At 70.2% G+C, this 56,968-nt stretch carries 56 protein-coding genes and 1 riboswitch (1 of these 57 cut by a window edge); of the genes, 38 read left to right on the top strand and 18 right to left on the bottom strand.

Translation table 11 applies throughout. The features are described from left to right. Window positions 1–297, top strand: partial view of a LysR substrate-binding domain-containing protein gene (locus AB0J91_RS18900; protein WP_363870382.1) — the 3' portion only. 558 nt of this gene lie to the left of the window's left edge; 297 of the gene's 855 nt are visible here — the last part of the coding sequence; the start codon falls outside the window, past its left edge; it ends in the stop codon at window positions 295–297. Window positions 298–386: 89 nt separating this feature from the next. Here AB0J91_RS18900 and AB0J91_RS18895 read toward each other — a convergent pair whose 3' ends face one another. Next, on the bottom strand, window positions 387–656 hold the full coding sequence (locus AB0J91_RS18895; RefSeq protein ID WP_363789077.1) for a DUF1876 domain-containing protein: 270 nt from the start codon (window positions 654–656) through the stop codon (window positions 387–389). 183 nt (window positions 657–839) lie between these two features. Beyond that, window positions 840–964, top strand: a riboswitch (cobalamin riboswitch). A 79-nt stretch (window positions 965–1,043) separates the two neighbouring features. Between AB0J91_RS18895 and AB0J91_RS18890 the strand changes: the two genes are divergently transcribed. From AB0J91_RS18890 to cobA, 4 genes are read left to right on the top strand one after another with little or no spacing between them, the layout of a single operon-like run. Beyond that, window positions 1,044–2,096: a nickel transporter gene (locus AB0J91_RS18890; protein WP_363870379.1), complete on the top strand. Its 1,053-nt coding sequence runs from the start codon at window positions 1,044–1,046 to the stop codon at window positions 2,094–2,096. A gap of 15 nt (window positions 2,097–2,111) precedes the next feature. Continuing rightward, a complete protein-coding gene (locus AB0J91_RS18885; protein WP_363870376.1) occupies window positions 2,112–2,723 on the top strand; it encodes a precorrin-8X methylmutase in 612 nt (203 codons plus the stop codon). After that, window positions 2,720–3,625, top strand: coding sequence for a sirohydrochlorin chelatase (locus tag AB0J91_RS18880; RefSeq protein WP_363789080.1), 906 nt, complete (start codon window positions 2,720–2,722; stop codon window positions 3,623–3,625). Before AB0J91_RS18885 ends, AB0J91_RS18880 begins: the two co-directional genes overlap by 4 nt. After that, window positions 3,606–4,817, top strand: a complete 1,212-nt coding sequence (gene cobA / locus AB0J91_RS18875; RefSeq protein ID WP_363870374.1) for a uroporphyrinogen-III C-methyltransferase — start codon at window positions 3,606–3,608, stop codon at window positions 4,815–4,817. The genes AB0J91_RS18880 and cobA overlap by 20 nt, the downstream gene beginning before the upstream one ends. A gap of 372 nt (window positions 4,818–5,189) precedes the next feature. Here cobA and AB0J91_RS18870 read toward each other — a convergent pair whose 3' ends face one another. The 3 genes from AB0J91_RS18870 to AB0J91_RS18860 form a co-directional block, all read right to left on the bottom strand. Then, window positions 5,190–6,578 (bottom strand): DEAD/DEAH box helicase, encoded by a 1,389-nt coding sequence (locus tag AB0J91_RS18870; RefSeq protein ID WP_363789313.1) that lies wholly within the window; start codon window positions 6,576–6,578, stop codon window positions 5,190–5,192. A 335-nt stretch (window positions 6,579–6,913) separates the two neighbouring features. Further along, complete coding sequence (gene yaaA / locus AB0J91_RS18865; protein ID WP_363870371.1) at window positions 6,914–7,657, bottom strand: peroxide stress protein YaaA; 744 nt, start codon at window positions 7,655–7,657, stop codon at window positions 6,914–6,916. An 18-nt stretch (window positions 7,658–7,675) separates the two neighbouring features. After that, a complete protein-coding gene (locus tag AB0J91_RS18860) occupies window positions 7,676–8,569 on the bottom strand; it encodes a DUF559 domain-containing protein (protein WP_363870368.1) in 894 nt (297 codons plus the stop codon). Window positions 8,570–9,015: 446 nt separating this feature from the next. Between AB0J91_RS18860 and AB0J91_RS18855 the strand changes: the two genes are divergently transcribed. Both AB0J91_RS18855 and AB0J91_RS18850 read left to right on the top strand, forming a co-directional pair. After that, on the top strand, window positions 9,016–10,761 hold the full coding sequence (locus tag AB0J91_RS18855; RefSeq protein WP_363870365.1) for a proline--tRNA ligase: 1,746 nt from the start codon (window positions 9,016–9,018) through the stop codon (window positions 10,759–10,761). Window positions 10,762–10,842: 81 nt separating this feature from the next. Next, entirely contained in the window at window positions 10,843–11,676 is an 834-nt protein-coding gene (locus AB0J91_RS18850) for a phosphatidylinositol-specific phospholipase C/glycerophosphodiester phosphodiesterase family protein (protein ID WP_363870362.1), read from the top strand. Between the two features lie 16 nt (window positions 11,677–11,692). Here the strand turns inward: AB0J91_RS18850 and AB0J91_RS18845 are convergent, their stop codons facing one another. Continuing rightward, window positions 11,693–12,103 (bottom strand): YjbQ family protein, encoded by a 411-nt coding sequence (locus tag AB0J91_RS18845; protein ID WP_363870360.1) that lies wholly within the window; start codon window positions 12,101–12,103, stop codon window positions 11,693–11,695. A gap of 57 nt (window positions 12,104–12,160) precedes the next feature. Between AB0J91_RS18845 and AB0J91_RS18840 the strand changes: the two genes are divergently transcribed. After that, window positions 12,161–13,186 (top strand): aminotransferase class V-fold PLP-dependent enzyme, encoded by a 1,026-nt coding sequence (locus tag AB0J91_RS18840; protein WP_363870357.1) that lies wholly within the window; start codon window positions 12,161–12,163, stop codon window positions 13,184–13,186. A 91-nt stretch (window positions 13,187–13,277) separates the two neighbouring features. Then, window positions 13,278–14,090: a hypothetical protein gene (locus AB0J91_RS18835; protein ID WP_363870355.1), complete on the top strand. Its 813-nt coding sequence runs from the start codon at window positions 13,278–13,280 to the stop codon at window positions 14,088–14,090. A gap of 108 nt (window positions 14,091–14,198) precedes the next feature. Here AB0J91_RS18835 and AB0J91_RS18830 read toward each other — a convergent pair whose 3' ends face one another. After that, entirely contained in the window at window positions 14,199–14,648 is a 450-nt protein-coding gene (locus tag AB0J91_RS18830) for a ferritin-like domain-containing protein (protein WP_363870352.1), read from the bottom strand. After that, a complete protein-coding gene (locus AB0J91_RS18825; RefSeq protein WP_363870349.1) occupies window positions 14,645–15,133 on the bottom strand; it encodes a hypothetical protein in 489 nt (162 codons plus the stop codon). The genes AB0J91_RS18830 and AB0J91_RS18825 overlap by 4 nt, the downstream gene beginning before the upstream one ends. Before the next feature lie 266 nt (window positions 15,134–15,399). Between AB0J91_RS18825 and rimP the strand changes: the two genes are divergently transcribed. From rimP to AB0J91_RS18790, 7 genes are all read left to right on the top strand, one after another. Next, window positions 15,400–15,957, top strand: coding sequence for a ribosome maturation factor RimP (gene rimP, locus AB0J91_RS18820; protein WP_363789091.1), 558 nt, complete (start codon window positions 15,400–15,402; stop codon window positions 15,955–15,957). After that, a complete protein-coding gene (gene nusA, locus AB0J91_RS18815; RefSeq protein ID WP_363870347.1) occupies window positions 15,954–17,024 on the top strand; it encodes a transcription termination factor NusA in 1,071 nt (356 codons plus the stop codon). The genes rimP and nusA overlap by 4 nt, the downstream gene beginning before the upstream one ends. An 86-nt stretch (window positions 17,025–17,110) precedes the next feature. Continuing rightward, on the top strand, window positions 17,111–17,452 hold the full coding sequence (locus AB0J91_RS18810) for a YlxR family protein (protein ID WP_363870344.1): 342 nt from the start codon (window positions 17,111–17,113) through the stop codon (window positions 17,450–17,452). Window positions 17,453–17,544: 92 nt separating this feature from the next. Beyond that, the gene (gene infB / locus AB0J91_RS18805) at window positions 17,545–20,544 is read left to right on the top strand and encodes a translation initiation factor IF-2 (protein ID WP_363870341.1); all 3,000 of its coding nucleotides are present in this window, start codon (window positions 17,545–17,547) and stop codon (window positions 20,542–20,544) included. A 64-nt stretch (window positions 20,545–20,608) separates the two neighbouring features. Further along, window positions 20,609–20,902, top strand: coding sequence for a DUF503 domain-containing protein (locus AB0J91_RS18800; RefSeq protein ID WP_132684481.1), 294 nt, complete (start codon window positions 20,609–20,611; stop codon window positions 20,900–20,902). 253 nt (window positions 20,903–21,155) lie between these two features. Next, window positions 21,156–21,662: a 30S ribosome-binding factor RbfA gene (gene rbfA / locus AB0J91_RS18795; protein WP_363789095.1), complete on the top strand. Its 507-nt coding sequence runs from the start codon at window positions 21,156–21,158 to the stop codon at window positions 21,660–21,662. A gap of 129 nt (window positions 21,663–21,791) precedes the next feature. Then, window positions 21,792–22,784 carry a DHH family phosphoesterase gene (locus AB0J91_RS18790; protein ID WP_363870493.1) on the top strand — a complete coding sequence of 331 codons (993 nt, stop codon included), beginning with the start codon at window positions 21,792–21,794 and terminating at the stop codon, window positions 22,782–22,784. 200 nt (window positions 22,785–22,984) lie between these two features. On the opposite strand, the gene AB0J91_RS18785 is transcribed toward AB0J91_RS18790, so the two are convergent. Beyond that, the gene (locus AB0J91_RS18785) at window positions 22,985–23,524 is read right to left on the bottom strand and encodes a CGNR zinc finger domain-containing protein (RefSeq protein WP_363870337.1); all 540 of its coding nucleotides are present in this window, start codon (window positions 23,522–23,524) and stop codon (window positions 22,985–22,987) included. Window positions 23,525–23,591: 67 nt separating this feature from the next. Here AB0J91_RS18785 and AB0J91_RS18780 point away from each other — a divergent pair, with 67 nt between their 5' ends. From AB0J91_RS18780 to AB0J91_RS18735, 10 genes are all read left to right on the top strand, one after another. After that, the gene (locus tag AB0J91_RS18780; RefSeq protein WP_363870334.1) at window positions 23,592–24,917 is read left to right on the top strand and encodes an MATE family efflux transporter; all 1,326 of its coding nucleotides are present in this window, start codon (window positions 23,592–23,594) and stop codon (window positions 24,915–24,917) included. 45 nt (window positions 24,918–24,962) lie between these two features. Next, window positions 24,963–25,871 carry a tRNA pseudouridine(55) synthase TruB gene (gene truB / locus AB0J91_RS18775; RefSeq protein ID WP_363870331.1) on the top strand — a complete coding sequence of 303 codons (909 nt, stop codon included), beginning with the start codon at window positions 24,963–24,965 and terminating at the stop codon, window positions 25,869–25,871. A gap of 107 nt (window positions 25,872–25,978) precedes the next feature. Further along, complete coding sequence (locus AB0J91_RS18770; RefSeq protein ID WP_363870329.1) at window positions 25,979–26,965, top strand: bifunctional riboflavin kinase/FAD synthetase; 987 nt, start codon at window positions 25,979–25,981, stop codon at window positions 26,963–26,965. 122 nt (window positions 26,966–27,087) lie between these two features. Beyond that, entirely contained in the window at window positions 27,088–27,570 is a 483-nt protein-coding gene (locus tag AB0J91_RS18765) for a helix-turn-helix transcriptional regulator (RefSeq protein WP_363789100.1), read from the top strand. A 251-nt stretch (window positions 27,571–27,821) separates the two neighbouring features. Further along, a complete protein-coding gene (thpR, locus tag AB0J91_RS18760) occupies window positions 27,822–28,382 on the top strand; it encodes an RNA 2',3'-cyclic phosphodiesterase (RefSeq protein ID WP_363870326.1) in 561 nt (186 codons plus the stop codon). A 149-nt stretch (window positions 28,383–28,531) separates the two neighbouring features. After that, window positions 28,532–28,801, top strand: coding sequence for a 30S ribosomal protein S15 (gene rpsO, locus AB0J91_RS18755; protein ID WP_132674863.1), 270 nt, complete (start codon window positions 28,532–28,534; stop codon window positions 28,799–28,801). A gap of 254 nt (window positions 28,802–29,055) precedes the next feature. Continuing rightward, window positions 29,056–31,305, top strand: a complete 2,250-nt coding sequence (locus AB0J91_RS18750) for a polyribonucleotide nucleotidyltransferase (protein WP_363789102.1) — start codon at window positions 29,056–29,058, stop codon at window positions 31,303–31,305. Window positions 31,306–31,407: 102 nt separating this feature from the next. Further along, window positions 31,408–32,748, top strand: a complete 1,341-nt coding sequence (locus AB0J91_RS18745; protein ID WP_363870323.1) for a pitrilysin family protein — start codon at window positions 31,408–31,410, stop codon at window positions 32,746–32,748. A 209-nt stretch (window positions 32,749–32,957) separates the two neighbouring features. Beyond that, the gene (gene dapB, locus AB0J91_RS18740; protein WP_363870320.1) at window positions 32,958–33,701 is read left to right on the top strand and encodes a 4-hydroxy-tetrahydrodipicolinate reductase; all 744 of its coding nucleotides are present in this window, start codon (window positions 32,958–32,960) and stop codon (window positions 33,699–33,701) included. Between the two features lie 16 nt (window positions 33,702–33,717). Then, on the top strand, window positions 33,718–34,167 hold the full coding sequence (locus tag AB0J91_RS18735) for a hypothetical protein (protein WP_363789315.1): 450 nt from the start codon (window positions 33,718–33,720) through the stop codon (window positions 34,165–34,167). A 16-nt stretch (window positions 34,168–34,183) separates the two neighbouring features. On the opposite strand, the gene AB0J91_RS18730 is transcribed toward AB0J91_RS18735, so the two are convergent. Next, on the bottom strand, window positions 34,184–35,365 hold the full coding sequence (locus AB0J91_RS18730) for an FAD-dependent monooxygenase (RefSeq protein WP_363870317.1): 1,182 nt from the start codon (window positions 35,363–35,365) through the stop codon (window positions 34,184–34,186). An 87-nt stretch (window positions 35,366–35,452) separates the two neighbouring features. Between AB0J91_RS18730 and AB0J91_RS18725 the strand changes: the two genes are divergently transcribed. The 6 genes from AB0J91_RS18725 to AB0J91_RS18700 all read left to right on the top strand — a co-directional run bounded on the left by AB0J91_RS18725 (window position 35,453) and on the right by AB0J91_RS18700 (window position 41,866). Continuing rightward, on the top strand, window positions 35,453–36,025 hold the full coding sequence (locus tag AB0J91_RS18725) for a TetR/AcrR family transcriptional regulator (RefSeq protein WP_363870314.1): 573 nt from the start codon (window positions 35,453–35,455) through the stop codon (window positions 36,023–36,025). A 360-nt stretch (window positions 36,026–36,385) separates the two neighbouring features. After that, window positions 36,386–38,206 carry a hypothetical protein gene (locus AB0J91_RS18720; protein ID WP_363870311.1) on the top strand — a complete coding sequence of 607 codons (1,821 nt, stop codon included), beginning with the start codon at window positions 36,386–36,388 and terminating at the stop codon, window positions 38,204–38,206. Window positions 38,207–38,397: 191 nt separating this feature from the next. Then, window positions 38,398–40,038, top strand: coding sequence for a hypothetical protein (locus AB0J91_RS18715; protein WP_363870308.1), 1,641 nt, complete (start codon window positions 38,398–38,400; stop codon window positions 40,036–40,038). An 8-nt stretch (window positions 40,039–40,046) separates the two neighbouring features. Continuing rightward, entirely contained in the window at window positions 40,047–41,285 is a 1,239-nt protein-coding gene (locus AB0J91_RS18710) for a YeeE/YedE family protein (protein ID WP_363870305.1), read from the top strand. A gap of 44 nt (window positions 41,286–41,329) precedes the next feature. Further along, a complete protein-coding gene (locus AB0J91_RS18705) occupies window positions 41,330–41,521 on the top strand; it encodes a hypothetical protein (RefSeq protein ID WP_363870302.1) in 192 nt (63 codons plus the stop codon). 69 nt (window positions 41,522–41,590) lie between these two features. Then, entirely contained in the window at window positions 41,591–41,866 is a 276-nt protein-coding gene (locus tag AB0J91_RS18700; RefSeq protein ID WP_363789111.1) for a hypothetical protein, read from the top strand. 876 nt (window positions 41,867–42,742) lie between these two features. Here the strand turns inward: AB0J91_RS18700 and AB0J91_RS18695 are convergent. Continuing rightward, complete coding sequence (locus tag AB0J91_RS18695) at window positions 42,743–43,237, bottom strand: VTT domain-containing protein (RefSeq protein WP_363870299.1); 495 nt, start codon at window positions 43,235–43,237, stop codon at window positions 42,743–42,745. A gap of 24 nt (window positions 43,238–43,261) precedes the next feature. After that, entirely contained in the window at window positions 43,262–43,825 is a 564-nt protein-coding gene (locus AB0J91_RS18690) for a GNAT family N-acetyltransferase (protein ID WP_363789114.1), read from the bottom strand. A gap of 78 nt (window positions 43,826–43,903) precedes the next feature. Between AB0J91_RS18690 and AB0J91_RS18685 the strand changes: the two genes are divergently transcribed. Further along, entirely contained in the window at window positions 43,904–45,127 is a 1,224-nt protein-coding gene (locus AB0J91_RS18685) for a crosslink repair DNA glycosylase YcaQ family protein (protein ID WP_363870296.1), read from the top strand. A gap of 205 nt (window positions 45,128–45,332) precedes the next feature. Here AB0J91_RS18685 and AB0J91_RS18680 read toward each other — a convergent pair whose 3' ends face one another. Both AB0J91_RS18680 and AB0J91_RS18675 read right to left on the bottom strand, forming a co-directional pair. Further along, window positions 45,333–46,322, bottom strand: coding sequence for a DUF4097 family beta strand repeat-containing protein (locus AB0J91_RS18680; protein ID WP_363870293.1), 990 nt, complete (start codon window positions 46,320–46,322; stop codon window positions 45,333–45,335). 30 nt (window positions 46,323–46,352) lie between these two features. Further along, window positions 46,353–46,958 carry a toxin-antitoxin system HicB family antitoxin gene (locus tag AB0J91_RS18675; protein ID WP_363870290.1) on the bottom strand — a complete coding sequence of 202 codons (606 nt, stop codon included), beginning with the start codon at window positions 46,956–46,958 and terminating at the stop codon, window positions 46,353–46,355. A gap of 142 nt (window positions 46,959–47,100) precedes the next feature. Between AB0J91_RS18675 and thyX the strand changes: the two genes are divergently transcribed. From thyX to AB0J91_RS18650, 5 genes are all read left to right on the top strand, one after another. Further along, complete coding sequence (gene thyX / locus AB0J91_RS18670; protein WP_132620715.1) at window positions 47,101–47,853, top strand: FAD-dependent thymidylate synthase; 753 nt, start codon at window positions 47,101–47,103, stop codon at window positions 47,851–47,853. Window positions 47,854–48,021: 168 nt separating this feature from the next. Beyond that, entirely contained in the window at window positions 48,022–48,648 is a 627-nt protein-coding gene (locus tag AB0J91_RS18665; RefSeq protein WP_363789118.1) for a TIGR03085 family metal-binding protein, read from the top strand. A gap of 136 nt (window positions 48,649–48,784) precedes the next feature. Then, window positions 48,785–49,717 carry a 4-hydroxy-tetrahydrodipicolinate synthase gene (dapA, locus tag AB0J91_RS18660; RefSeq protein ID WP_363789119.1) on the top strand — a complete coding sequence of 311 codons (933 nt, stop codon included), beginning with the start codon at window positions 48,785–48,787 and terminating at the stop codon, window positions 49,715–49,717. A 43-nt stretch (window positions 49,718–49,760) separates the two neighbouring features. Next, a complete protein-coding gene (locus tag AB0J91_RS18655) occupies window positions 49,761–51,449 on the top strand; it encodes a ribonuclease J (RefSeq protein WP_363870491.1) in 1,689 nt (562 codons plus the stop codon). A 328-nt stretch (window positions 51,450–51,777) separates the two neighbouring features. Further along, on the top strand, window positions 51,778–52,017 hold the full coding sequence (locus tag AB0J91_RS18650; RefSeq protein WP_363870287.1) for a hypothetical protein: 240 nt from the start codon (window positions 51,778–51,780) through the stop codon (window positions 52,015–52,017). Between the two features lie 64 nt (window positions 52,018–52,081). Here AB0J91_RS18650 and AB0J91_RS18645 read toward each other — a convergent pair whose 3' ends face one another. From AB0J91_RS18645 to AB0J91_RS18625, 5 genes are all read right to left on the bottom strand, one after another. Beyond that, a complete protein-coding gene (locus AB0J91_RS18645) occupies window positions 52,082–52,906 on the bottom strand; it encodes an ESX secretion-associated protein EspG (RefSeq protein ID WP_363870285.1) in 825 nt (274 codons plus the stop codon). 3 nt (window positions 52,907–52,909) lie between these two features. Next, window positions 52,910–54,109, bottom strand: a complete 1,200-nt coding sequence (locus AB0J91_RS18640; RefSeq protein WP_363870282.1) for a hypothetical protein — start codon at window positions 54,107–54,109, stop codon at window positions 52,910–52,912. A gap of 32 nt (window positions 54,110–54,141) precedes the next feature. Then, window positions 54,142–54,705 carry a DUF3558 family protein gene (locus AB0J91_RS18635; protein ID WP_363870279.1) on the bottom strand — a complete coding sequence of 188 codons (564 nt, stop codon included), beginning with the start codon at window positions 54,703–54,705 and terminating at the stop codon, window positions 54,142–54,144. Window positions 54,706–54,731: 26 nt separating this feature from the next. Then, on the bottom strand, window positions 54,732–55,259 hold the full coding sequence (locus AB0J91_RS18630) for a hypothetical protein (protein WP_363870276.1): 528 nt from the start codon (window positions 55,257–55,259) through the stop codon (window positions 54,732–54,734). A gap of 122 nt (window positions 55,260–55,381) precedes the next feature. Then, a complete protein-coding gene (locus tag AB0J91_RS18625; RefSeq protein WP_363870273.1) occupies window positions 55,382–56,917 on the bottom strand; it encodes a long-chain fatty acid--CoA ligase in 1,536 nt (511 codons plus the stop codon). Window positions 56,918–56,968 lie beyond the last annotated feature (51 nt).

Below are 56,968 nucleotides of genomic sequence, written 5' to 3'. Positions count from 1 at the left end.
GACCAGCCCTGCACCCTGCGCAGACACGCGATCGAGGCGATGGACGCGCTCGGCAGGGGGCCGGATCTGGTCTGCGAAGCGGCCGACCTCTCCGGCGTGCTCGCCGCGGCACGCGCGGGTCTGGGCGTGACGCTCCTGCCCTCGACCAAGACCCGGCCGGTCGGGCTGGTCGAGCGCCGCGACCTGCCGCGCCTGGACCCCGTCCAACTCCGGGTGCGCGCCAAGCCGGGCCTGCCCGTGGACGTCGCCGAAGTCGCCGCGAACGTCGTCCGCGACGTCCTCGCCGAGGTCGCGTGAGCAGACCGCGGTGAAGGCCAGTGCGCCGGTCCGGAAGCCGAGTGCCTCCGATCAGCTCGATCTCCCCGCCGACGGTTCTGGAGAGCTGGTCAGGCGGGCAGGTGGACGCGCCTGCGGAGTCGGTCTCCGATGTCGTTGGAGGCGTTGTCCAGGAGCTTGTGGGCGAGTTCGAAGAGGGCTCGCGCGATGGCGATCTCGTCGCCGATCTGCGGTACCTCGGGGTCGTCGGGGTGCCTGCGGGCCGTGCCGTGACCGTGCAGCGCCTGCCCGGCGGGAGTGGTGAATCCGACATCCGCGGTCGTCTTCGCCCCTGCCTCCACGACCTGCAGGTTCAGCGTGATCGAGTGCGTCTCGTTCATGGTGGCCTCCTTGACGCAGCATCGAGCCGGAGCAATGGGCTCACCCGACCGTGTACCCCTGTTTGAGCCAGTTGAAAGCGGTATCGACCGACGGGAGCAGCGCGCAGATCACGCAACGTGATCGATTTCACCAGGTTTGACCTCGGACCGTAGATCAGGCAAGGATGACCGTCGCCGACAGTGCAGGAACCCGGTGCGAGTCCGGGACGGTCCCGCCACTGTGACCGGGGAGTGGTCCCCACCCATCGCCACGGCTGTCACCAGCTGGAAGGCGGGGGAACCACGCCGATCCGGGAGTCAGGACACTGCGCGCCGGCCCCGCGCCGCGAACCCGCGGCGCGCGGCCACCGAACCCCGGGCGGGAGAACCCAGGAGGTCGGATATCCCATGAGTCGGGATGCCGAAGTGAGCCGGCACACCACCGGCTGGGGCGCGCGCGAGCGCCGGAAGTCAGCGGTCCTGCTGGCCGCCATCGGAGCACTGCACCTCGCGGGCTGGGGTGCCTACCTGCTGCACGAGCAGGCGTTCAGCACCGCCGGTGGCCTCGCCGCCGCCGGCACCACCGCCTACCTGCTCGGCCTGCGGCACGGCTTCGACGCCGACCACGTCGCCGTCATCGACGACGCCACCCGGCTGCTGATGCAGCGCGGCAGGCGTCCGGTGTCCACCGGCATGTGGTTCGCCCTCGGCCACGCCAGCGTCGTGATGCTGCTGGCCTGCGCGGTCGCCTTCATCGCCGGACCCGCCGCCCAGCAGTGGGCCGAGCAGACCGGCGTGCGCATGGCCACCGCCGTCGACCTGATCGTGGTCGCCGTGCTGACCGCCCTCGTCGTGCTCAACGCGCTCGTGCTGCGCGACGCGTGGCGGCTGCTGCGCCGCGCCCGGAGCGGCGCCATCGACGAAACCGAGGTCGAGATCGTCCTCGGACGCCGCGGTCTGCTCGCACGACTGCTGCGCGGCCGGATGCAGGGCGTGGCCCGGTCCTGGCACCTGTTCGGCATCGGCCTGCTGTTCGGCCTCGGCATGCAGACCGCCACCGAGATCACCGTCCTGGCGATGGTCACCCCGGGCGCGAACCTGTCGGCCATCGCCGTGCTGAGCCTGCCGCTGCTGTTCGCCGCCGGCATGTGCACTGTGGACAGCGTGGACGGAATGCTGATGTCCCGCGCCTACACCTGGTCCCTGGCCCGACCGCTGCGGCGGCTGTGGGTCAACGTCACCACCACCGCGCTGACCGTGGGGCTCGCCGCGCTGGTCGCCTTCGTCGTGCTCTGCGGGGTCCTGGCCGAATCGGGCCTGGACTTCCTCGACGGGGTCGCCGCGATCGGTGACCAGTTCGAGCTGCTCGGATACGTGACCCTGGGCCTGTTCCTGCTGGTCTGGGGCGGTGCGGCGGCGTGGTGGCGGTTCGCCGCTCGGAAAAGCGCGGAAATCGCATAGGAAACAGGAACGACCATGAGGCGCACAGTCCACCCGATCGAGACCGAGTCCTACCGGATCATGCGGTCACGAGCCGACTTCGACCGGTTCGAACCGCTGACCCGGGCGGTCGTCGAACGCGTCGTGCACACCACCGCCGACCCCAGCTGGACCGGCGAGGTCGTCGCGGACGAACCCGCGCTGCGGCAAGGCCGCGACGCGCTGCTCGCCGGGGCACCGCTGATCACCGACGTGCGCATGGTCGCCTCCGGCATCACCGCCCGCGAGGTCCGCATCGGCCTGGACTTCCCCGGGGTCACCGACCTCGCCGCCTCCGAAGAGCTCACCCGCTCCGCGGCCGGGATGCGGCTCGCGGCGGCCGAACACCCGCGCGGTGCGGTGTGGGCCGTCGGCAACGCCCCCACCGCGCTCCTCGAACTGCTCCGGCTCGCCGAGAACGGCGAACTGGAACCGGCGCTGATCGTCGGAGTCCCGGTCGGCTTCGTCGGCGCCGTGGACAGCAAGGCCGCACTGCGGCGCAGCGGCCTACCGGCCGTGAGCACCCTGACCGAACGTGGTGGCGCGGCGATCGCCGCCGCCGCCATCAACGCCCTGCTCTACTGGGCAGAACCTGGAGGTAACCGGTGACCGAACCGCTGCTGGTCGTGGGCCACGGCACGGTGGACGAACAAGGCGTCGCGCAGTTCCACGCCTTCCTCGAACGGCTCAAGGCCCGGATGTCGGCAGCCGGTGTCGACAGCTCGGGCGGGTTCATCGAGCTGTCCGCCCCCGCGGTCACCGAAGCCTGGACCGAACTCACCGACAAGGGCCACCGCCGGATGGCCGCGGTGCCGCTGGTGCTGGTCGCCGCCGGGCACGGCAAGGGCGACATCCCCGCCGCTCTCGAACGCGAGGTCCGCCGCCACCCGGGCACGTCCTTCGTCTTCGGGCGCCCGCTCGGACCGCACCCGATCCTGCTGGACCTGCTCGCCGAGCGGATCGCCGAGCAGGTCCCGCGCGACGAATGGGCCGACACGGCAGTGGTTCTCGTGGGCCGCGGCTCGACCGACCCCGACGCCAACGCCGAGGTGTGCAAGGTCTCACGCCTCTTGCAGGAGACCTGCGGTTTCGAGACGGTTGAGACCGCGTACATCTCCCTGGCATCGCCGGACGTCCCTGGCGGGCTGGACCGGGCTCGCAAGCTCGGGGCCAAGCGCGTCGTGGTGGCCCCGTACTTCCTGTTCGACGGCGTGCTGCCGCAGCGCGTCGTGACGCAGGCGCGCGAGTGGGCCCAGACCGCACCGGAGCTCCAGCTCCACGTCGCCGGATATCTGGGGGACTGCGACGCCCTGGTCGACCTCGTCGTGGAGCGATACCACGAGGCCCTGCACGGCGACATCCGGATGAACTGCGACACCTGCGCGTACCGGGTGCTGCTTCCGGGTTTCGAGGACAAACTGGGTGCACCGCAGACGCCGCACCACCACCCTGACGACCCGACCGGGCACGGTCACGCACACGGACACGCACATGGCCACTCAAACGGATAACCACTACCTCGCCGGACTCGACCTCGCCGGTCGCCGCGTGGTCGTGGTCGGTGCCGGACCCGTCGCGCAGCGACGGCTTCCCCGGCTGATCAACGCCGGCGCCGCCGTCGAGGTGATCGCCCCGCAGGCGACGCCCGCGGTGGAAGCGCTGGCCGACTCGGGCGAGATCACCTGGAGCCGTCGCGAATACCGCGACGGCGACCTCGAGGGCGCCTGGTACGCCGTCGCCGCGACCTCGTCCGACGAGGTCAACGCCGCCGTCGGCGCGGAGGCCGAACGCAACCGGGTGTTCTGCGTCCGCTCCGACAACGCCACCGAGGGCAGCGCGGTCACCCCCGCCGTCGCCGAGCACGACGGGCTGCTGCTCGGCGTGCTGGCCGGCGGAAAACCGCGCCGCAGCGCCGGAGTTCGCGACGCGCTGCTGGAAGCGATGCAGGCCGGCGTGGTCGACGAGCACCCCGAGCCGCACGCCCCCGGCGTCGCGCTGATCGGCGGCGGCCCCGGCGCCCCGGACCTGATCACGGTCCGCGGACGGCGGCTGCTGGCCAAGGCGGACGTGGTCATCACCGACCACCTGGCGCCGCGGGAGCTGCTGGAGGAGCTGGGCTCGCACGTCGAGGTCATCGACGCATCGAAGATCCCCTACGGGCGGTCGGCGAGCCAGTCGGTGATCAACGAGACGCTGATCGAGAAGGTTCGCGCCGGCAAGTTCGTGGCCCGGCTCAAGGGCGGCGACCCGTACGTGTTCGGGCGCGGCTTCGAAGAGCTCCTGGCCTGCGCGGAGGCCGGTGTTCCCGTGACCGTGGTGCCGGGCATCACCAGCGCCTTCTCGGCGCCCGCGATGGCCGACGTGCCGGTCACCCACCGGGGCGTGGCGCACGAGGCGGTCGTGGTCTCCGGCCACGTCGCCCCGGACGACGAGCGGTCGCTGGTGGACTGGGAGGCCCTGGCCCGGCTGCGCGGCACGCTCGTGCTGCTCATGGCGGTCCAGCGCATCGAGGCGTTCGCCGAGGTCCTGATCAAGAACGGCCGACCGGCCGACACCCCGGTCGCGGTCGTCCAGGAAGCCACCACCGGAACCCAGCGCTCCCTGAAGACCACCCTGGCCCAGGTCGCCGCAGACGTCCGAACCCACGACATCAAACCCCCCGCGGTAGTGGTCATAGGCCCGGTAGCAGGCCTCAAACCCTGACCCACGACCCCGAAGTGCCCCTGGCGAGCAACCAGCTCCCAGGGGCACATCACGTCGTCCCGCTTCACCAGGGGCACCGGATTTCAGTGGAAATCAGACCTCCGACTTCCACTGAAACCCGGGACCGGATTTCCACTGAAATCCGGGGCCGGACTTCCACTGAAATCCGGGGCCGGATTTCCACTGAAATCCGGGGCCGGAATTCCACTGAAATCCGGGGCCGGACTTCCACTGAAATCCGGATCCGGATTTCCACTGAAATCGGGGGCCTGGCGACGGGACGGGCAGACACGCAGAAGCGGACGACCCCGATGGTTCTCGAGGTCGTCCGCGTTCGCGCGGTGCCGGGTTCAGCGAGGGGAGATGCGGGGTTCAGCGAGGGGAGTTGGAGCGGCGAGCGCGCTGCGGGGCGCCCGTGCGGCCGCCCGACGCTCCGCGGCGGTTGCGGTTCGCGTTGCCGCTCGAGCCGCTCCCTCCGTGGTTGGCTCGGCGGGACGGTTCGGTCCCGCGCGGAGCGCGCTGCGGACGGTGCTCACCGCGCGACTTCGCCGGCTTCTGCTGCTGGCGCTGCGGCGCGGCCAACGGCGTGCCGGACGGCTCGCGAGCGCCGGTGACGCGCGCGAGTTCGGAGTCCTGCGGCCGGACCTCGGTGGTGATGGCCTTGACCCCGGCCTGGTTCGCCATGGCGCGGAACGCCTGCTTCTGGTCGTCGGTCACCAGCGTCACCACCGTGCCGCTGGAACCCGCGCGCGCGGTGCGACCGGCGCGGTGCAGGTAGTCCTTCGGGTCGGCCGGCGGCTCGACGTGCACCACCAGGCTCACGTCGTCGATGTGGATCCCGCGCGCCGCGACGTTGGTGGCCACCAACGTGCTGGTCGAGGCGTTCTTGAACTCGTCGAGGATGCGGGTGCGGGCGTTCTGGGCCTTCCCGCCGTGCAGCGCACCGGCTTCCACGCCCACGGCGCGCAGCTTCTTGGCGAGCCGGTCCGCGTGGTGCTTGGTGCGCACGAACATGATGGTGCGGCCCTCGCGCGCGGCGATGCGCGACAGCACGTCCTGCTTGTCGGTCGCCGACACCAACAGCTGGTGGTGCTCCATGCTGTCCACGCTGGCCGACGGCGGCGCCAGCGAGTGCACCACCGGGTCGGTCATGTACCGCTCGACGAGCTTGTCCACGTCACCGTCGAGGGTCGCGGAGAACAGCAGCCGCTGACCGTCGGAGGGAACCATGTCGAGCAGTTCCCGGACCTGCGGCAGGAATCCCATGTCGGCCATCTGGTCGGCCTCGTCCAGCGCCGTGCGCTCCACCTCGGACAGATCGCAGGTGCCCTGCCGCACGTGGTCGGCCAGCCGACCCGGTGTCGCGACCAGGACATCCACGCCGCGTCGCAGCGTGTCGACCTGCCGGTTGAACGAGGTGCCGCCGACGACCTCGCGGACGTACAGGCCCAGGGCCTTGGCCAGCGGCTTGAGCGAATCGGTGACCTGGGTGGCCAGTTCGCGGGTGGGCACCAGCACCAGGCCGCGCGGGCGCATCGGGCGCGCGTTCTCGGTCTGCAGCGCCAGCAGCGGAAGCCCGAAGGCCAGCGTCTTGCCGGAACCCGTCTGGCCGCGGCCGAGCACGTCACGTCCCGTCAGCGCGTCCGGGATGGTGGCGGCCTGGATCGGGAACGCTTCCCGCATGCCGCTGTCGTGCAGGGCGCGCACCAGCCGGTTGGGCAGTCCGAGATCGGCGAACGGCGCCGGGTCGACGGCCGTCACCCCGACCTCGTCGAACAGGCTGCGCTTGACCGGCTGCGCCTTGGCCTGCGGACGGCGACGTCGCGGACGCCCCGGCTGGCTGCGGCGTGCGGGCGTGGCAGAAGAAGAAGGCACGAAGAGTACTCCCCGGAGGTAGGCACGTCACGGGGAGAGCTTCGCGGGTCTTTCCGCGGGCGATCACGAGGACGAGCCCGGCGCGGTACTGCGCCGATGGGTGGGCGAAAGCGGCGGACGCCGCTCGCATTGCGGCCGAGTGCCAGCCGCAGACAGCCAGCAGTCTATCGGACCGAACGCGGCGTTCGGGGGACAGGCGCCGGGCTGTGCTGTTCGTCTCCTCAAGCCGTGACGACGACGCAGAGCTCGCGGTCGGCTTCGCGCTCCACCCGCAGCCCCGCCTCGGTGGCGACGTCCAGGACGTCCTCGACCGACCGCGGCTCCGCAGGCGCGCAGGCCAGCGCCCGCGCCAACCTGCCCTTGTGGGACTTGTTGTGGTGGCTGACGACCTTGCGCTTCCCCGAAGGGTCCTCGGACAGCACCCGCACCTCGACGGCACCGCTGACCTTCGCCAACGCCGCGTAGGCGCCCGAGCGCAGGTCCACCACCAGATCGTCCGCCGCGGCCAGCACGGGTTCCAGCGCTGGGCGCCACACGCTGCGCAGCGTCCCCAGCCCGGGCAGCGAGCCTCCGCCGGAGAGCCGGTAGGCGGGGATCGAGTCGGTTCCGCGCACCAGTCCGAACAGCGCCGAGGCCACCGCCAGCCGCTCGTCGGCCTGCTTGCGCTGCGCGGGTTCCAGGGAGCCGATGTCCAAGGCGTCGTAGAGCACGCCGGTGTAGCGCTCCAGCGCGGGAGCGGTGGGGGAGGACCACAGCGCGGAGTTGCGCTCCACCTCGTCGACCTGCCGCTCGGAAATCCCCAGAACCTCGAGGCTTAGCGGAACGTCACCGGCCAAAGTGGACAGTGCGTCGACGAGCTCGCGGCGCGTCCCGTTCAGCTCAGGGTGCGACATTCCGGCCAGCTCCAGCGGAGCGCCGTCCCCACCAGCAGCCTTGGTCTCCGAAGGAGGAAGCAGAACCAACACGCCCACCAGGGTAAGCGGTCACGCGGCCTTCCCCGACCGGCCTCCCAGCGCTGCCGCGACCTCGGCGATGACCTCGTCCACGTGATCGCGGAGCCGGTCGTTGGTCACGACGATCACCGTCCACCCCAACGCTCTGAGCCGATCGCGACGAACGCGGTCGTGCTCCGCCTGCGCCGGATCCGCGTGCCAGCCGCCGTCGTACTCGACCGCGACCTTCGCCTCCTCGAAGGCGAGGTCGAGCCGAGCGACGAAGCGATCCCCGTCGAAGACCTCCAGCTGCGGCACGGGATGCATCCCGCGCAGCGCGAACTCGACCCGGAGAACCGACTCGGGAACCGATTCGGCCCGCCCGTCCAAGTACGGAACCCGCAGCCGTGCGCGCCTGATCCCGTGGTCGTGCCTGCCGACGAGGAATCCCGCGATCTCGTCCGCCGTGATGACCCCGGCGTGCAGCAGGGCGTCGCACTGGGCGACCGCCTGCGTGATCGACCGCTGCTTGAGCAGGTCGAACGCGATGCGCGGAAACCCGGCCACGCCGACCCCGCGCCACGGCGAGTGCTCGAACTCCCCTACCCGCACCGCGGAGCAGCGCAGGCCCTTCCTGCGCATCATCCCGAACTTGCGGGGCACGATCGCATCGACCGGGGTGCCGAAGTCCGCGAGCGGAACGCCGCGCAGCGTCGCCGCGGAACGGCCCGTGATGACGGCACCTGACGGCAGTGTCAAGGCCGCCGCCGCGCACTTGAGCTCGGTGTTCAACCGGGTGCCCGGCGGGGTGTACACGCCGTGCATGACGCGGACGCAGCGGGCGTGAAGCTCCTCGTCGCTCCATCCCGCCGCGATGGCCTCGCAACGGCGGAAGACGTTGATGGGCGGATCGTCGATGATCGGTGGTTTCTTCGGATGTCTCATGCAGGGAAGAGGCGCGGACCCCGCTTACAGATACACCTGCCCGAGAATCTCCCGGAAATCCCGCCTGATCGGGTGGTGTTCAAGATTTCAGTGGAACTCGGGTCCCGGATTTCAGTGGAAATCAGAACCCGGATTTCAGTGGAAGTCAGGTCCCCGGTTTCAGTGGAAATCGGGAACCCGACTTCAGTGGAAATCTGGTCTCCGACTTCCACTGAAATCTGGTTGCCCGGCTGGCACCGGGATCCATCGGGGGTTTCGCGCGGGGGCGGGGCCTCGGGGATGTGGGGGTGAGGTGGATGGTGGGGGTGGTGGTGAAATGGTTTGACCTGGGGGTTTGGGGTTGGGGAGGATTGCTGGGTGGCGTGGTGCGACCGCGCAGACGGGCGAGTCGGTGTGGTCGCTACCCTGCCTGTATTCCCATCGGGCCGAACTAGGAGCCAGTAGCCGTGATCACGAGGATGTCGACGTTGTTCCTGCGTACGCTGCGCGAGGATCCGGCCGACGCCGAGGTGCCGAGCCACAAGCTGCTCGTGCGGGCCGGCTACGTGCGGCGCATCGCGCCGGGCATCTACTCGTGGCTGCCGCTGGGTCTGCGCGTGCTGCGCCGGGTCGAGGAGGTCGTGCGCCAGGAGATGGACGCCATCGGCGCGCAGGAGATCCACTTCCCCGCGCTGCTGCCCAAGGAGCCCTACGAGGCGTCCAACCGCTGGACCGAGTACGGGCCGAACCTGTTCCGGCTCAAGGACCGCAAGAACGCCGACTACCTGCTCGGGCCCACGCACGAGGAGCTGTTCACCCTCACCGTCAAGGGCGAGTACAGCTCCTACAAGGACTACCCGGTCGTGCTGTACCAGATCCAGACCAAGTACCGGGACGAGGAGCGCCCCCGCGCGGGCATCCTGCGCGGCCGCGAGTTCGTGATGAAGGACTCCTACTCCTTCGACATCGACGACGAGGGCCTCTCGGCGTCCTACCAGCGGCACCGCGACGCCTACATCAAGCTCTTCGACCGGGTCGGCCTGCGCTACGTGATCGTGGCGGCCACCTCCGGCGCGATGGGCGGTTCGGCCTCGGAGGAGTTCCTGGCCGAGAGCCCCACCGGTGAGGACACGTTCGTCCGCAGCACCGAGTCCGGTTTCGCCGCCAACGTCGAGGCCGTGGTCACCCCCGCACCGCCCGCGGAGTCCATTGAGGACAAGCCGGCCGCCGAGGTGCACCACACCCCGAGCACGCCGACCATCGAGTCGTTGGTCGACTTCCTCAACGCCAACACCGACCGCAAGTTCACCGCCGCCGACACCCTGAAGAACGTGCTGGTCAAGACCCGCCAGCCGGGTTCGGACGAGTGGCAGCTGCTGGCGATCGGCGTGCCCGGCGACCGCGAGGTCGACATGAAGCGCCTCGAAGCCTCGCTGGAACCGGCCGAGGTCGCGCTGCTGGACGAGTCCGACTTCGCCGCCAACCCGTTCCTGGTCAAGGGCTACATCGGCCCGAAGGCGTTGCAGGAGAACGGTGTTCGTTACGTCGTCGACCCGCGCGTGGTCACCGGCACCGCCTGGGTCACCGGCGCGGACAAGACCGACCACCACGTGCTGGACCTCGTGTGCGGCCGCGACTTCACGCCGGACGGCACCATCGAGGCCGCCGAGGTCCGCGAGGGCGACCCGTCGCCCGACGGCAGGGGAACCCTGGTGGCCGCGCGCGGCATCGAGATCGGGCACATCTTCCAGCTCGGCCGCAAGTACGCCGACGCGTTCTCGCTGGACGCGCTCGGGCAGGACGGCAAGCCCAAGCGGATCACCATGGGCTCCTACGGCGTCGGTGTGTCCCGCCTGGTCGCGGCCATCGCCGAGCAGAGCCACGACGACATGGGCCTGGCGTGGCCGCGCGAGGTCGCCCCGGCTGACGTGCACGTGGTCATCGCGGGCAAGGACGAGACCGTCCGGGCCCGCGCCGAGGAGATGGCCGCCGAGCTCGACGCAGCCGGCGTGCAGGTGATCCTCGACGACCGCACGGTCTCGCCGGGCGTGAAGTTCGCCGACGCCGAGCTGGTCGGCATCCCGTCGATCCTGGTGGTCGGCAAGGGCCTGGCCAACGGTGTCGTCGAGGTCCGCGACCGGCTCTCCGACGAGCGCGCCGAGGTCGCGGCCGACGACGCGGTGGCGCACCTGATCGACGTCGTGCGTGGCTGAATCTCGTCAGCGCACGCCCTGACCAGGGCGATCGCACTAGCCTCCGGTGGTGATCAACTGATCATCACCGGAGGCTTCGTCATGCGGTCCCTCGCACGTTTCCTGCTGCCCGCGCTGGCGGCGCTGACCCTGGTCGCGCCCATCGCGGCCCACGCCGCACCGGCCGCCGACGTCGAACCGTTGGCCCAGGCCCACGCGCACAACGACTACCTGCACGAACGTCCGCTGCTGGATGCGCTGGACCACGGCTTCACCAGCGTCGAGGCCGACATCTACCCGCTGGGCGACTCGCTGCTGATCGGCCACGACCCCTTCCAGCTCAACCCCGACCGGACCATCGAGTCGCTGTACCTGGACCCGCTGGTGGAGCGGCTCAACGCCGGGGGCGGCAGCATCTACCCGGGCCACGACGCCGATTTCCAGCTGCTGGTCGACTTCAAGACCTTCGGCGAGGACGGCTACGAGCGGCTCGACGAGATCATGCGCGACCCCAAGTACGCGGGCCTGTTCACCCACTACGAGAACGGCACCGTCACCGAAGGACCGGTGACGGTGGTGATCTCCGGTGAGAAGCCGACCGAGTTCATCGAGGGCCAGTCCGACCGCTACGCGTTCCTCGACGGCGGCACCGGCAGCTCGATCGGTGCCGATCCGGCGCTCGTTCCGCTGGTCTCCGACGACTGGACGCAGGTGTTCAGCTGGGACGGCTCCGGCGACATGCCCGCCGACGAGCGCGACGAGCTGGAGCAGATCGTGAACGACGCGCACGCCGCCGGTCAGCGCGTCCGCTTCTGGGCCACCCCGGACAGCGCGGGCGCCGAGCGCGACGCCGTGTGGCGCGTGCTCGAGGAGGTCGGCGTCGACCACATCAACACCGACGACCTCGCCGGGCTCCAGGAGTTCCTGAGCGCGTGACGGTTGCGGCTGGGCCTCACCCGTGAAGGAAGCTCAGCCGCACCTTCCGGACCGGGTTGTCGACGTTGGTGTCGACCAGGCACACCGACTGCCAGGTGCCCAGCGCCATCCGGCCGCCGAGCACGGGGATCGTCGCGTAGGGCGGCACGAACGCGGGCACCACGTGGTCGCGGCCGTGACCGGGCGAGCCGTGGCGGTGCCGCCAGCGGTCGTCGCCGGGCAGCAGGTCGCGCAACGCGGTGAGCAGGTCGTCGTCGCTGCCCGCGCCGGTCTCGATGATCGCCAGTCCCGCGGTCGCGTGCGGCACCCACACGTTGAGCAATCCGTCGCCCGCCCCGGCCGAGCTGAGGAACCGCTGGCACTCGTCGCGCAGATCGCGGACCGCTTCGCGGCCACCGGTGCGGATCTCGATCTCTTCGCTGTGCATGCCCCAACAGTAAGAAAAGATCACTGACGAGGCCTGATCGGTGCGAGGATGGTGGTCATGCGGAAGGCTTTCGACGCGAGCTTCGACGTCCCCGACGGCTACCTCAACACCGCCAGCATCGGCATCCCGCCGACCGAGGCCGTCCGGAAGGTCTCCGAGGCGGTGGAGCGCTGGGGCCGTGGTTCGGACCGGCCCGGCGACTTCGACGGGCCCGTGGCCACCGCCCGCGACGCCTTCGCCCGCCTCATCGGCGTTCCCGCCGACCGGGTCGCCATCGGAGCCAGCGCTTCTCAGGTGATCGGCCTGGTCGCGGCCAGCCTGCCCGACGACGCGCGGGTGCTGGTGGCCACCGACGACTTCACCAGCGTGCTGTTCCCGTTCGCCGCGCAGGCCGGCCGCGGTGTCACCGTCACCGAGGTCGACCTGGACGAAATCGGCGAGCGCGCACCGGAGTTCGACCTCGTCGCGGTCAGCGCCGTGCAGTCCAAGGACGGCCGCATCGTCGACTTCGAAGGGCTCGAACTGGCCAAGCAGGAGCACGGCACGCGCGTGCTGCTCGACGTCACGCAGGCCGCGGGCTGGATGCCGCTGCGGCTGGACTGGGCGGACTGGGTGGCCGGCGCCGGGTACAAGTGGCTGATGGCCCCGCGCGGCTCGGCCTGGTTGGCGGTCCACCCCGACGCACCGCGACCGGTTCCGCACAGCGCCAACTGGTACGCCGCTGAGGACCCGTGGGAGGCCACCTACGGCCTGCCGCTGCGGCTGTCCGGTGACGCGCGCGGGCTGGACATCTCGCCGGTGTGGCTCGCGCAGGTCGGCGCGGCGGTGTCGATGGAGTGGCTGGCCGGTCTGGATCTCGCCGAGGTCGCCGCGCACTGCAGCGGCCTGGCCGACGGTTTCCGGGCGGAGCTCGGGATGCCGGCCGCCGATTCGGCGATCGTGTCGGTGGCCGACCCGGATGCCGTGGCCAAGCTCACCGCGGCCGGTGTGGTCTGCGCCAGTCGCGGAGGCCAGGCCAGGGTGTCGTTCCACCTCTACAACACCGCCGAGGACGTCGAAAGGGCGGTCAGCGCACTGCTCTGATCAGCGCAACCGGGCATCGGGTTGTCCGTCCCGTAATCCACAACCGCTACCGTAGGCACTCGTGTCAGACCGACAGGGTGTGCCTGAAGACGTGACGGGAGCGGACGGCAACACGCAGCGTGATACCGCGCCGTTGAGGCGGGACAACGCCTACATCAGGCAGGACCGCCAGGTGGCCGCACCGACCCCGGAGCACGCCACCAGGCCGGTGATCACGCACTCGCCGACGCCGCAGCAAGCGCCTCACCAGGCGCCGCAGCAGCCGTACCCGGGCACCAGCAGACAGCCCGCGCCGCCGCCTCCGCCGCCGAAGCAGCAGCAGACACGGCGCGTCACGCCCATGGGCTGGGCGCTGCGGGGACTCGTGCTGCTGCTGATCGCGGTCGTGTCCGGCCTGATCTGGAGCGCCATCAAACCCGATGACGAGGTCGCCGCGCCGCCACCGCCGAAGCTGCGCTACGACTTCACCCTGGTCCGCAAGGAAGAGGCGTTCCAGGGCTGCAAGGGTGTCTCGACCGACTCCATCCAGAACTTCTTCAGCAAGCAGGAGTGCGACCACCTCACCCGCGCGCTCTACACGACGACCCTGCCCGACGGCCGCCGCGTCCTCACCTCGGTGATCACCGTGCTGATGCCGACGCCGCAGTTCGCCACCCAGCTCAACGCGCTGACCACCAAGGACGGCACCGGCAACATCCGGGACCTGGTGGACGACGAGCGCGACGGCACCAGCGACATGCCCGACCTCGACGACGCGGCCTACGCCTCCGGGCGGCAGGACCGGCTGGTCGTGATCGGCGACTCGGCGTTCTACGGCAAGTCCTCGAAGAAGGACCCGGCGCTCAGCGACGTCACCAACGAGGCCCTCAAGCTCGGCTGGCCCCAGGACCAGGCCCCGAAATGACCAGGCCCCAGCACCACGGCCGCTGTTGAGGAGTTGCTTTTGCTTGGCGGTGCTGGTGGCTGGACCCGAGCGCATCCGTGGACTTCGTGCGCCGCGACTTATGAGCCCTTAGGCGCGCTGGCCGGGGAAGTTCTCCGCGGCGGGCTGGCGTCCCAGCGTCAGCCGCCAGCGGGTCGCCCTGGTGGCCGAGGTGGTCAGGCCGTCCAGCGCGGTCCGGCGCATCCCGGGGTCCTCGGTGCTGTCCAGCACGGAGCGCCAGCCGACCTGGCAGTCGCTCTCGGTGGTGATCAGCAGCTCGATCGCCTTCGACTGGCCGGCCACGTCGCCGCCGACGTCGTAGGCGGGCTGAGCCGGGGTCGGCGTCAGGCCCGCCTGCCGCATCGCCTGCTCGGCGGTGTCGCGCAGCCGGGTGTGCGCGTCGACGGCCTCCTCGATCGCGCTGCGCACCCGCGTCTCGCCGACGAAGGCGTTGGCCAGCCCGTAGACCCACAACGCCGCGTGCTCGGCGCCCAGCGCGTCGCCGAGAGCCTTGGCGGCCTGCTCCGAGATCTCGCTCAACCCAGCACCTCCTGCAGGCACGCGCAACTCGCGGACACCGAAGCCACCACGCCCGCGCGGTAGCCGGACAGCCCGGGAACGAGCTTCGCCGCCTGCTCCTGGCCCTCGCGCACCGCGGCGCGCAGCGCGTCGGCAGCGGCGTCGGCGGAGGACGGCGCCTTCTTCGGCGCCGGATCGGGCACCGACGGCGGGTCCTCGGGGTCGCGCGGCGCGACCCGGTCGATCTCCCGCTGCAACGCGTCGGCGTGCGCCGTTCGCGCCGCGGCGAGCTCGCGCGCCGTCTCGGCCATCCCGGAGTGCCTGCGCGCGATCGCGTTGGCCAGCGCGGCATCGGCCTTCGCGGCGGTCGCCAGCGGCAGCAGCTGATCGGGCTCGTCCGAGCCGGTACCGCACGCGGCCAGCACGGCCGCGGCGGGCGCGGCGGCGAACAACCGCAGAACACGTCGGCGCTCGATCACCGGCAGGGATGCGCGGGGGAGTTCCACGACGACCTATCCTGCCAGGCACCGCGATCAACGCGCGCACCCTGGGGGCCACCGCTGGAGCGGTGCGACCGGTGATCCGTTCAGGGCTGTGCGCAATCCGCCGATCGTAGGGGTCCCGCGTCGCGCTCGGGTGCGGGCGGACGCGATACCCTGGGCGACCGCGGCCGGACCAGACCGGACGCGGGCGGTTCGTGCCCGCGTTTCGGGTCCGGATCGCGATGCATGAGGTCTTCCAAGACCACGAACCGAAACCTAGGAGTGCCAACGTGTCCAGCCCGCCGCGTGGTGAGATCACCGCGCAGCTGGAGCCCGTCGTCGCCGAGGCCGTCGCCGAAAAGGGCTTCGACCTCGAAGAGCTCGACGTGCAGCAGGCCGGTCGTCGCCGGCTGGTCAAGGTCGTCATCGACTCCGATGACGGTGTCGGCCTCGACGACATCACCGAGGTGAGCCGCTCGGTCGCCAAGGTCCTGGACGCGCACGAGCACGTGCTGGCCGGCTCCTACACGCTGGAGGTCACCTCGCCCGGCGTGGACCGGCCGCTGACCAAGCAGCGACACTGGAAGCGCGCCCGCAATCGGCTGGTCAAGATCCGGCTGACCAGCGGCGAGCAGCTGGTGGCGCGGGTCGGCAGCGCGGATGATGAGGGCGTGCAGGTGCTGGTAGGCGCTGAGATCCGCCAGGTGGCCTACCGTGATGTGGAGCGCGCGGTGGTCGAGGTGGAGTTCCAGCAGCCACCGGCGGAAGACCTGGTCAAGCTGGAGCGGGCTGCGAGCGGCGTTTCCCAGCAGGGGGACGACCGGGAAGACACGGAGGAGTCGAGGTGAACGTCGACATCGCGGCGCTGCGGGCGATCGAACGCGACAAGGACATCCCGTTCGAGACGGTCCTTGAAGCGATCGAATCGGCGCTGCTCACCGCATACCGTCATACCGAGGGACACCAGCCGCACGCGCGGGTGGAGGTCGACCGCAAGACCGGCATCGTGCGGGTCATCGCGCACTCCCTCAACGCCGACGGCAGCGTTTCGGAGGAGTGGGACGACACCCCGGAGGGGTTCGGGCGGATCGCGGCGACGACCGCGCGGCAGGTCATCCTGCAGCGGCTGCGCGACGCGGAGCACGAGCGGACCTTCGGCGAGTTCGCCGCCAAGGAAGGCGAGATCATCGGTGGCGTGATCCAGCGGGACGCGCGGGCCAACTCGCGCGGCATGGTGATCGTGCAGATCGGTGACAGCGAAGGCGTCATCCCCGGTGCCGAGCAGGTCCCGGGGGAGAACTACGAGCACGGCACCCGGATCAAGTGCTACGTCTACGGCGTGGCGCGCAGCGCCCGGGGTCCGCAGATCTCGCTGTCGCGCACCCACCCGAACCTGGTCCGCCGGTTGTTCGCGCTGGAGGTCCCGGAGATCGCCGACGGCACCGTGGAGATCCCGGCGGTGGCCCGCGAGGCCGGGCACCGGTCGAAGATCGCGGTGCGGTCCACGGTCAGCGGCGTCAACGCCAAGGGCGCCTGCATCGGTCCGATGGGCGCGCGGGTCCGCAACGTGATGAGCGAGCTGGGCGGCGAGAAGATCGACATCATCGATCACTCGGACGACCCGGCGACCTTCGTCGGCAACGCGCTGTCGCCGGCCAAGGTGGTCTCGGTCGAGGTCGTCGACGAGCGCACCAAGACCGCGCGGGTGATCGTGCCGGACTTCCAGCTGTCGCTGGCGATCGGCAAGGAAGGCCAGAACGCGCGGCTGGCGGCCCGGCTGACCGGCTGGCGGATCGACATCCGCAGCGACGCCGATCCGTCGTCGCCGACCACCACGAGCGGCCAGGCACCCGTCCAGCCGGCCGGCCCGGACCCGGCGGTTGAGGGACTGCCCACCGTGGGTTCGGCTGAGTGACGCCCTCGGGTTAGAATCGTTAACGAGGCTCGACGCGAGGGGAGCGATCAATCCACACGAGTGCACCCGGGAATGGCCAGTGCCATGTGCCGGTTCGTACGTGCGTGGGTTGTCGTACTCGGACGTCGGCCGTTGAGCTGCTACGTGTGGTGGCTGAGGTCGGTGGTTCGAGGCCCGTCGCGGTTCCCGATCCACGGCATCGGCGACCGGGTCGGGGAGCCTGGCTGCATCCTGATCCGGCTTGCCTTCGTCTAGCCGAACGGCGCCGGGCTTTTCCGCGGGCACTTCGAGTGCCGGGATCTCTCGACACCTCAGCCGTGCAACACCACTTGAGTACCGGGCAACCGCCCGCGGTGGCTCAAGATCAGACCGACGCGGGACCCGTCCCGCGCCAGGCAACCGAAGGAAAGCAGGTCGACCCGTCATGAATCAGCCGTGAAGCTGAAGCCATGAACGCGCATCGGCGATAGGACGAGGTCGAGCGGGACTGCCGCCCGGCCTCACCCAGATGAGGAGAGCAGTGGCAGGCAAGGCCCGCGTACATGAGCTCGCTAAAGAGCTCGGTGTCACCAGCAAGGAAGTACTGAACAAGCTCGCCGAGCAGGGCGAGTACGTCAAGTCTGCGTCCTCCACCGTGGAAGCCCCGGTGGCCCGCAGGCTCCGTGACGCATATGTCAAGTCGTCGAAGAAGAGCGGCGACAACGGCAAGCCCTCTCAGAGCGAGCCCAAGGCCACGAGCGCCGGAGCGGCAGCGCCCAAGCCTGGACCCAAGCCCGGCCCGCGTGCCGAGGCGCCCAAGCCCGGTCCCAAGCCGGGTCCGAAACCGACCCCCAAGCCCGAACCGAAGGCCGAAGAGCCGGCCCCGGCCGCCCAGGCGGAGCCGAAGGCCGAGGCCCCCAAGGTCGAAGAGCCCAAGTTCGAGCAGCCCAAGGCCGAGCCCCAGGGCGACAAGCCCAAGGGCGACGCCAAGCCCGGCCCGAAGCCGGGTCCCAAGCCCGCGCCCAAGGCTCCGAGCGGCGACGGCGATGCCGCGCGCCCGAAGGCTCCCAAGCCGGGCCCGAAGCCCCCGCGCGTCGGCAACAACCCGTTCGGCGTCGGTCAGGGTGCTCCTCAGCAGCGCCCGGGTCGTCCCGGCCCGGGTCCGCGTCAGGACCGCGGTGGCCAGCAGGGCCCCGGTCGCGGTCGTGACGACCAGCGCCGTGGCGGTGGCCAGGGTGCCGGAACCGCTCCTGCCGGTGGCGGCAACAACGCCCCGCGCGGCGAAGGCGGCGGTGGCGGCGGCGGTTCGCGCCCGAACCCGGGCATGATGCCTCCGCGTCCGAACCCCGGCATGATGCCTCCGCGTCCGGCCCGCGGTGGGCCCGGCGGTGGCCCCGGTGGCGGTCGTGGTCGTGGCGGCCCCGGCGGCGGAGGCGGCGGCGGTGGCCGCGGTCCCGGCGGCGGTGGTGGCGGCGGCGGTCGTCCCGGTGGCGGTGGCGGTGGCTTCCGCCCCGGCGGCGGTGGCGGCGGCGCTCCGGGTGGAGCTCCGGCCGGCGGTGGCTTCCGCGGTCGTCCCGGCGGCGGTGGCCGTCCGGGCGGTCCCGGTGGTCGCGGCGGCACGGCTGGTGCCTTCGGTCGCCCCGGCGGTCCCGCGAAGCGCGGTCGCAAGTCGAAGCGGCAGAAGCGCCAGGAGTACATGGAGAACATGCAGGCGCCGTCAGTCGGCGGCGTCCGCCTCCCGCGCGGTAACGGCGAGACCCTTCGCCTGCGCCGCGGTGCTTCGCTGACCGACTTCGCCGAGAAGATCAACGCCAACCCGGCTTCGCTGGTGCAGGCGATGTTCCACCTCGGTGAGATGGTCACCGCGACCCAGTCCGTCTCCGACGAGATCCTCGAGCTTCTCGGCCAGGAGATGAACTACAAGGTCGAGATGGTCTCTCCGGAGGACGAGGACCGGGAGCTGCTGCAGTCGTTCGACATCAGCTACGGCGACCCGGGCTCCTCCGAGGAGGAACTGGCCGCCCGTCCGCCGGTCGTGACCGTCATGGGTCACGTCGACCACGGTAAGACGCGGCTGCTGGACACCATCCGGAAGGCGAACGTGCAGGCCGGCGAGGCCGGCGGCATCACGCAGCACATCGGTGCCTACCAGGTCGTCACCGAGCTGGAGGGCAACGAGCGGCCCGTCACCTTCATCGACACCCCTGGTCACGAGGCGTTCACCGCCATGCGTGCCCGCGGTGCGAAGTCGACGGACATCGCCGTGCTGGTGATCGCCGCGGACGACGGCGTCATGCCGCAGACGGTCGAGGCGATCAACCACGCCCAGGCCGCCGGTGTGCCGATCGTGGTCGCGGTCAACAAGATCGACGTCGAGGGTGCGAACCCGGACAAGATCCGCCAGCAGCTCACCGAGTACAACCTGGTGGCCGAGGAGTACGGCGGCGAGACGATGTTCGTCGAGATCTCCGCCAAGCAGGGCACCAACATCGACGGTCTGCTGGAAGCGATCCTGCTGACCGCCGACGCCTCGCTCGACCTCCGGGCCAACCCGAACATGTCGGCGCAGGGCGTCGCGATCGAGGCGCACCTGGACCGCGGTCGCGGTCCGGTGGCCACCGTGCTGGTGCAGCGAGGCACGCTGCGCGTCGGTGACTCGGTCGTCGCCGGTGACGCGTACGGCCGCGTTCGCCGCATGATCAACGAGAACGACGAGGACGTCACCGCGGCGCGGCCGTCGCGGCCGGTCCAGGTCATCGGCTTCACGTCGGTGCCCGGTGCTGGTGACTCCTTCCTGGTGGTCGACGAGGACCGGGTCGCCCGGCAGATCGCCGACCGCCGCGGAGCCCGCATCCGCGAGGCGCAGAACGCCGCCAAGCGCAAGCGGGTCAGCCTCGAGGACCTGGACAAGGTGCTCAAGGAGACCAACCAGCTGAACCTGATCATCAAGGGTGACAACTCGGGTACCGTCGAGGCGCTCGAAGAGTCCCTGATGAAGATCGAGGTCGGCGAAGAGGTCGAGCTGCGGGTCATCCACCGCGGCGTCGGTGGCATCAACGAGTCCGACATCAACCTCGCCACCGCGGAGAACACCATCGTCCTGGGCTTCAACGTCCGGGCCGAGGGCAAGGCGGCCGAGGTCGCCAACCGCGAGGGCGTCGAGATCCGGTACTACTCGGTGATCTACCGCGCCATCGAGGACATCGAGCAGGCCCTCAAGGGCATGCTCAAGCCCGAGTACGAGGAAGTCGAGCTCGGTCGCGCCGAGATCCGCGAGGTCTTCAAGTCCTCGAAGGTCGGCACGATCGCCGGTTGCATGGTCACCGACGGCATCGTCAAGCGGAACGCGAAGGCGCGTCTGCTGCGGGACAACGTGGTGGTCGCCGAGAACCTCAGCATCAATTCGCTGAAGCGGTTCAAGGAAGACGCCACCGAGGTCCGCGACGGTTTCGAGTGCGGTCTGACCCTGGGGTCGTACAACGACCTCAAGGTGGGCGACATCATCGAGCCGTACGAGATGCGCGAGAAGCCTCGCGACTGACACCGCACCTGCGCAGGGGGTCCACGACGGACCCCCTGCGCGGGCTCGGGGGAAGATCCCGCCCATGTACGTCGGTGCGCTCGAACTGGACGTGCTCTTCGGTGACGTCCACTCGTTGAAGCAGAAGCGGGCCGTGGTCCGGCCGGTGCTGGCCGAACTGCGCCGCCGCTTCGAGGTCGCCGTCTCCGAAGCCGGTGACCAAGACCTCCACCGCCGCGCTCTGCTCGGAGTCGCGGCGGTCTCCGGCGACGCTTCGCACGTGCGCGAAGTCCTGGAGGCGTGCGAGCGGCTCGTCGCCGCCCGCCCCGAGCTGGAGCTCCTCTCGGCCCGGCATCGCATGCTGGGGCCGGAGGATTAGGTTTGTCGGTGGTGCCGTTGCTCAGCGGTGCGAGCCGGGGGACCTGAGCGGCTCCTTGGACTCCGCGCCACCCCTCGCGCATGCCGAACACGGCGTCGCGGCGTGCTCGTCACGAAGCCGCTGGAGAACTCCCGGCGGTGCGAGCTGCTCAGGCGCTCACCAGAAGGAGGAAGTGGCTTCGCCACTTCGACGTCGGACCCACCCGCCGGAGCACCGCGGGTGTCGAAGCTTTCTTGCAAGAAGGAGGTGCGTCGTGGCTGATACGGCGCGCGCCCGCAGGCTGGCCAAGCGCATCGCGCAGATCGTCGCGTCCGGGCTGGAGCACGAGGTCAAGGACCCGCGACTGGCGATGGTGACGATCACCGATGCGCGAGTCACCCCGGACCTGCGGGACGCCACGGTCTACTACACCGTCTTCGGCGACGACGCCGACTACGCCTCGACGGCGGCCGCGCTCAGCAGCGCCACCGGCGTGCTGCGCTCCCGCGTCGGCGACCAGACCGGGGTGCGGTTCACGCCGACCCTGACGTTCGTCGCGGATACCGTCCCGGACCAGGCCCGCCGGATGGAGGAGCTGCTCGCTAAGGCCAAGGAGGCCGACGACGAGGTCGCCCGACTGGCCTCCGGTGCGGTCCCGGCCGGCGACGCGGACCCCTACCGCGTGAGCGCTGACACCGAGGATGATGACGACGACACCGACGGTGTCGATGACGAGGACTTTTCCGACGCCGATGTGCGTCGTGGCCCACAAGGTGGTTGAGTCGCGGCGCCGAATCGGGTGCGTTGGTCATCGGTGGACCTGACAGTGCCGCCGATGACGTGGAGGTGACGTGTGCGCGGGCAACCCGAGACCGCCGGCCAGCAGAGCGGCCCGAAGACGGGCGAGTCTCTGCGAGAGGCCGTCGCGGCGGCTGCGGGCAAGCTCGCGGCAGCACCTGACGTGACCCTGTTCGGGCACGTCAACCCCGATGCCGATGCCCTGGGCAGCGCGCTAGCGCTGGGCAGGGCGCTGAAGAAGCGCGGCAGCGCGGTCCGGGTGTCCTTCGGGCATCCGGACAAGCCCGCCCACTCGTTGCGCGACCTCGACGTCGACGGGCTCATCGTGCCCCCGTCGGAGGTTCCCCCCGCCCCGCCGCTGCTGGTCGTGTGCGACTCCGGCAGCCTCGGGCGGCTCGGCAAGCTCGCCGACCGCGTCAAGGGCACCATCGCCGCAGGTGGTGAGGTGATCGTCCTCGACCACCACATCTCCAACACCCGCTACGGCACGGTGCACGTCCTCGACGAGTCCGCCGAGGCGACGGTGCTGCTGGTGCTGCGGGTGCTCGACGAGCTCGGCGCGGAACTGGACCTGCCGACCGCCCGCTGCCTGTACGCCGGGTTGGTCACCGACACGCGCTCGTTCCGGCACGCCAGCGCCGAGGTGCACCGGGTCGCGGCCCGGCTGCTCGACGCGGGCGTCGACCCGGAGGCGACCACCAAGCCGCTGCTCGACACCCACCCGTACGGGTTCCTGGGCATGCTCGCCGGTGTGCTGTCGAAGACCGAGCTGGAGCCGTCCGCGGCTCAGGGCCTGGGTTTCGTGCACGCCACCGTCCGCAAGGACCAGTCGGACGGGCTGGGCAGCGAGGACGTCGACAGCGTCATCGACCTCATCCGCACCACCGGGGAGGCCGAGGTCGCCGCGGTCCTCAAGGAGATCGGCCCCGACCACTGGTCGGTGTCGCTGCGCGCCGACAGCCGCGTCGACGTCAGCCACGCGGCCAACGCCTGCGGGGGCGGTGGCCACCGCCTGGCCTCCGGTTTCACCGCTCGCGGCGAGGAGCACGAGATCCTCGCCGGAATCCGCAAGGCCCTCGACAACGCCCCGCTCCTCGGAACGTGACCCCGGCAGCGGCCCCCAGACCCCGTCCAGCGGCCCGTTCGAATTTCGCGCGAAATTGGAATCCGCCACCCGGAAGTGTGGCGACACACCCAGTGCTACGTCGGTTCGCAGGCTCTTGAACTGGAGTTTTCGAATTTCGCGCGAAATTCGAGTGGGGACTTCGGCGTTCGAATTTCGCGCGAAATTGGAATGGGGCGGGGTCAGGCTCGTTTGCGGGCTCGGAACGCGGCCACGTGCATGCGGTTGGCGCAGCGGGGCGAGCAGAAGCGCTTCGCCTGGTTGGTCGAGGTGTCCAGGTAGTACGTCGAGCAGCCCTCGGCCTCGCAGAGCCCCCAGCGCGCGGTGCCGTGCGCGACGACGCCCTGGGCCAGGCCCCACGCCGCCGCCGCGGCGACCTCGTCGACCGCGGGGGCATCGGGACCCGCGACGTGGACGTGCCAGTTGGGTGCTCCGTCGTGACCGCCGTGGCCGGAGAGCCGGGGACGCGGGGGATGGGCGGCCAGCAGCGCGTTGATCTCGGTGAGGACCGTCTCGTCCTGAGCCGGTCCGGCCGAAGCCATCATGGCGGCCAGCGCCCGGCGCAGGCCCTCGGAGACCTCCCGCAGCAGGGGCAGGTCGGAGTCCCGGAGCCGGTCGGCCCACCAGGGCTCGTCGTGCAGCGCGGCGCGGACCGTCTCGACGTCGGTCAGGTCGGCGTTGGCGAGCCGGAGCGCGACCTCGATGTAATCGGCGCTGTCCACTGACGCTCCTTACCGCTACCCTGTGTCAGGGTCGAACCCATCAATCGCAGCTTACAAGGGAGATGACGTGTCCGAGGCCGGGGAACGCGTGTCACCGCGCAAGGTGCTGGGGCTCGCGGTCCCCGCACTGGGCGTGCTGGCGGCCGAGCCGCTGTACGTGCTGGTCGACACCGCCGTGGTCGGTCACCTCGGGGCGGTCCCGCTCGCCGGGCTCGCGCTCGGCGGCACCCTGTTCACGCTGATCTCCAGCCAGCTGACCTTCCTGACCTACGGCACCACCGCGCGCACGGCGCGGCTGCACGGCGCCGGCCGGCGCACCGAAGCCGTCGCCGAGGGCGTGCAGGCGACCTGGCTCGGGATCGCCGTCGGCGTGGCGCTGTCGCTGATCGCCCAGCTGGTCGCCACACCCGTCGCGGAGCTGCTGGCCGGGCCCGGACCGGTCGCCGACGCCGCCGGGACCTGGCTGCGCATCGCGCTCTGCGGCGCCCCGCTGGTGCTGATCACCATGGCGGGCAACGGCTGGATGCGCGGTGTCCAGGACACCGTCCGCCCGCTGCGCTACACGCTCATCGGCAACGGCGTGTCCGCCGTCTTGTGCCCGATCCTGGTCTACCCGATGGGCCTCGGGCTGGAGGGTTCGGCGTTCGCGAACCTGATCGGCCAGAGCATCGCCGCGGCCCTGTTCATCCGCGCCCTGCTCGTGGAGAAGGCCCCGCTGCGCCCCGACGGGGTCAGGATGCGCGCTCAGCTCGGTCTCGGCCGAGACCTGGTGCTGCGCACCATGGCCTTCCAGATCTGCTTCCTGTCGGCGACCTCGGTGGCCGCCCGCACCGGAGCCGAGACGGCGGCCGCGCACCAGGTCGTGTGGCAGTTGTGGATGTTCCAGTCGCTGGTGCTGGACTCGCTGGCCATCGCCGCGCAGTCGCTGGTCGGTGCCGCCCTCGGCAGCGGTTCGGTGCCGCGCGCGAAGGCCGTCGCCAAGCAGGTGACCTGGTACAGCCTGGTGTTCGGGTGCGGACTGGCCGTGTTCTTCACCGCCGTGTCCGGCGTGCTGCCGTCGGTGTTCACCACCGATGCGGTCGTGCTCGCCGAGATGCCGAACGCCTGGTGGTTCTTCGTGGCGGTGCAGCCGGTGGCGGGCGTGGTCTTCGCGCTGGACGGGGTGTTCCTCGGCGCGGGCGACGCCGCCTACCTGCGCACCGCGACGATCCTCAGCGCCGTCATCGGCTACCTGCCGCTGATCTGGCTGGCGCTGGCCTTCGGCTGGGGCCTGGCGGGGATCTGGACCGGGCTGAGCCTGTTCATGGTGCTGCGGATGATCACGCTGCTGCTGCGGGCCCGCTCCGGCAAGTGGGCCGTGGTCGGCGTGACCCCCGCGGCAGCGGCGGCCTGACCCTGGAGGATTCGCGCGGCGCCGGGTCGGGAATGATGGCTCGCCGTGTCCGCGCAATCCCGCAAGCAGAGTCCCGCCGTTCCTCCCGGCCTCCTGGTGGTCGACAAACCGGCGGGGATGACCTCGCACGACGTCGTCTCCAGAGTTCGCCGCATCATGGGCACCCGCAAGGTCGGGCACGCGGGGACGCTGGACCCGATGGCCACCGGTGTGCTCGTGCTCGGCCTGGAGCGGGCGACCAAGCTGCTGGGCCACCTCGCCCTGGACACCAAGGCGTACCTGGCCACCATCACGCTCGGAGCCGCCACCAGCACCGATGACGCCGAAGGCGAGGTCATCACCACCGCCGACGCCTCCGCGGTGGACGAGACCGCGGTCCGCGATGGCGTCGCGGCGCTGACCGGCGACCTGCAGCAGGTGCCGAGCGCCGTCAGCGCGGTCAAGATCAACGGCCGTCGCGCCTACGACATCGCGCGCAGCGGCGAGACCGTCGAGCTCGCCGCCCGTCCGGTCACCGTCTCCCGCTTCGACGTCCTCGACCTGCGGCGCACCGAGCGGACCACCGAGCTGGACGTCCTGGTGGAGTGCTCTTCGGGCACCTACGTGCGGGCGTTGGCCCGCGACCTCGGAGCAGCGCTCGGCGTGGGCGGGCACCTCACCGCCCTGCGGCGCACCCGGGTCGGGCCGTTCGGCCTGGCCACCGCGCGCACGCTGGATCAGCTGGAGGAGACCCCCGAACTCTCGATGGGCCTGGACCAGGCCGTCGAGACCGCCTTCCCCCGCCGGAACGTCGACGCCTCGACCGCTCGCGCGCTGTCGCACGGGCAGGTCGTGACCGCCGCCGGCGTCGAGGGGACCTACGGCATGTTCGATCCCGAGGGCCGGGCGGTGGCGTTGGTCCGCGACCGGGGCCGCACGGCGAAGGCCGTCCTGGTCATCGTCCCCGGGAACTGACGACGGCCCCGCCGGGTGGTGGAGGGCGTCGCCGCGTGGCTGCGGCCGGGCGGGTTCGAAACCACCGCTCGGCGCGTGATCGCGCGGGGGAAGTAGGCTTCTGGGTCGTGCAGCGTTGGCGTGGTTTGGAGCAGCTTCCCGGTGGTTGGGGCCGTTGCGTGGTCACCATCGGTGTCTTCGACGGTGTGCATCGCGGCCACCAGAAACTCATCGCGCACGCGGTGCAGCAAGCTCGGCGGCGGGGCGTTCCCTGCGTGCTGATGACCTTCGACCCGCACCCCGCGGAGGTCGTGCGCCCGGGGAGCCACCCGGCGCAGCTGACCACGCTGCGACGGCGGTCCGAGCTCGTCGAGCAGCTGGGCGTGGACGTGTTCTGCGTGCTGCCGTTCACCCGCGAGCTGTCCAAGGTGCCCGCCGAGGGGTTCGCGCACGAGGTCCTCGTCGAGAAGCTGCACGCCGCAGAGGTCGTGGTGGGGGAGAACTTCACCTTCGGCCACAAGGCGGCGGGCAACATCGACCTGCTCACCAAGCTCGGCGAGCGCTTCGGCTTCGAGGTCGCCTCCGACGCGCTGGTGTCCGGGCCGGTCGAGCGCTCCGACGACTCCGGCGGCACGTCGGTGACGTTCTCCTCCACCTACATCCGCGCGTGCATCGACGCCGGTGACGTGGTGGCGGCGGCCTCGGCGCTGGGACGCCACCACCGCATCGAGGGCATCGTCGTGCGCGGCGCGGGTCGCGGCGGCAAGGAACTGGGCTTCCCGACGGCCAACCTGTCCACCCCGGACTACACGGCGATCCCCGCCGACGGCGTCTACGCCGCCTGGTTCACCCACCGCAGGCGTGGCGCGTCGCAGCCGGGGCCGGCGATGCCCGCGGCGGTGTCGGTGGGCAGCAACCCGACGTTCTCCGGGACCGAGCGGACCGTCGAGGCCTTCGTGCTCGATGTGGACGCCGACTTCTACGGCGAGCGCGTCGATCTCGACTTCGTGCAGCGGTTGCGGGCCATGGAGCGCTACGACTCGGTGGGCGCGCTGATCGATCAGATGAACGCCGACGTCGCCGAGACCCGCCGAATCCTCGGAGTTCGGGCGTGAGCTCCGCCGCCGGGATGAACAGGTTTTCGGGTTCTGGACCCCGCGCGGCCGGTGAGCTGGCAGGATTCGATTCCGGATCACCCCGGGCTCACCGGGGTGGCGGTCACGCAGGGGGAGCGAAGGTGGCGGAGAGCAGCAGCGTCCAGCGAAATCTGGCTCTGCAGCGGCAGTGGTACGGCGAGCCGCTGGGGGACCGGGTGCGCCGACTGGTCGTGGCCTTCCGCATCTCGCAGGCCCAGCTGGCCGACGTGCTCGGCATCAGCGCGCCGATGCTCAGCCAGGTGATGAGCGGCCGCCGCGCCAAGATCGGCAACCCGCAGGTGCTGGCCCGGCTGGTGATGCTGGAGCGCAAGGTCCTCATCCCGGGTGTGGCCGCGGGCGAGTCGGACGCGATCAAGCAGGCCCTGGAGGACGTGCGCCAGTCGCAGCCCTCGGTGGGGCGCGACAACCTGCCGGTCAAGCAGACCGCCAACGGCGAGCAGATCGCCTGGCCGGTGCTGCTGGAGGTGGCCAAGCCCACCGAGCTGGAGGCCGCGGCCTCGCTGCTGGAGGGCCGCTACCCGCGCCTGGCGGGACTCCTACGCCGAGCCGCCGACAGCGAATAGGGCTTGTTCAGCGAGTAGCCGTGGGCGCTTTGCTTGGCGGTGCGGGTGGCGGAAACCCCCGGAGGGGAAAGCGCAGCGGCTTCGTGGTCTCCGTGCGCCACTCCTGATGTATTCCGCTTACCCAGGGGTGGACATCGGCGTCGCGGCGTGCTCGCCACGAAGCCGCTCAGAACCCGCGGCGGTGCGAGCTGAGTCCGCGCCTGAGACAGCGGCTCCGCCGCACTCCTGGGACGGGCCGTCATACTCGCGGCATGCGGTTGTTCACCGCGTTGTGGCCCTCGGATGAGGCGGTCCGGCACCTGTCTGAGGCGATCGCGGCCTTGGACCCGGCTCGGGTGACCGAGGCGACGGCGGGCGTGCGCAAGTTCCGCTTCACCGCCGCCGAGCGCTGGCACCTGACGTTGCGCTTCCACGGCGACGACGCCGATCCGCAGCGCGTCGCCGACCGCCTCGACCGCCGCATGGCGCACGTCACCGCCGCACCGCCCGCGCTGCGCATGACCGGCTCGGGAACGTTCCGGGGAGTGCTGTGGACGGGTGTCGAACCGGCCACCGAGACCGACCGGCTCGCTCTGCGGGAGCTGGTGCGCGCGGCCGGTGGCGACCCGCACGGGTTCCGGGCGCACCTGACGGTCGCCCGGTGGGCGTCCGGTCGTGCCGACCGGCGGTGGATGCCGGGGCTGCTCGCCGGTTACGCGGGTCCCTGGTGGACCGCCGGAGAACTCGCGGTGATGCGCAGTGACCAGGGCGAAGGCGGTCCGGTGTACCGGGCTGTGCACCGCGTGCCGGTGACGCGCGCTGCGTCGGGGTAACCCAGGCGAGCAGGGCTTCCCTGTTATCCTGGCCTGTGGAACGGCTGCAGTCCGTGGTGGCCGATTTCCGGGGTAACCAGTCCTCACGGCGGTGGCGCCGCACGGCAGCTCGCCGCCCACAGACACGGGACATGCAGAAGGAGTATTTCGTGGCGCTGTCCACTGACGAGAAGAAGCAGATCCTGGCCGAGTACGGCCTGAAGGACAACGACACCGGTTCGCCGGAGGCCCAGGTGGCCCTGCTGACCAAGCGGATCACCGGCCTGACCGAGCACCTCAAGCAGCACAAGCACGACCACCACTCGCGTCGTGGTCTGCTGCTGATGGTGGGTCGTCGCCGTCGTCTGCTCAACTACCTGACCAAGGTGGACATCGAACGCTACCGTTCGCTGATCCAGCGACTCGGTCTGCGTCGTTGACATGACACCGGGGGGAGTGGCCACGGCCGCTCCCCCCGGTGCGTAAAACCGGGCGGTGCCTCGCAGGCGCCGCCAGCAATTCAATAGAGCGCTCACGGTGGCAAGCACTGGGTGCAGGCGTCCGCCGGTCCTCGGTAGTGGCTGCCGGGCAAGTCGTCACGAGACGGTCCCGGGAGCTTCGATCGATGGCCGGCCTTGTCGGATCACCGATCCGGATGCTCCTGCCGTGGGCGTTGTGACGATAGGGAGTCACCTTGACTGAAGCGATCGAAGAGGGCGTGTACGAGTCGACGGCCGTGCTGGACAACGGCGCGTTCGGAACCCGTACCGTCCGTTTCGAGACCGGCCGGCTCGCGAAGCAGGCCGCCGGGAGCGTCGTCGCCTACCTCGACGACGAAACCATGCTGCTGTCGGCCACCACGGCCTCCAAGCAGCCGAAGGAGCACTTCGACTTCTTCCCGCTGACCGTCGACGTCGAAGAGCGGATGTACGCCGCGGGTCGCATCCCCGGCTCGTTCTTCCGCCGCGAGGGTCGGCCGTCCACGGACGCGATCCTGACCTGCCGCCTGATCGACCGCCCGCTGCGCCCGTCGTTCGTCGACGGCCTGCGCAACGAGGTCCAGGTCGTGGTCACGGTCATGAGCCTGAAGCCGGGCGACCTCTACGACGTGCTGGCGATCAACGCCGCGTCGGCGTCCACCCAGGGTTCGGGTCTGCCGTTCTCCGGTCCGATCGGTGCCACCCGCATGGCGCTGATCGACGGCCAGTGGGTCGCGTTCCCGACGCACGAGCAGCTCGAGCGCGCCGTGTTCGACATGGTCGTCGCGGGCCGCATCGTCGGTGACGACGTCGCGATCATGATGGTCGAGGCCGAGGCCACCGACAAGACCATCGACCTGGTCGCCGGTGGCGCCCAGGCGCCGACCGAAGAGGTCGTGGCGGCGGGTCTGGAGGCGGCCAAGCCGTTCATCCGCACCCTGTGCGTGGCCCAGCAGCAGCTGGCCCAGGCGGTCGGCAAGGACACCCAGGACTACCCGGTGTTCCCGGCCTACCAGGACGACGCGTTCACCGCCGTCGAGCAGGCCGTGTCCTCCGAGCTGGCCGAGGCGCTGAAGATCGCCGGCAAGCAGGAGCGGGAGACCCGCCTCGACGAGATCAAGGCGTCGGTCCTGGAGAAGGTCGGCACCGGCGAGGGCGAGGCGTTCGAGGGCCGCGAGAAGGAGATCGGCGCTGCGTTCCGCTCGCTGACCAAGAAGCTGGTCCGCCAGCGCATCATCCGCGACCAGGTCCGCATCGACGGCCGCAGCCTGACCGACATCCGCAGCCTGTCCGCCGAGGTCGGCGTGATCCCGCGGACCCACGGTTCGGCGCTGTTCGAGCGCGGCGAGACCCAGATCCTGGGTGTCTCCACGCTGAACATGCTGCGGCTGGAGCAGACCATCGACTCGCTCTCCCCGGAGACGACGAAGCGGTACATGCACCACTACAACTTCCCGCCGTACTCGACCGGTGAGACCGGCCGGGTGGGCAGCCCGAAGCGTCGCGAGATCGGCCACGGAGCGCTGGCCGAGCGCGCGCTGATGCCGGTGCTGCCCTCGCGCGAGGAGTTCCCGTACGCCCTGCGCCAGGTCTCCGAGGCGCTGGGCTCCAACGGTTCGACCTCGATGGGCTCGGTCTGCGCCTCGACGCTGTCCCTGCTCAACGCGGGTGTGCCGCTGAAGGCGCCGGTCGCCGGCATCGCGATGGGTCTGGTCTCCGACGAGGTCGACGGCAAGACCCACTACGTGGCGCTGACCGACATCCTCGGCGCCGAGGACGCCTTCGGTGACATGGACTTCAAGGTGGCGGGCACGAAGGAGTTCGTGACCGCGCTGCAGCTGGACACCAAGCTGGACGGCATCCCGTCCGAGGTGCTGGCGCAGGCGCTGGGCCAGGCGCGCGACGCCCGGTTCACCATCCTGGAGGTCATGGCCGAGGCGATCGGCAAGCCGGACGAGATGAGCCCGCACGCCCCGCGCGTGACCTCGGTGACCGTCCCGGTGGACAAGATCGGTGAGGTCATCGGGCCGAAGGGCAAGATGATCAACTCGATCACCGAGGAGACCGGCGCCGAGATCAGCATCGAGGACGACGGCACCATCTACGTGGGTGCGGCCGACGGCCCGTCCGCGGAGGCGGCGATCGACAAGATCAACGCCATCGCGAACCCGCAGCTGCCGAAGGTCGGCGAGCGCTTCCTGGGCACAGTGGTCAAGACCGCGGCCTTCGGCGCGTTCGTCTCGCTGCTGCCGGGCAAGGACGGCCTGGTGCACATCTCCAAGCTGGGCAACGGCAAGCGCATCGGCAAGGTCGAGGACGTCGTGAACGTCGGCGACAAGCTGCGCGTGGAGATCGCCGACATCGACAACCGCGGCAAGATCAGCCTGGTGCTGGTCAACGACGAGGACGAGAAGTCGGGCGAGAGCGAGGGCGAGGCCGCTCCGGCCGAGGCCTCCGCCGAGTGATCCTCTGATCAGAAATCGCGATGCGGCCCGTCCCGGTCTTCCGGGGCGGGCCGTATTGTCGTGAGTGCGCGGGGACCGCGCGGAGGCGACGAGAACAGGGTTATGAAGCAGCAGAAGCAGACAGCCGGGCACCTGCAACGTCCCGGGACCACCCGGGTTCTCGGTGACAACGGTTCCGCGGAAGTGCGGCGGACGGTGTTGCCGGGCGGCTTGCGCGTGGTCACCGAACCGGTTCCCGGCGTCCGTTCGGCATCGGTGGGCATCTGGGTCGGGGTCGGCTCGCGAGACGAGACCAGGGCGCAGGCCGGTGCCGCGCACTACCTGGAGCACCTGCTGTTCAAGGGCACCGCGAAGCGGACCGCCGTGGGCATCGCGCAGGAGATCGACGCCGTCGGCGGTGAGCTCAACGCGTTCACCTCCAAGGAGCACACCTGCTACTACGCGCACGTGCTCGACGAGGACCTGCCGCTGGCCATCGACATGCTCTGCGACGTGGTCTTCGACGCGGTCAACGACGCCTCCGACGTGGACGTGGAGCGCAGCGTGGTCCTGGAGGAGATCGCGATGCGCGACGACGATCCCGAGGACCTGCTGCACGAGCTGTTCTCCACGGCCGTGCTGGGCGACAGCCCGCTGGGGCGTTCGGTGCTGGGCACCGAGGAGTCGATCAGCGACATGACCCGCAACCGGGTGCACGGCTTCTACCGGCGCAGCTACCAGATGCCGAAGATGGTCGTGGCGGTCGCGGGCAACGTCGAGCACGCGAAGGTGGTGCGGCTGCTGCGCAAGGCGCTGGGCGACCGGCTGACCGGCGACGAGCGCCCGGAGGCGCCGCGCGGCGGCCGGATCCGGCTGCCCAAGCAGGAGCGGCTGGTGCTCCAGCCCGATGACACCGAGCAGACGCACCTGCTGATGGGCTGCCGCGGCCTGGACCGCTACGACGAGCGGCGGTTCGCGCTGGGCGTGCTCAACGCGGCCCTCGGCGGCGGGATGAGCTCGCGGCTGTTCCAGGAGATCCGCGAGAGCCGGGGCCTGGCGTACTCGGTGTACTCGTCGAGCACCGCCTACTCGGACGCGGGCACGTTCTCGGTCTACGCGGGCTGCACGCCGGAGCGCTTGGGCGAGGTCGCCTCGGTGATCCGCTCGGTGCTCGCCGACGTCGCGGCCGAGGGCCTGTCGGCGGAGGAGGTCGATCGGGGCCGCGGTCAGCTGCGGGGTGGCCTGGTCCTGGGGCTGGAGGACAGCGCGGCCCGGATGAGCCGCATCGGCAAGACCGAGCTCAACTACGGCCGCCACTACACGGTCGAGGAGACCCTCGCCAAGATCGAGGCGGTCACGCCCGAGGACGTCGCGACCCTCGCCCGGGAGATCCTCAACCGCCCCTTCACCACCGCCGTCGTGGGCCCCTACAAGACCCCGGAGGACCTGCCGGAGGGCGTGTAGTGGGCGGTTCTGGTCCGAACCGTCCATGATCGATGTCCCCTTCGTCCGGTCGGTTCGGACCAAAACCGTCGCCGTCCTGGACTCACGCGCGCGCTCGTGCGGATCACCGGGATGGTGTCGGTCACCACGCGGGGTGGGTTGTCGGGTGGCCGCGGGCACGATGCCTAGACTTCGGGTGAGCAGCGTCGGTGCGGAGAGGTGTTTCCACGGTGATCAAGGTTGGTGTGCTGGGCGCCCGCGGGCGGATGGGTTCCGAAGCGGCGCGAGCCGTCGGCGAGGCCGCCGACACCGAGCTGGTCGCCGAGGTCGACCAGGGCGACCCCATCGAGCGGCTCGTCGAGTCCGGCGCGCAGGTCGCCGTTGACCTGACCCACCCCGACTCGGTGCTCGACAACATCAAGTTCTGCGTCGAGAACGGCATCAACGTCGTGGTCGGCACCAGCGGTCTCGGACCGGCTGAGCTGGACTCCATCCGCACCTGGCTGGCCGCCAAGCCGGAGGTCGGCGTGATCGTGGCGCCGAACTTCGCGATCGGCGCCGTGCTGTCGATGCGGTTCGCCGAGCTGGCCGCCAAGTACTTCGAGTCCGCCGAGATCGTCGAGCTGCACCACCCGAAGAAGGCCGACGCGCCCTCGGGCACCGCGGCGCGCACCGCGCAGGTGATCGCGAAGGCTCGCGAGGAAGCCGAACTCGGCGAGATGCCCGACGCCACCACCAAGGACCCGGACGGAGCCCGAGGCGCCGAGGTCGACGGGGTGCGGGTGCACGCGGTGCGGATGACCGGACTGGTCGCGCACCAGGAGGTGCTCTTCGGGACCGAGGGCGAGACCCTCACCATCCGCCACGACTCCTACGACCGGCGTTCGTTCATGCCGGGCGTGCTGCTGGGCATCCGCGAGGTTCCCGGCCGTCCGGGCCTGACCGTGGGGCTCGACGTGCTGATGGGGATCTGAGGTGGCCAAGCAGCTGATGACGGCGCGCACCGCCGCGTTCGTCATCGCGCTCGTGCTGCTGGCCTACCTGGTGCTGATGGGCGGTCGCGCGATCACGATGATCATCAGTGGTGAGCCGGTCTTCATCGCGCTCGGCCTGGCGATCCTGGTCTTCCCCGTGCTGGGCGCGGTGCTCGTCGCCGACCAGCTGCGCTTCGGCGCCGCCACCGAGCGGCTGGCCCGCAGGCTCGACGACGAGGGCGTGCTGCCGGACGTCTCGCACCTCCCGCGCCGACCCTCGGGCCGGATCGAGCGGGAGGCCGCCGACGAGTGGTTCGACGCCAAGCAGTCCGAACTCGAAGCGGCGCCGCAGGACTGGCGCCGCTGGTTCGCGCTCGCGCAGGCCTACGACCTCGCCGGTGACCGCAACCGCGGTCGCAAGGCGATGCGCAAGGCGATCGACCTGGAGCGCGACGACAAGGCCTGAGCCGCAGGCGAAACGCTCAGCTCAGCGCCTCCGCCGCGGCCTCGGCGTCGTGCTCGTGGATCCACTGCAGCGTGTCCGGGATCGCCGCGAGCCGCCGGTCGCGGTCGTCGGCGTCCGGCCCGTCGGGCAGGTGCAGCAGCGCCGACGCCACCCACGAACTGCGCTGGACCGCGCGCGTGCGGGCGCGGCGGAGGCGTTCGTAGCGGGGCAGCGCCTGATCCGGCGCGAAGCGGTGCAGCAGCGAGGCGAGGGTGGCCGCGTCTTCGATGGACTGGTTCGCGCCTTGACCGTGGTGCGGCAGCATGGCGTGCGCGGCGTCGCCGAGCAGCACGATCCCGTCCCGGTGCCAGCGGGTGAGCGGCCGTTGCCCGAACAGGGCCCACCGCTTGTGCAGGCTCGTCGCCGCGACCATCTCGCGCACGCCCGGGTGCCAGTCGGCGAAAGGCGCGCGGAGCCGGTCAGCGGGCACGTCCTCCACCCAGCTGGAGCCCGTCCACGTCGGTGGGTCGTCCACGACGGCCAGGAAGTTGACGAAGGAGCCGTCGCCGATCGGGTAGTGCAGCACGTGGGTGCCGGGCCCCATCCAGAACTGGATGGCGCCGGGGTCGGGCAGCGAGGGCATCGCATCAACGGGGATCAGGCCGCGAAAACCGCTGGTGCCGGAGTAGCGGGCCGATTCGTCGTCCGCGACCCACCGGCGCACCGTGGAGTGCACGCCGTCCGCGCCGACGACGAGATCGGTGTGCGCCGTGGCACCGTCGGCGAAGTGCAGCTCGTATCCCCGGTTTTCGGTCGAGATGTCGACGAGCCGGTGGTCGAGGTGGAGGTCGTCGTGCCCGCAGGTCTCGGCCAGAGCGGCCTGGAGATCGGCGCGGTGCACGCCGTAGTACGGCGCGCCGAACCGGGCCGCGTAGTCGGCGCCGGCCGCGAAGGCGGCGATCCGCCGGCCACCGCGCCAGTCCCGGTAGACGAGCTCGGTGGGCACGGCGCTGCGGGCGGCCAGGCGGTCGCGCAGGCCGAGGGCGTGCAGCACGCGCGTGCCGTTGGCCGACAGCGCCACGGCCGCGCCCACTTCCCGCAGCTCAGATGCACTTTCGTAGACCGCAGCCCGGATTCCCCTGCGCCGCAACGCGATCGCGAGCGTGAGCCCGCCGATCCCCGCCCCGATGATCGCTACCGATGGTGACCTCGTCGTCATGTCCACCTCCGACGGTCGTGCCGGCACTCGTTGTACCGATCGGTACAGCGATTGCACGCTAGTTGTACCGATCGGTACGGTCAAGGGGTGAGTTCACGAGGCGACAAGCGCGCCGGGCTGCTGCGGAAGGTCGTCGAGCACCTCGCCGAGCACGGCATCGCCGACCTGTCCCTGGCGCCCACGGCCGAGAAGCTGGGCACCAGCAAGCGCATGCTGCTGTACTACTTCGGCAGCCGCGAGGCGCTCATCGCCGAGGCGATCGCCGCGAGCCGTCCCGACGTCTCCGACCTGTTCCGCGACGTCGGCGATACCGGTGACCTGGAGCGGGCGGCGTGGGAGCTGTGGGAGGCGATCACGCGCGGGCGCCAGCAGCGGCCGATCCGGATCCTGTTCCAGGTGTTGAGCCTTGCCCCGACCCAGCCGGATCGCTACGCCGAGCTCGCCGCGGACGCCGTCAGGGCGATGGTGGAGCCGCTCGTGCCCGTCTACCGGGGGCTCGGCTTCGACGAGCTCGAGGCGCGTTCCCGCGCGAGCCTGCTCATCTCGGGTCTGCGCGGACTGTGCCTGGACCGCATCGTCACCGGCGACGAGGAGCGGATCGAGGCCGCTGCCGGTGTGCTCATCCGAGCCGCCACGACGGCGGAGAACCGGAAATCCTAAGTCCGCTTGAGCTTTCGCGAATACCGCCGTACGGGCTACTGATCGTTTTTACCAGGCGGTTCTCAGGATCTTGTGGGAGGGGATCCCACGACGTGGTTGAACGTTGACACCTCGTGAGCCTTTCTTGATTATTACTGGCATGTCCAGGTTCGCCTGTCTGGTGGCTCGCCTGCATGTCGATCTCCGGCAGCAGGCCAGCGCGCTCTGTCACGCCTAAGGGACCTCTTTCTCCCGCCGCTGCAAGGCGTTTTCTCTCTCTCCGAGTAGTTCACGACGACGCACGTTCGGAAACCGCGCATTCCGAACGCGCGAATTCGTCGTGCCCGAATTCGGAATTCTCCACGAAAATCCGGAGCACACATGAAGAAGAGTCTTCGAAGACTGCCCATCGGGCTGGCCGCCATAGCCCTCGCGGTCGGTTCGGTCACGTTGCCGGTTCAGGACGCCTACGCCGATGTCGACGTGTCCTCGCAGTCCGTGAAGGGTGCGGACGGCAAGGACTACACCGTCACCAACCACGTCGTGAAGAGCGCGCTGGAGAAGTCCACATCGGACGGCAAGCCCAAGGAGTGGCTGGTCGTCTGGGCGGGCGACGAGAACATCGCCGACACCGCGGTGGCCGACGTCCGCAACCTGCCGGGCTCGCTGTCAGGCGGCACCGGCAAGGTCGCCAACGCCCTGCCGGGACCGGACTTCCTGGCGATCATCGACGCGACCAAGGGCTCACCCGGCTACGGCCAGGTGGTCAACACGGTCACCGTCGGCCCGCTGGTCGAGAACGAGCCGCACCACATGCAGTACGTGTGGCACAAGGGCGACACCATCTTCGCCGGTGCGCTCTTCGGCGCGGCGACCTACGCGTTCGACGTGACCTCGCTGCCCAACGTCAAGCTCAAGGGCATCAGCCTGCCGACGCAGACACCGGGCGGCTCCGTTCCCGACGCGTACTGGACGCTCAAGGACGGCACCGCCTACGGCACCTACATGGGTGGCCCGGTGGCTCCGGGGCCGTACCGCTACTCGGACGGCTCGGTGCACCTGGGCAACGGCTTCGCCGGCAGCCCCGGCGAGGTCGTCCGGTTCGACGAGAACGCCAAGGTGCTCTCGGAATCCCCGGCCGCCACACCGGGCGGGGACAACGAGAAGCTGTGCGACAACCTGCCGCGGATCGGCACGCCGACCTGCGCCAACCCGCACGGCATCCAGGCCCGCGAGGACCTGAACACCCTGGTCACGGCGGACTACACCGAGCCGCGCAACATCATCCTGGACCCGGTGAAGGCCCCGTCGCCGTACCTGCGGCGGCCGACCGTGCGGACCTGGGACATCGCCGACCGCAACCACCCGAAGCTCAAGGCGGTCAGCTACCTCCCGAACGGCCCGCGGGCCAACCCGGAGGACCCGCTGCACCAGGAGCAGCGGGCCGTCATGGAGACCACCGTGACGAACCTGCCCGGTCACAAGGGCGCGTTCGCCCAGACCATGCAGGGTGGCGCGGTGTTCTACACGCCCGACATCACGGCACCGGAACCGCACTGGCGCCAGGTCTTCGACGACGGTGCAGCGGTCGTGAACTTCGACAAGGCCAACGACCGCAACGGCGGCAGCTCCAACGGCGGCTGGATCCAGACCAGCCCGGACGACCGGTTCCTGTACCGGGCGATCCAGGGGCGCGCCGCGGGAACCTTCGGCAAGGACGACCCGGGCACCACCGGTGGCGTGTACACATTGGACATCCAGAAGCTGGTCAACTCCGGCAACGATTTCCAGTGCAACATCGACACCATCGCCGAGTCCGAGCACGGCGGTGCCGAGGCCGACTGCCCGACGGTGGCCGGTACGACGCCCATCAACCCGGGCAAGGCCGCGGGCGGTCCGCACTGGGGCGGGTACGACAACTTCGTGCTCGGCCCGGACGGCAAGTACACCGAGACCCAGTCGCCCGGCCGTCTCGCGGTGTCGAACTACTTCGTCGCGCGGTCCGGCAACGACGGTGACCACAAGGTCAACATGGTCGACCTCGGCCCGGACGGGAAGGTTTCGCTCGACGACACCTTCCGCGACGAGGTGACCGGGGAGCCCGGCGTCAACTTCAACCGGCGGTCCTGGCCGCACGGCGAGTTCGGCAACGCCAAGCCTCACTCCGAGCTGTTCGTGGTCTCCGACAGCGACCTGAAGTAGTTCGCGGAGTCGCCACCGGACACCTGGACTCAGTGGCGAGCGGGTGGCCGCCGCTCCACGGCGGCCACCCACCTCCTGCGGACTGATTCCAGAGTTGCTTCGCGTGACGACGTGTCAGAACCCGCGGCGGTGCGAGCCGAGTCCCGCACCTGACGCTTCCCTGAACGAATCCTGCTTTTCGACTAGAGCGGATGTGGAACATGCACAGCCACACCGGAGTGTCCAGTGTGGACTTCCTCGCGCTGGTGCTGCGCGTGCTGTTGTTGAGCGGCACCGCGGTGGTCGCCGGCATCGGCCTGCTGCGCGCCGGAGCGGTGATGCGTCCGTGGTCCGCCTGGATCGCAGGCGTCGGCACCGCCGCGCTGGCCGGGTTGTCCGCCGTGGTCCTGCACATCAACACCGGTTTCGCCATCGCGCACGTGGTCCTCGCCCTGGCGGTGCCCATCGCGCTGCGCTGGCGCGGCCCCTCGACCTTCCTCGGCTTCGGCCTGGCGTTGCTGCTCATCGCCGAAGCCGCCCTCGGCCACACCTCGCTGGCCTTCTTCCTCGACACGATCTTCGTCGCGGTCGCCGTGGTCTGGTTCGGCTTGGCGCTGGCCAAGACCTGGCGCCCCGACAGCGGACTGCGCCCGCGACCCATCGCGCTGACCGGCGCCATCGCACTGGTCGGAGCGGGCATCGGGCAGCTGGTGCTGTCGGGCGTCTTCGACCGCAGGCTGTGGAGCACCGGCTACGGGATCACCGTGCTGGTGCTGGTCATCGGCGCCGTCTCCGTGCTGGCGGTGACCCTCGCGCTGCGCGAGGAACGGCGCGTCTACCGCCTCGGCGCGATCGGCGTGCTCGCCGTCGTCCTCGCCTGGGCCACGCTGCCCGGCATTCCGCGCCCGCACGACCTGCCCGTCCCCGGCATCGCCCGGCTCGCCCAAGCCGCCGGAACGCCGGTGCTGGTCAGCCCGCAGCGCGCGGGTCGAAACCTGGTGCACTTCCCGGAAAGCGCCGGACAGGGCATCACCGTCGAGCAGAACGACCGGATCGCCCGAGCGGTCTCGATCCCCGGCGCCTCCGGCACGTGGGCCGAGGTCGACCTGCCTCCCGGCAGCAGCGACCTGGTCATCTCCCGGGCAGGCGAGACGGGGACCGTCGAGGTCGACACCGGTGATCTGCCGGAGGTTGCCGGCGCGGCCGACCCGGAGTGCGCCAGCGCCGCCCTGGGCGGCATCACCGCCGGTACGCCCGCCCCGGTGACCTGCCCGAACACCGAACTTCTCGCCGAGGACGCCGACGCGCTGCGCAAGCAGGTCTCCTACCTGGCCGAGCTGAAAGTGCCCTCGCTGTCCGTCGTGGGCGACGACACACCGCGCGGCAAGGCCGCGACCGACGTCGTCCTCGCCGAAGCCGCTCACCTCGGCGTTCCCATCAACGACAACCCCGACGGGGCGCTGCTGCAGGTATCGGGCTGGCAGAAGGCGTCCCACACCTTGGAACGGGTGAACTTCCTGTACGGAATGCACCTCGCGCCCTGGCTGTTGCACGGTCCGGTGGTGAACTCGACCGCGGGTGCGGCGCTGCCGCTGCGCTTCGACCCGCGCGACCGCAACGCCCTCACCTACGGCATGACCCAGGCGAGCGCCTTCGGCGACCCGCCGTCGCTGTCCGGATACCGGGAGTGGGCGCGCGCCCGCGGCGAGAACATCGCCGGCGAGATCACCATCTACGCATCCGCCCAGGTCGACGTCATGCAGATGGGCGGACACGAGCATGGCGGAAACCTCGGCCAGTGGATCCCGCAGGGGACGATCGTGGCCATCTCAGGTCCGCTCACGGAGAAGTAGGAGTGCAGATGTCTGTTGTGGACGTTGAAAGACCGGCCCCACCACCGGTGCGCACGGCACCGCCCGCGCAACGAGGAGTCGTGGCGATCGGCATCGCGATCGCCGTCTTGCTCGGGCTCGCCGTGGCCAACGCCGCCGGGTGGAAGATGACCGTGCTCTACGGCATCGGCCTCGCCCTGGGACTGGTGCTGTTCCACTCCCGGTTCGGGTTCACCTCGGCATGGCGCCAGCTGATCACCGTGGGACAGGGCCGCGCGATCCGCGCGCACATGCTCATGCTGGGCGTGGCGGCCGTGCTGTTCGCGGGGATCCTCGGCAGCGGCTACTCGCTGTCCGGCACGCCCGAACCGCAGCTCCAGACCGCCGGCCTCGGCGTCGTGTTCGGCGCGTTCCTGTTCGGCGTCGGCATGCAGGTCGGCGGCTCCTGCGCCTCCGGCACGCTCTTCGCGGTCGGCAGCGGGCAGACCGCGATCATCTTCACCCTCGGCGGGTTCATCGTCGGCTCGGTGTTCACCGCGTTCATCTCGCCGTTCATCAAGAGCGTGCAGAGCATCGGCCCGAAGGTCTCGCTGGCCGAAACCCCGCTCGGCTACGCCGGTGGTGTGCTGATCACGCTGGTCATCATCGGTGTCATCGTGGGGGTGTCGCTGCTGGTCGAGCGGCGCCGCACGCCTCCGCCGATCGACCAGCCGCCGATCGCCAAGGGCGTGCTGCGCGCCCTGCGCGGCTCCTGGCCGCTGTGGGTCGGCGCGGTGCTGCTGGCCGTGCTCAACGCGGCGACGCTGTTCGTCTCCGGCAGCTCGTGGGGCATCACCTCCGCGTTCGGCCTGTGGGGCGCGAAGATCCTCGGCTGGATCGGCGTCGACGTCTCCAGCGCCCCGTTCTGGCAGGACCCGGAGAACGCCGCGAAGCTCACCGCATCCGTGCTCACCGACCGGATCTCGGTGATGGACTTCGGGATCATGGCCGGCGCGCTGATCGCCGCCGCCCTGGCCGGGGCCTTCACCCTGCACCGCAAGATCCCGTGGCGGATGGCCGTCGGCGCGGTGCTCGGCGGAATCCTGATGGGCATCGGCGCGCGCTTCGCAGGCGGCTGCAACATCGGCGCCTACTTCTCCGGCGTCGCCTCGTTCAGCCTGCACGGCTGGCTGTGGGGCGTGATGGCCATCTTCGGCACCTACGCCGGTGTCGCGCTGCGACCGCTGTTCGGGCTGGGCAACCCCAAGCCCTCGGACGCCGTCTGCTGATCTTCCACCGGCCGCGGCCGGTGGTGGGGAAAAGGAGGAACAACATGTCCAAGTCCGTCCGCCGTGCCGCCGCTTCGGTGGCCATCGCCGTGAGCGCCGTGCTGCTCACCGGAGGCGTCGCCAACGCCGAGTCGGTGTGGGTCCTGCCGGGGGTCGACCTCGGAACCGTGCTCACCCCGACCGTGCAGCTGCCCACCCAGCTGCTGGCTCCTGTCGTCGCGCTCCTGGCCGGCTGACCAGCTAGTTCGGACCCGCCGCGTGGCCCGCGCACCGCGCGGCAGGTCGACCGAGAGAAGGGAACCCGCATGAAGCACACCGCACCCCGCGCCATCACCGCCTCGCTCCTGGTCGGAGCGGCCCTGTGCACCGCAGCACCGGCAGCTCTGGCGGCACCGGAAGCCCCGGCTGCCGTCACGGCCCAGGACGGCCCGGCCGTCGTCGACGAACCCGACACCGGCGACCTCAACAACAAGTGGACGTTCGCCCCGGTCGGAGTCCCGGTCTTCGGCCTGATCGACTCGGTCCTCGGCGTCCCGGCCCGCCTCGGCCTCCCGGCCCTGCCGACCCTGCCGAGCTTCTGACGAGGCTTTCTCCCGGAAAACGACGTCCCCTCGCACCCCACTGCGAGGGGACGTCTCCGCGAGAAGACGCCACCGTTCGACGGCCAAACACCCCAACCACCCCCACCCGGCCTCAGCCCGCAATCCAACCCCGGATTTCAGTGGAAGTCAGGACCCGGATTTCCACTGAAGTCGGTCCCCTGGTTTCAGCGGAAATCGGAACCGGGGTTTCCGCCGGGGCCCGGGTCCTGGGTTCGGAGCCCGTCGTTTGGGGTTCGGAACCCGGGGTTCGGGGTTTGGGGTTCGGTGGGAGTCGGGACTCGGGTTTCCACTGAGGTCGGGGGCCTGGTTTCAGTGGAAATCGGTGGCCGGGTTTCCACTGAGGTGATCTCACTGGGTCGTGCCGTGTTCGTAGGAGGTAAGGATGGGTGGGCCACGGGCGATGGTGATGGTCCTGCGGGGCGACGGTGACGTCGTGGACGCCACGAGTTCGCCCCCTCCTCACCCGCGAGCGTTCGCTCACGGCGTGAAAATTCGAATTTCGCGCGAAATTCGAGTCGAAACTTTGCCGTTCGAATTTCGCGCGAAATTCGAATCCGGCCCGCGACGGCGGCACCAGGCCTCTCGTCGGAACGACACCCCCGGCGGCCGATGGGCAGCAGGAACGAGCGAGCGCGTCGTCGACCTCGACTGTGACTCGATAGGCCATACTCGGGGGCCTGGTCTCCTCGCCCTGTCCTTCGCCTTGCCCTGGCCCCGACCCCGTGGGCGCCCGATCTGGTGAAGCGGCTGTCGTTCGTCAGGTTGCCGTGCCCTGTCCGCACGACCCGTTGCTCACATGCCTCCCGGACCCCGCCGGCCTTGCACTGAGATCACCTCACTGAAATCCGGATTGGATTAGAGCCAGGCGGCCATCGCTGATGGGGCCGCGGCAAGGGCGCCGAAGCGGGCGAAGCGGCCGATGAAACCGGTGATCAGGAACGTCGACACCGGGACCTTGGCCCAACCCGCGATGATGGCCACCGCCGCGAACGGGGGAAGGCTGGCGGCAGCGCTGATCAGCAGGACGGTGCCCGCCCAGACCGGGCGGTTCCGGCAGTTCTCGCGGAACTGCTCCAGCCACGTCTTCCAGCGACCCTTGGACTCCGGTTTCTCCCTCTTCTCCCTGCGCATGAACGCGGGAAGGCGGATGGTGCCCCTGGCCGCGTAGTAGTGGAGGAGCTTGCCGCCGATCTGACCGGTGGCGATGACCAGCGCGAGGACCCACCAGGGGATGTCCGGTTCCTTGAGCACCAGGCCCACCGCGAACAGCTCGACGCTGATCAGCGGGAGGAGCGCGGAGGCCACTGACACACCGAACGTGGTGGACAGCAACCCGATGATGGTCAGCACTTTCGGCTCCCGAGGGGGCAGGCGTCAGTGGTGCTCGAACTCGAACTCCAGCGGACCGGTCAGGCGCATCTCGCGAAGCGGGCGCCCACCCGCGTCCAACGTGCGAACAGTACCGTCCGGTGCCCACCCCGCAGCGCGGTAGAACGACAGCGACGCCGAGTCCGACTCCGGGACCCACGCGATGCCACGCGTCGCACCGTGCGCGGCGAACCGACGACCCATCGTGCCGAGCAGCCGTCCGGCGTGACCCCGACGACCCCATCGCGGCTCCACCAGCAGCGAGCTGACCAGCACCGTCGTCGACGCGTCATCGGGGAGGGAGCCGTCGGCGGCGGCGACTTCGGGCTCCGGGGCTGGGCCTGCGACGCAGAAACCCACGGTCCAGTGTCCCTCGATCGCGAGCAGCACGGTGGCCGCTCCGGAGGTGACGGCTTCTCGCCACTCCTGCTCGACCTCGGCGCTGTCCAGCCCGGCCAGCACGGCGGGGGACAGGATCTCGGCGTAGGCGGTCTGCCACGTCTCGACCTGAATGCGTGCGATCTCGGCGGCGTCGGACGCCACTGCTTCGCGCACATCGGCTTCAGCCATGCGCGACAACCTAACGTGTCGGTTCCGAGCACCCGGCGGCAGTCCGCGTTGTCGGGGAGTGCTGGCACCATCGCCCGGGTGCAGACCATCAGCAACGACACGGCACGGCGAACGGCTTTGGCGGCGCAGGGCTTCGCCGACCCGCGACCACGCGGCGCGGTGACCCGGCGGCACCTCCAACGGGCCCTGTCCCGGACCAAGCTGTTGCAACTCGATTCGGTCAACGTCGCGGTGCGCGCGCACTACATGCCGCTGTTCAGCAGGCTCGGCGCCTACCCGGCGGAACTGGTCGACACCGCTGCGTGGTCGCACACCGCGCGGCAGCCCCGGATGCTCGTCGAGTACTGGGCGCACGAAGCGTCGCTGATCCCGGTCGAGGACTGGCCGCTGCTGCGCTGGCGGATGCGCGAGTACGGCGGTGCGTGGCGCAAGCGCTCCCGCGAGCTGCTGGAGCAGAACCCCGAGCTGGTCAACGACGTGCTGAACGCCGTCAAGGAACTCGGACCGATCGGCGCGGGACCGCTGGAACGGGAGCTCGGCGGTGGGGAGCGGCAGGGGCGCGGCCCGTGGTGGAACCGCACCGACACCAAGCGCGTCTGCGAGCTGCTGTTCGCGATGGGAGAACTGACCACCGGCACCCGCCGAGGTTTCGAGCGGCTCTACGACCTGCCGGAACGCGTGCTGCCCGCCGAAGTCCTAGCCCACGAGCCCGAGGACGCCGAAGCCGTTCGCGCACTCGTGGAACGCTCCGCCCAAGCCCTGGGCATCGGCACCGAGACCGATCTGCGCGACTACTACCGGCTGTCCCCGGACCAGTCCAAGCAGGCGGTCGCGGAACTCGTCGAAGACGGCGTGCTCGAACCGCTGGTGGTGCACGGATGGCGTCAGCCCGCCTACCGCCACGCCGAGGCCCGCGCTCCCCGCAAGGTCGAAGGCCGGGCGCTGCTGTGCCCGTTCGACCCGCTGATCTGGGAGCGCTCGCGCGCCGAGCGGATCTTCGGATTCCGCTACCGCATCGAGATCTACGTTCCAGAACCCAAGCGGCAGTACGGCTACTACGTCTTCCCCTTCCTCCTCGACGGTGAGCTCGTCGCCCGCGTCGACCTCAAGGCCGACCGGGCGGCGGGCGTGCTCCGGGTGCCCGGAGCGTTCCTCGAACCCGGCCGCGATGCCGCGCCCGTCGCGCCCGAGCTGGCCGCCACCCTGCGCGAGATGGCGACCTGGCTCGGCCTCGACGAGGTAGTAGTGGGCCAACGAGGCGACCTAATCCGCCCGCTCAACGCGGAACTTGGGCTTTCCTGAGAGGCTGCTTGTTCTGCTTGGCGGTGCGGGTAGGGGAACCTGAGCGGCTCTCTGGCTCCGGGATCCGAGACTTGTGTATGTCCAATACACGGCGCTTCGGCTGTCCTCACCAGAGAGCCGCTCAGAACCCCCGGCGGTGCGAGCTGAGTCCCACACCTGAAACAGCGGCTTCGCCGCGTTCGTGAACGGTTTTGCGCGGCGGTTTTCAGCTGGCCGTGGTGAGGACTGCGTCGCCGCTGCCGGTGCGGCCGAAGATGCGCAGCGTTGGCTCGGTCTCCGGTCGCTGATCGGTGACGTCCAGATCGCTGCGGGCGGCACCGGTGGACGAGGTCAGGTCGACCTCGGCGCTCGTTCCCCGGTGGATCGACACCTGCAGCTCGCCGGACCCGGTGATCAGCTCGATCTGCCCGTCGAGCGCGTCGGCCAGGGTGATGTCACCGCTGCCGGTGCGCACCAGCACGTCGTCGGAGACCTCGCCGAGCCAGATGGCACCGGACCCGTTGGCCACCGAGGACGGCGCCTCGATGACGCCGACCTCGACGTCACCGCGCCCGGAGCGCGCGTGCACGCCGCCGCGCATCGCGCCCAGCCGGAGGTGTCCGGACCCGCTGCGCACGGTGGCCCGGTCGGTGGCCTCCTCGATCGAGACGGTGCCCGTCCCGGCCTGCACGTTGACCTTCCCGGCAGAACCGGACACGGCGACCTCGGCGGACCCGCTCTGCACGCCGACCTCGGAGCCCAGCGGTGCGGTGACCCGCACCGCGAGCGGAACTCCGCGCAGCGGTGCGTTCGACGGGGCCCGCACGACCAGCCGGCCGCTGGACATGTCGATCCGCGTGCGGCGCACGGCCTCGATGATCGGCTCGCGCGGCAGGTTGCCCAGGTCGAGCCCGCCGCGGCCGCCGGGCGTGCCGAACTGACCGCCGGGCGTGCCGAACTGCTCGGTGACCCAGCTCAGCAGCCCGGACAGCCCGTTCTGCCAGTCCTGCCCGCCCGAGCTCGGGTCGTGCCGGACCTCGACGTGGGTCATCGCCGTGTCGGTCAGCTCGACCACGACCGAGCCGCGGTTGTTGCCGATGTCGATGCGGATCGGAGCGGCGGAGTCGAAGTCCTGGCTGCGCAGCAGATCCGTCAGTTCTTCCTCGGCCTCGGACCACTCCTGGTCGAGGTCGGGTTCGTCGTTGTTGTCGGTCATCTCAACTCGCCCTTCCGCTGTGTGGCCGGATCAGCCCTGCACCCAGCCGCGAACGCGGGAGCCGCCGCCCTCGCCACCGGGCCAGCCGCCGAAGCCGGGCCCGTCCCACGGCCCGCGACCACGCCCGTGGCCGTGCCCGCCGTGCCCGTGCCCACCGCGTCCGCGACGCGGCCTGTCCCACGGGCCGCCGCGTCCGCCTCCGCGCAGCGCGCCCTGCACGGCCTGCGCGACGAAGGTGTTCAGCGACACGCCCTGGGCGGAGGCGGCCTGCTCCGCCTGGGACTTGATCTCCTCCATCAGCCGCAGGGTGATGCGGCTGATGTCGCCGTTGTCGCCGCTGGGCGGCGGAGGCGGTGGTGGTTCGGCCTCGTCCTCGGTGTGCGACGGGCTGCTGCCGCCGCCGCTGACCACGACGCGCACGTCGCGGCCGTCCAGTCGGAGGTCCACGACCTGACCGTCGAGGTTCGTCGTGACCTCGGCCGCCAGGTCGGACAGTGCGTTCATGATCGCCAGCCGCGCGGCCGGCTCGATCGCGCCGGACAGCACCGCCGCCGTCTGCCGCGTCTGGTCGTCGCCGGCGGCAGCGGCGGAGGTGAGGTCTTCGCGAAGCTGGTCGATGTACGGGTTCAAGTCCATGACACCACTATGGCGGCATCGGTGACGTCATGCAAACACCCGATGGTGTCATCTGGCGTCAGGCGATCTTGTCGGGCCAGCCGGTTAGGCTTTCGGGCAACACATGGGGAGTCGTGAGAAGCAGGAAAGGGGCACGCCAGTCGTGACCGAGATCGTGCGGCCGAAAGTGCAGCTGATCGGCAAGACCGAGTTCTTCCCGCCGGAAGACGTGGACTGGTCGACCGACGCCGACGGTGGGCAGGCGCTGGCCGAGTTCGCCGGTCGTGCGTGCTACCAGTCGTGGCGCAAGCCGAACCCGGCGACCGCCACCAACGCCGGGTACCTCAAGCACATCCTGGAGGTGGGCCACCTGTCCGTGCTGGAGCACGGGTCGGTGTCGTTCTACCTGACCGGGATGTCCCGCTCGTTGACCCACGAGCTGATCCGCCACCGGCACTTCTCCTACTCGCAGCTCTCGCAGCGCTACGTCCCGGAGCGGGACGCGGCGATGGTCGAGCCCGACGTCATCGCCGAGGACCCGGAGCTGCACGAGAAGTTCGTGCAGGCCGCCGAGGCGAGCGTGCAGGCCTACAGCGACCTGCTGGCGGCGCTGGAGGAGAAGTTCGCCGACGAGCCGAAGATGACGCTGCGCCGCAAGCAGGCCCGGCAGGCGGCCCGCTCGGTGCTGCCCAATGCCACGGAGACCCGCATCGTGGTCAGCGGCAACTACCGCGCCTGGCGGCACTTCGTCGCGATGCGCGCCTCCGAGCACGCCGACGTGGAGATCCGCGGCCTGGCCGTGGAGTGCCTGAAGCAGCTGCAGAAGGCCGCGCCGAACGTCTTCAGCGACTTCGAGATCACCACGCTCAAGGACGGCACGGAGGTCGCCTCCAGCCCCTTCGTCACCGAGGGCTGAGGATCATCCTGATCTGTGGTCGTTTCGCCCGGCGGTGCGTGTAGCGGAACCTGACACGCGCCCGTCGAAGTTCGACCAGCGGCACCCGTGGGAAACCGCGGGTGCCGTTTTCGTCTCGATCGCGGACACGTCCGACGCTCGGGAAGATCGGCGTTTAGAGTGGGCGCCATGGGTGTCGCCAGCGAAGAACGCCAGCTGTTGTGCGAGCTGTTCGAGCAAGTCGGCCCGGACGCGCCGACGCTGTGCGAGGGGTGGACGACCAGGGACCTCGCGGTGCACCTGGTCGTGCGCGAACGCCGTCCGGACGCGCTGGCGGGCCGGCTGATCAAGGCGCTGGCCGAGCGTGGTGAGCGCGCCGAGCAGGAGCTGCGCGAGCTGGCTTGGCCGGAGCTGGTCGACCAGGTGCGGCAGGGGCCGCCCAAGTGGAACCCGATGAGCATCGGCGGGGTCGACGAGACGGTCAACGCCGCCGAGTTCTTCGTGCACCACGAGGACGTTCGCCGCGCGCAGCAGGGCTGGCAGCCGCGTCCGTCCGACGAGGCCCGCGACGAGGCGCTGTGGAAGTCGCTGGGCCGGGTCGCGCGGATGTTCTACGGCCGCAGCCCGGTGGGCGTGGTGCTGCGCCGCCCCGACGGCACCGAGATCCCGGCCAAGCGCGGCCCGCGCACGGTGCGCATCATCGGCGAGCCCAGCGAGTTGCTCCTGCAGGCCTTCGGCCGGCGCGAAACCAAGGTCACCTTCGAGGGCAACGAGGCCGACGTCATGGCGATGCAGGACCTGCGCCGCTCGTTCTGAAAAACTGCTCGTCAGAGCACCGCTGGACCGAAAGAAACACGGCATTTCGAGCCCGCCGGAGAGGCCTTTCCGGCGGGCTCGGTTCAGCTCGGTCCGGTGGTCTTCAGCGGGTTCCTGACCAGGTAGCGTCAGGACCATGACCGACTGCCCCACCGCCATTCCGGGCCGCCCGTTCGGCCGCGTCCTGACCGCCATGGTCACGCCGTTCGACGAAGACGGAAAGGTCGACCTGAAAGTGGCGCAGGAGCTCGCCGCTTACCTGGTCGACAACGTCGGCAACGACGGGTTGGTCGTCAACGGCACCACCGGTGAGAGCCCCACCACCACCGATCGGGAGAAGGAGCAGCTCCTGCGCGCGGTGGTCGAGGCCGTGGGCGATCGGGCGACCGTCGTCGCCGGTGCCGGCACGAACAACACCGAGCACTCCGTGGAGCTGGCGCGCTCCGCCGAGAAGGCCGGTGCGCACGGCCTGCTGGTCGTGACCCCCTACTACTCCCGGCCGCCGCAGGAAGGGCTCTTCCAGCACTTCTGGACCGTCGCCGACGCCACCGACCTGCCGGTGATGCTCTACGACATCCCGCCGCGCAGCGTGGTGCCGATCCAGGTCGACACCCTCAAGCGGCTGGCCGAGCACCCGCAGATCGTCGCGGTCAAGGACTCCAAGCACGACCTGTGGGCGGGCAGCGAGGCGATGAACGACGCGGGTCTGGCCTACTACTCCGGCGAGGACCCGCTGAACCTGCCTTGGTTGTCGGTGGGTGCGGTCGGTTTCGTCAGCGTGATCGGACACGTGGTCGGCGACCGGCTTCGCAAGATGCTCGACGCCTACGAATCCGGTGATGTGGCAAGCGCTCTGGAAGTCCACAAGGGACTCCTCCCGGTCTACCGGTCGATGAACTTCGTCGGTGGTGTCATCTTCGCCAAGACCGCTCTGCGGCTGTGCGGCTACGAGACCGGGCAGCCGAGGCTGCCGCTCCCGGCCGCCACCGAGGAGCAGGTGCGGTTGATCACCAGTGACCTGTGGGATGCTGGTTTGGTATTGGTCAACCCGGACGCAGCACAGAGGTGACACAGCGTTGAGCGCACAGGCGACAGCCACCGAGTACCACCCGGTGACGCCGACTTCGTCGGCACCACCACGCCCGTTGGCCGAAGGTGGTCTCAGGGTCGTCGCGCTCGGTGGCATCGGCGAGGTCGGCCGGAACATGACGGTCTTCGAGTACGAGGGCCGGTTGCTGATCGTCGACTGCGGCGTGCTGTTCCCGGAGGACGACCAGCCCGGCGTGGACCTGATCCTGCCGGACTTCGGCGCGATCGAGGACCGGCTGGACGACATCGAGGCCCTGGTCCTCACGCACGGCCACGAGGACCACATCGGCGCGGTGCCGTTCCTGCTGCGGCTGCGGCCGGACCTGCCGGTGGTCGGCTCGAAGTTCACGCTGGCGCTGCTGGCGGCCAAGTGCCGCGAGCACCGGCTGAACCCGCAGCTGATCGAGGTCGCGGAGGGCGAGCGCAGCACGCACGGCGCCTTCGACCTGGAGTTCTTCGCGGTCAACCACTCGATCCCTGACGCGCTGGCGGTGGCCATCCGCACGCCCGCCGGGGTCGTGCTGCACACCGGTGACATCAAGCTCGACCAGTTGCCGCTGGACAACCGGCTGACCGACCTGGCGGGTTTCTCCCGGCTGGGCGACGAGGGCGTGGACCTGTTCCTGGTCGACTCCACCAACGCCGAGGTGCCGGGCTTCGTCACACCGGAGCGCGAGATCGGCCCGGTCCTGGACCGGGTGATCGGCAAGGCGACGCAGCGGGTCATCGTGGCCTGCTTCGCCAGCCACGTGCACCGCGTGCAGCAGGTGCTGGAGGTCGCCCAGACGCACGGCCGCAAGGTCTGCTTCGTGGGCCGGTCGATGGTGCGCAACATGGGCATCGCCGCTGATCTGGGCATGCTCGACGTGCCGGAGGGCCTGCTCGTCGACCTGGACCAGGCGCTGGAGATGCCGGAGGCCGAGGTCGCGTTCGTCTCGACGGGCTCGCAGGGCGAGCCGCTGTCGGCGCTGTCGCGGATGGCGCGCGGCGAGCACCGGCAGATCGGCATCCGCGCCGGCGACACGGTGGTGCTGGCGAGCTCGCTGATCCCGGGCAACGAGACGGCCGTGTTCGGCGTGGTCAACGGCCTGGTCCGGCTGGGCGCCCAGGTGGTGCACCAGGGTCACGCGAAGGTCCACGTCTCCGGTCACGCCTCCGCCGGCGAGCTGCTGTACCTGTACAACGCGGTGCGCCCGAGCAACGTGATGCCGGTGCACGGCGAGTGGCGCCACCTGCGCGCGAACGCCGAGCTGGCCCGGTTGACGGGGGTTCCCGCTGATCGCGTGGTGATCGCCGAGGACGGCGTGGTGGTCGACATGGTGGACGGCATCGCGAGCATCGCGGGCCGCGTCGAGGTCGGTCACGTCTACGTCGACGGCCTGTCGGTGGGCGACGTCGGTGAGTCGACGCTGTCGGACCGGTTGGTGCTGGGCGAGGGCGGTTTCATCGCGATCACCGTCGCGGTGGACGCCACGAACGGGCGCGCGGTCTCGTCGCCGACGATCTCCGGCCGCGGGTTCTCCGACGACCCGAAGGCGCTGGACGAAGTGGTGCCGCTGGTGGAGATGGAGCTGGCGCGCACCGAGGCCGAGGGCATCACCGATACGCACCGCATCGCCCAGTCGGTGCGGCGGGTCGTGGGCCGCTGGGTGGCCGAGAAGTACCGCCGCCGCCCGATGATCGTGCCGAACGTGCTTCCGCTCAGTTCCTGATCCCGTAGCTTGAACGGGGTGGCTCGGAAATCCTTCCGGGCCACCCCGTTCGCGCGTTCGCGTCACCCCGGGTGACCGCCTGGTCTGGGCGGACATCATGATCGGTGCTCGTTTCCGATCACCCGTTACCCGGTCGTGCGGGAGTCCTCTGAGGAATGCCCGATTTCACCGTGCACACAGGGTGTTTTCGAACACCTCACGAGTGGAGTCCGTGGCACGTTGGCGTGACCCACCGAGCTGGGTGGCGAGTCCGCTGCCAGGGTGAATCCCGCCGGTTCGAGCTTACTTCGTTCCGCTGGAAAACCACTCGGAAGATTGGGGTCTGAAGGTGCGCACTTCCGCTCGACTTCTCGGCGCTGCCGCCGCTGCAACGGCACTCATGGCCGTCGGGGGCCCGGCCTTCGCTGACAGCTCGGACAACGAAGGGGTCAACCTGCTCAACGACAACAACGTGAGCGCCGTACCGATCCAGGCGTGCGGCAACAACGTCGGGGTCCTGGGCGTGGCGGCGCCGATCGCCTCTCCGCAGCACAGCTCCTGCGTCAACGCGCCGATCACCGAAGGCTGAGCCGACGCGGCACCGTCGAAGAGGGGCCGACCTCCTCTGGGAGAGGTCGGCCCCTCTTCGCGTCTCAGACGCGAGCCGCCGGGCGGGTGAGCAGCCGGATCATCTCGTTGATCGTTCCGACGAGCTTCCGGGAGTCGGCCGGTGCCAGCGTGTACCACTCGCGCCCGTCGCGCCCCGGCTTGCGCTGGGCCAGGTAGCAACCGGCTTCGGTGGCGAAGAACTGCGTGTTGAACGGCAGCGAACGCGTCCGCCGAACCTTCTGGTCGTAGGCGCGCACGGTGATGAGCCCTTCCAGGCTGCGCTTCGCGGTGAAGGCGTTCGTCAGCGCTTTCGCTTGCGCGCCGCGGACTCCGGCGTAGCCCAGCGCCGAGGACAGGCTCCGCTTGGAGCCGCCCATCCGCGTGGTCACCTGCGTCAGGTGCGCGTAGGGGATCGACACCGACGCGTCCTCGGCGGCGGTGACCTTGCCCAGCAGGTTGATGGCGTTGCCCGCCGGACCACCGTGCTCGTGCCGCTTGACCCGGATCTCCCGCAGGTCGTCAGGGGTTTCGCCGTCCGCCTGGTACGCCTGGACGGTGCTGCGGCCGTACTCGACGAGCACGGCGTTGAAGTCCTCGCCCTCGCGCGCGTGGACGGCGACCCCGATCGCCAGCGGCGGTCGGGCCAGCAGGTGGACGGCCTCTTCGACGAAGGGGTGCAGCTCGTCGCCGTCGAACAGGCTCTGCTGGATGAGCTGGCGCCGACCGAGTTCGGCCGCCTCGCGGCGGTCGTCCTCGGTGGCGTCCAGCGGCAGCCAACCGACCCGCAACAGGGGGTGCAGCTGCAGGTCGAACCGGGTGCAGAGGTAGTTCGCGGCGGCGGGAGGCAGGCTCAGTTCACGCCTGGCCACGTATCACCGGCCTTGGTCGGCGTCACCGAAGACGGGTGGTGCGGTGCGCTGCATGTCGTTGGTGAACACGTCGTCCCGCTCGACGAGCCAGCCGGGACGCTGGTGCTCCTGCTCCTCGGACTCACCCTGCTTGCCGCGCCCGGCACCGGCACCCGCCCCGGGTGCACCGGCCTGGCCACCACGACCGGCGGCGGCACCACCGGAGGCGTTCGCGCCACCGGCACCGCCGAGACCGCCCATCCCGGCCCGGCCGCCGGCGCGACCTGCGGGCACACCTGCGCCGTCGCCGCTGCGACGACCACCGGGGCCGCCGTTGGGGGAGGGGGCCCAGCGACCGTTGTGGGGGTTCTGCCGCTCCCACGCGCCGGTCTGCGGGTTCTGCCGGAACAGCGTCCCGTCGGGACCGCGCACGACACCAGGCGGGAGCCCGGGAGCCGTGGGAGTCGGCGTCGCCCAGGACGGGTTCGACGCGGCCGGCGCGGACGGAGCGTGCACCGCGGGTGCGGCGCTCGGAGCCGAAGCCCAAGCCGACGACGTGCTGGACGGTGCGGAGTGCGCGCCACCCGAGTACGAGGAACCGCTGTCACCAGCGGAATACGTGCTCGAAGTCGGGTAGGACGACACCGGCGGAGCCGCGGGCGGCGGCTGGTCGGCGGGCTGGAACTCCGGCAGCCGCGCGATCACGCCCTCGGTCTGCTGGCTGTAGCGCTCCATGACCTGGTTGGCCTGCTGGTTGGTGTCCACGTAGGCCTGCTGCCGGTCCTCGTAGTCCGACATCCACCCGGTCACCGGGTTCGAGTCGAGACCCCAGTCCTCGACCCACCCCTTCTGCGGCGGATCGAGAAGAGCACCCTGCCCGCTCGGCAACGGGTCGTCCTTGACCGGAAGAGCCTGAAAAGTCTCCCGCTGGTAGGTGTTCTGCTCCTCCAGAGCAGCCTTGACATCACGCGAGGTGGAGGCAGCGGAGTGGGCCAGCGGCTTGATCTCGGCGATCGAGGCGTTCGCGGCATCGGCAGCAGCGCCTTCGTGGGCCGCTTCCGCAGCGCGCAGGGCATCGGCGATATCGGTCGCCATCTGGTCGAAGTTCTTCGCGACGTTCTCCCAGAGCTTCACGCCCTCGTCCGAAGGCGATGGCAAAGCCGCAGCATCTGGGGCGCCACCCATCTGCTTCCGGTATTCCTTGGCGCTACTGGCGTAGCACATGTCCAGCATCGTGTTGTCTCCCCAGAGGATCCTTATTTGGCGGCGGGAAGGGTGGGCACCGACGCCTCAAGCGCTTTCTGCGTCATCGAGCACGGGTCCGCGGTGCCGAAGGCGAACGCTCCCAGCACCTGGTTGTCCATCGTTCCCAGGTACATCCAGCAGTTCTGGGTCTGGGTCGGGTCTGCCTTGTTGCCCTGGACCGTCGGGTGACCGGCGATGTTCAGTTCGCGGTAGTCGACGAACGTGGCCTTGTTGTCGATGTACCACTGGACCGAAGTCTTGGACGGTCCGAGCGAAAGGGTCGTGGCGCCGTTCTCGGACTTCCAGGTGCACTGCGGTGGCATGTCGGGGTCCACCGAACTGGTCTCGACCTCACCGGCTGGATTGAGGCCCAGCGATGTGGCGGTGTCAGCCGGGAGCAGCTGGCAGAGGTCAACAGCGGACGCGTCCTTGGGATCGCTGATCGCTGGACCGGTCTGGCCCTGGGGCGGCGGTGGTGGCGCGGCGTCGTCGCCCGAGCCACCCGAGCACGCGCTCATCGTGATGGTGAGCGCGACGGCCGCGCTCGCTACCAAGCTTCGCTTCAGAGTCTTCATCTCCGCCATCTTGCCGTGATCGAGATTCACTGTTCGGTGTTGCGCACGCTGGAGGCTGCGGCGTCGTCGTTGCGCCTGTACTCGTCCAGGGTGGCCTGGTAAGCCTCGATCTTTTCGGTGAGCTTGGTGTTCAGCTCCTTGACGATCATCTGAAGGGATCCCTGGTCACCGACGGCGCGCTCGTTGATGGCTTTGAATGCCGACGAGGTGTAGTTGTCCTTGGCCGTCAGTTCACCGGCGAAAGCGCCCGGACCGGTCCTCGCGATGCTCTGGACCATCGAGCGCGCGTTGTCCCGGATGTCTTCGAGCTTCTTGATGGCGCTCTCCAGCCCAGCTGGATCGACCAGGTACCCGGCCACGGCGGTGTTCCCCCTACTTCGAATGACACGTCTGGCGTGGGTCCATCTTCGGCGATCACCTGCGGTGATCACAGCTTGTGGACCGGCGCACATTATGAATGCGATCACCCTACTGGGTGAGTCGATTCGGGGGCGGATCACCTGGATGTCGCAATCCGCGACCGGAACTTCGCGCTGAACTGCGCGTTCGCGCATGACCTCGGGGGTGCCGACAAGCCCCGTTTCGACGCGACTTCCCCTGGCAGGCGTCGAAACCGCGAAGGTCGGCCGACACGACCCCCCGCGTGTCGGCCGACCGCCCCCGATCCTGAACTCGATCAGTTCTCCAGGATCTGCTTGCGGATTTCTGGTTTGAGGACCTTGCCGATCTTCGAGCGGGGGAGGTCGGGCCAGATCTCCAACTGCTTGGGCGTTTTCACGCCGCCCAACCGCTCCTTGACGAACGCCGTGAGCTCGTCGGGCTCGGCCCGCCCGCCGGCGCGGAGCTGCACCACCGCGGTAACCCGCTCGCCCCACTTCTCGTCCGGCAGGCCGAGCACCGCGCAGTCCTGCACGGCGCGGTGCTCGCGCAGGGCCTGCTCGACCTCGGCGGAGTAGACGTTGAACCCACCGGTGATGATCATGTCCTTGGCGCGGTCGACGATGAACAGGTAGTTCTCGGCGTCGAGGTAGCCGATGTCGCCGGTGTGGTGCCAGCCGTGCTCGCTGACTTCCTCTGTGGCGGAAGGGTTCTCGTGGTAACCGGCCATGACCAGCGGGCCGCGCACCACGATCTCGCCCCGCTCGCCCCTGGGCAGCAGCGCACCGGACCCGTCCATGACCGCCACCTGCGTCAGCGGGCTCGGCCTTCCCGCGGACGAAAGCCGCTCCACCGCCACCGAGCCGTCCGCGCGGAAGTGATCCGCCGGGGGCATCGTGGCGATCATGTTCGGCGCCTCGGTCTGCCCGAAGAGCTGGCCGAGCACCGGGCCGATCCGCTCCAGCGCTTCCTGCAGCCGGGTCGGCGACATCGGTGCGGCGCCGTACCAGAGGCAGCGCAGCGAACTCAGGTCCGTCGAGTCGAGGTCGGGGTGGTCGAGGAGCCCGTAGATCACCGTCGGCGGCAGGAACGCGTGCGTGATGCGATGCCGTTCGACCAGTTGCAGGAATTCGCCCAGGTCCGGCTCCGGCATGATGACGATCTCGCCGCCCAGCGACAGGATCGGCCAGGTCAGCACGCCTGCGGAGTGGGTGAGCGGCGCCAGCGCCAGGTACCTCGGCCGGTCGCCGAACGGGTAGCTCATCAGCGTCAGAGCGGTCGCCGTGGCCATGTTGGTCCCGGTCAGCCGCACCCCCTTCGGTTGGCCCGTCGTGCCACCGGTTCCGGCGAGCATGCACAGCTCGTCACCGGCGACCGCCGGTGCCCGGTGGCCCGGGTCGTCGACCCGGATCCAGTCGGAGAAGGTCAGCGCACCGTCGACCTCCCCGTCCAGGCAGACCAGGGTGAGGAGTTCCGGCAGCTCGTCGCGGATGCGCTGCACCAGCGGAGCGAACCGCTCCTGGAACAGCAGGCACCGGCAGCCGAACATCGACAGCAGCTGCCGGTTCTCCGCCGCCTCGTTGCGCGGGTTCACCGGGCACCACACCGCGCCCGCGCGGGAGATGCCGAAAACGCTGGTCAGGGCGAGCGGATCGTTGCCCGACAACACCGCGACTCGGTCTCCGGGCCGGATTCCCGAGGCCATCAGAGCCCTGGCCACCCGCCAGGACGATTCCTGCACCTCGGCGTAGGTCCGCGATTCCCCGTTCGTGGTCAGGCAGGGCCGCTCGTCTCCGAGCGAAGCCCCTTTGTCCAGGTATTCGGCCAGCTGCACGGCTACCTCGCTGGGTCGGGCGCGGCGGGGGGCGCCCGGGGGGGGGCCGCG

The organism is Saccharopolyspora sp. NPDC049357, from assembly GCF_040677225.1.
In the GTDB taxonomy this organism is placed as follows: domain Bacteria; phylum Actinomycetota; class Actinomycetes; order Mycobacteriales; family Pseudonocardiaceae; genus Saccharopolyspora.
This window is presented reverse-complemented; position numbering and strand designations above follow the sequence as displayed.

Coding starts and splice junctions, on each gene's coding strand:
- AB0J91_RS18895 (WP_363789077.1), bottom strand. CDS start 656: ATGAACGAGACGCACTCGATCACGCTGAACCTGCAGGTCGTGGAGGCA.
- AB0J91_RS18890 (WP_363870379.1), top strand. CDS start 1,044: ATGAGTCGGGATGCCGAAGTGAGCCGGCACACCACCGGCTGGGGCGCG.
- AB0J91_RS18885 (WP_363870376.1), top strand. CDS start 2,112: ATGAGGCGCACAGTCCACCCGATCGAGACCGAGTCCTACCGGATCATG.
- cobA (WP_363870374.1), top strand. CDS start 3,606: ATGGCCACTCAAACGGATAACCACTACCTCGCCGGACTCGACCTCGCC.
- AB0J91_RS18860 (WP_363870368.1), bottom strand. CDS start 8,569: ATGAGACATCCGAAGAAACCACCGATCATCGACGATCCGCCCATCAAC.
- AB0J91_RS18850 (WP_363870362.1), top strand. CDS start 10,843: ATGCGGTCCCTCGCACGTTTCCTGCTGCCCGCGCTGGCGGCGCTGACC.
- AB0J91_RS18845 (WP_363870360.1), bottom strand. CDS start 12,103: ATGCACAGCGAAGAGATCGAGATCCGCACCGGTGGCCGCGAAGCGGTC.
- AB0J91_RS18840 (WP_363870357.1), top strand. CDS start 12,161: ATGCGGAAGGCTTTCGACGCGAGCTTCGACGTCCCCGACGGCTACCTC.
- AB0J91_RS18800 (WP_132684481.1), top strand. CDS start 20,609: ATGTACGTCGGTGCGCTCGAACTGGACGTGCTCTTCGGTGACGTCCAC.
- thpR (WP_363870326.1), top strand. CDS start 27,822: ATGCGGTTGTTCACCGCGTTGTGGCCCTCGGATGAGGCGGTCCGGCAC.
- AB0J91_RS18745 (WP_363870323.1), top strand. CDS start 31,408: ATGAAGCAGCAGAAGCAGACAGCCGGGCACCTGCAACGTCCCGGGACC.
- AB0J91_RS18735 (WP_363789315.1), top strand. CDS start 33,718: ATGACGGCGCGCACCGCCGCGTTCGTCATCGCGCTCGTGCTGCTGGCC.
- AB0J91_RS18730 (WP_363870317.1), bottom strand. CDS start 35,365: ATGACGACGAGGTCACCATCGGTAGCGATCATCGGGGCGGGGATCGGC.
- AB0J91_RS18720 (WP_363870311.1), top strand. CDS start 36,386: ATGAAGAAGAGTCTTCGAAGACTGCCCATCGGGCTGGCCGCCATAGCC.
- AB0J91_RS18715 (WP_363870308.1), top strand. CDS start 38,398: ATGTGGAACATGCACAGCCACACCGGAGTGTCCAGTGTGGACTTCCTC.
- AB0J91_RS18710 (WP_363870305.1), top strand. CDS start 40,047: ATGTCTGTTGTGGACGTTGAAAGACCGGCCCCACCACCGGTGCGCACG.
- AB0J91_RS18705 (WP_363870302.1), top strand. CDS start 41,330: ATGTCCAAGTCCGTCCGCCGTGCCGCCGCTTCGGTGGCCATCGCCGTG.
- AB0J91_RS18700 (WP_363789111.1), top strand. CDS start 41,591: ATGAAGCACACCGCACCCCGCGCCATCACCGCCTCGCTCCTGGTCGGA.
- AB0J91_RS18690 (WP_363789114.1), bottom strand. CDS start 43,825: ATGGCTGAAGCCGATGTGCGCGAAGCAGTGGCGTCCGACGCCGCCGAG.
- AB0J91_RS18680 (WP_363870293.1), bottom strand. CDS start 46,322: ATGACCGACAACAACGACGAACCCGACCTCGACCAGGAGTGGTCCGAG.
- AB0J91_RS18675 (WP_363870290.1), bottom strand. CDS start 46,958: ATGGACTTGAACCCGTACATCGACCAGCTTCGCGAAGACCTCACCTCC.
- AB0J91_RS18665 (WP_363789118.1), top strand. CDS start 48,022: ATGGGTGTCGCCAGCGAAGAACGCCAGCTGTTGTGCGAGCTGTTCGAG.
- dapA (WP_363789119.1), top strand. CDS start 48,785: ATGACCGACTGCCCCACCGCCATTCCGGGCCGCCCGTTCGGCCGCGTC.
- AB0J91_RS18640 (WP_363870282.1), bottom strand. CDS start 54,109: ATGTGCTACGCCAGTAGCGCCAAGGAATACCGGAAGCAGATGGGTGGC.
- AB0J91_RS18635 (WP_363870279.1), bottom strand. CDS start 54,705: ATGAAGACTCTGAAGCGAAGCTTGGTAGCGAGCGCGGCCGTCGCGCTC.
- AB0J91_RS18630 (WP_363870276.1), bottom strand. CDS start 55,259: ATGCGCGAACGCGCAGTTCAGCGCGAAGTTCCGGTCGCGGATTGCGAC.